Below are 57,391 nucleotides of genomic sequence, written 5' to 3'. Positions count from 1 at the left end.
GCGCAGGGAAATTCTGCACATAGGCGCCACGCATCAAGGATGTGAAATTTTCATCCGCCATCTGCGCGAAGAGATCGAGTTTTCGAATATCCCGGTATTCTGAATCGGGCATGTCGGCCCCCCTGACTTCGGTCACTTAACAATTATCATCAAATCATTTGATAAAAGCCAATTTGGCAGTTGACCTCTGCCGCAGCAGCCTTGATCTACCACCGCGCACCGGCTGACAAATTTCTGTAAGTCATTTATTTAGTTAGACTTTTCTCAATATCGTGATCTAGATCAAGTCACGAGCGTCGCTGCGGCGTCAGGTCTGGCACTGAACCCCATACAGGGGTGACAGCACTATTTTTGCCGGAGACCCGCCATGCAGACCGTAGCAACAGCCTCGCGCGCCGATCAGACACGGGCCTTGAGCCTGAGTACGATCGCCTTCACCGCCTGTTTCGCGGTCTGGACGATATTCTCCATCATCGGTGTCGCCATCAAGGCCGAGCTTGGTCTGAATGACACCCAGTTCGGCCTGCTGGTTGCGACGCCGATCCTGACCGGTTCCATCACCCGCCTGTTTCTCGGCGTCTGGACCGAGAAATACGGCGGGCGGCTGGTATTTTCCAGCCAGATGATCCTGACCGCGCTTGCGACCTGGGCGCTGACACTGGCGGACAGCTATATCATGTACCTGATCGCAGCGCTGGGCATTGGCCTCGCGGGCGGGTCGTTCATCATCGGCGTGGCCTATGTCAGCCGCTGGTATGACGCGGGCCACCAGGGGACGGCGCTGGGTATCTTCGGCGCGGGCAACGTCGGTGCGGCGGTCACCAAGTTCGTGGCCCCCTTCGTCATGGTCGCCTATGGCTGGCATGGCGTGGCCCATGTCTGGGCAGCGGGCCTGGCAATCATCGGCGTGCTGTTCTTCCTTCTGGCCAAGGACGACCCCGAACTGGTCGAACGCCGCAAGACGGGCGCCGAGGCCCCTTCGCTGGCGCAGCAATTCGCACCGCTGAAGAACCTGCAGGTCTGGCGTTTTTCGCTCTATTACTTCTTCGTGTTCGGCGCGTTCGTCGCGCTGGCGCTCTGGTTGCCGCACTACCTGATCGACGTCTACGGCATCGACGTTCGCTTCGCCGGCATGGCGGCGGCTTCGTTCAGCCTGTCGGCTTCGCTGTTCCGCGCCTATGGCGGCGTGCTGTCGGACAAGTTCGGCGCGCGCCGGGTCATGTACTGGACCTTCGGCTTTTCGCTGCTGTTCCTGTTCATGCTGAGCTACCCGCCCACGGACTACGTCATCCAGAGCAAGGACGGCGCGATCTCGTTTTCGACCCAGATGGGTCTGTGGCCCTTCATCGTCACGCTCTTCGCGCTGGGCTTCTTCATGAGCCTGGGCAAGGCCGCGGTCTTCAAGCACATCCCGGTCTATTATCCGGGCCACGTGGGTGCGGTCGGCGGGCTTGTCGGCATGATCGGGGCACTTGGCGGGTTCGTCCTGCCAATCGCCTTCGGTGCGCTGCTGGACCTGACGGGCATCTATACATCGTGCTTTGCCCTGCTGTTCGGACTGGTCGCCATCGCGCTGAGCTGGATGCACCTGTCGATCCGGGCGATGGAGCGTGCGGCGCATGGCGAAGTGCTCGACCAGCTGCCGCAACTGCCCGAGATGGAGGACATCCATCACCCCGAACGCACGGCCATGCCGCGCGTGCTGGAGGACTGGCGGCCCGAGGACGCGCAATTCTGGGCCGAAAAGGGCCGCGCCGTCGCACGCCGCAACCTCTGGATCTCGATCCCGGCGCTGCTTCTGGCCTTCTCGGTCTGGATGGTGTGGTCGGTGGTCGTGGCGCGTCTGCCCGCCATCGGGTTCGACTTCACCTCAGGCCAGTTGTTCTGGCTGGCGGCCTTGCCCGGCCTGTCGGGCGCGACGCTGCGGATCTTCTACAGCTTCATGGTGCCGATATTCGGCGGGCGGCTCTGGACGACGCTGTCGACCGCCTCGCTGCTCTTGCCCGCGCTGGGCATCGGCTATGCGGTGCAGAACCCCGAGACGCCGTATCTGATATTCCTCGTCCTGGCACTTCTGTGCGGGTTCGGCGGCGGTAACTTTGCCTCATCGATGGCCAATATCGGTTACTTCTTCCCGAAGGCCGAAAAGGGCAACGCGCTGGCGCTGAACGCAGGCTTGGGCAACCTGGGCGTGTCGGTCATGCAGTTCCTCGTGCCCATCGTCATCACGGCGGGTGTGTTCGGGGCCATTGGCGGTGAGCCCGTGACCTTGTCCGACGGCGGCCAGCTTTGGATGCAGAATGCCGGCTTCGTCTGGGTGCCCTTCATTCTCGCTGCGACCATCGCGGCGTGGCTGGGCATGAACGATATCGCCGATGCGCGTGCCAGCTTGGCCAATCAGGCGGTGATCTTCGGACGCAAGCAGAATTGGCTGATGTGCATCCTTTATACTGGCACCTTCGGCAGCTTCATCGGTTATTCCGCAGGATTCCCGCTGCTGACGCGGCTCGCTTTTCCGGACGTGAACGCGCTGAGCTACGTGTTCCTCGGGCCGCTGGTGGGCGCGCTCAGCCGTGCCGGGACTGGCTGGGTCTCGGACAAGTTCGGCGGTGGTCGCGTGACCTTCTGGACCTTCGCGGCGATGATCGCGGCCACCTTTGGCGTGATCACCTTCCTCGGGCTCGGCTCCTTCGTCGGCTTCTTCGCCTGTTTCATGGCGCTCTTCTTCCTGACCGGTGTCGGCAACGCCTCCACCTTCCAGATGATCCCGGTCATCATGGGCCGCGAAGTACCGCGCCTGATGCCGCACTTGGGTGTAGAGGAACGCAAGCGGCAGATCGCGATGGAATCGGGCGCGATCGTGGCCTTCACCTCGGCCATCGCGGCTTACGGCGCCTTCTTCATCCCCAAGGCCTACGGGACATCGATCGCGATGACCGGGTCCGCCGTTGGGGCGCTCTGGGGCTTCCTGATCTTCTACGTGATCTGTGTCGTCATCACCTGGGCGGTCTACACGCGCGCCGGCGGCCTTCTCCACGACATCGAGCATGGGCGCACACCGCAAGGCACCGCAGCCCAGCCTGCACAATGACCCAACCGGTTTTCTGTGCGTCACAGATCGCCGCCCGGACCCAGACACCCGAAAGGACAGCCCAATGAGCCATCTGCTCGACAAACTGAACTTCTTCCAGAGCAAGGAACTGGAGCAATTCTCGGACGGTTGGGGTCAGACCACCCGCGAGAACCGCGACTGGGAGGACACCTACAGAAACCGCTGGCGACACGACAAGATCGTCCGTTCGACGCATGGGGTGAACTGCACCGGGTCGTGTTCCTGGAAGATCTACGTCAAGTCCGGGATCGTGAGCTGGGAGACGCAGCAGACCGATTACCCGCGCACCCGCGCGGGCCTGCCCAACCATGAGCCGCGCGGCTGCGCGCGGGGGGCGTCCTACAGCTGGTATCTCTATTCCGCGAACCGGGTGAAGAACCCGCTGATCCGGGGCGCCCTGATGCGCGCTTGGCGCAAGATGCGCGAGACGATGACGCCGGTCGCAGCCTGGGCCGCGATCCAGAACGATCCGATCCTGCGTACCTCGTATACCAAGACGCGTGGCAAGGGCGGGTTCGTGCGGGCAAGCTGGGACGAAGCGACCGAGATCGTCGCCGCCGCCAACGCCTACACCGCGAAAACCTACGGGCCCGACCGGGTGTTCGGCTTCTCGCCCATCCCGGCCATGTCGATGGTGAGCTACGCCGCCGGCTCGCGCTACCTGTCACTTCTGGGCGGCACCTGCATGTCCTTTTACGACTGGTATTGCGACCTGCCCCCCGCCTCGCCCCAAACCTGGGGCGAACAGACGGACGTGCCGGAATCGGCCGACTGGTACAATGCGGGCTTCCTGATGCTCTGGGGCTCGAACGTGCCGCAGACCCGCACGCCCGACGCCCATTTCTATACCGAGGTGCGCTATCGCGGCACCAAATCCGCCGTGGTCAGCCCCGACTATTCCGAGGCGGCCAAATTCGGCGATATCTGGCTGAACCCGCAGGCGGGCACCGATGCGGCGCTGGCGATGGCCATGGGCCACGTGATCCTGCGCGAATTCCACCTCGACCGGCAGGCCGAGTATTTCGAGGAGTATACTCGCAAGTACACGGACATGCCTATGCTGGTGCGTCTGGATGAAAGGGACGGGCACCTTGTGCCGGGCCGAATGCTGCGCGCTGACGACTTCGACGGCAAGCTGGGCGAGGCCAACAACCCCGACTGGAAGACCGTCGCCTATGACAAGGCCTCGGGCCAGATCGTGGCGCCCAACGGGTCCATCGGGTTCCGCTGGGGCGAAGAGGGCAAGTGGAATCTCGAAGAGCAGGCGAAAGGGACAGAGGCCAAGCTGCGACTAAGCCAGATCATGGACGAGGATCACGACGAGGTCGTGGGCGTCGACTTCCCCTATTTCGGTGGTGCGGCCACCGGCGATTTCGTCAGGTGCGACCACCCCGAGGTGCTGACCCGGAACATTCCGGCACGACGCGTGAAACTGGCCGATGGCAAGGAGGTTCTCGTTGCCACTGTGTTCGACCTGTTCTGCGCCAATTACGGTCTCGACCGGGGCCTTGGCGGTAACTGGGTGTCCAAGGACTTCAACGACGACAGCCCCTACACCCCAGCTTGGGCCGAAAAGATCACCGGCGTCGAGCGCGAGAAGATCGTCGCGGTCGCGCGGGAATTCGCGGGCAACGCCGAAAAGACCCATGGCAAGTCCATGGTCATACTCGGGGCCGGTCTGAACCACTGGTACCACATGGACATGAACTACCGCGGCATCATCAACATGCTGGTGATGTGCGGCTGCATCGGGCAGGAGGGCGGCGGCTGGTCGCATTACGTGGGACAGGAGAAACTGCGCCCGCAGACCGGCTGGCAGCCGCTGGCCTTCGCGCTCGACTGGAACCGTCCGCCGCGGCACATGAATTCGACCTCCTGCTGGTATGCCCACACCGACCAATGGCGCTACGAGACGCTGCGTGCAGGTGAGATCCTGTCGCCGACCGCGCCCGAGGGCGACTGGGACATTTCCCTGATCGACTACAACATCCGGGCCGAGCGCATGGGCTGGCTGCCGTCCGCCCCGCAGCTCAAGACAAATCCGCTCGAGGTGTCGAAACAGGCCAAGGCGGCCGGCAAGGAGATCAGGGATTTCGTTGCCGAACAGCTGAAGTCGGGCGATCTGGAAATGTCCTGCCAGGACCCGGACGCACCGGAAAACTGGCCGCGTAACCTGTTCGTCTGGCGCTCGAACCTGCTGGGGTCCAGCGGCAAGGGGCATGAATACTTCCTCAAGCACCTCTTGGGCACCGATCACGGCGTGATGGGCAAGGACCTGGGCGAGGAAGGCGGCGTGATGCCGAAGGAGGCCGTCTGGCATGACGAGGCGCCGAAGGGAAAGCTCGACCTGCTGGTCTGCATCGATTTCCGGATGTCCACAACGGCGGTCTATTCCGACATCGTTCTGCCGACCGCGTCCTGGTACGAAAAGGACGATCTCAACACCTCGGACATGCATCCCTTCATCCACCCGCTGCAGGCGGCGGTGGACCCGGCCTACGAAAGCAAGTCGGACTGGGAGATCTTCAAGTCGATCGCGGCCAAGTTCTCGGAAGTGGCACCCGAGGTACTGGATGTCGAGACCGACATCGTCCAGCTTCCGCTGCTGCATGACACGGCCGCGGAACTTGCGCAGGCCCATGTCAGGGACTGGAAGAAGGGCGAATGCGACCTGATCCCCGGCAAGACCGCGCCGAACTACATCGCGGTCGAGCGGGATTATCCCAACCTCTACAAGAAGTTCACGTCCGTGGGTCCGCTTCTCGAGAAACTCGGAAATGGCGGCAAGGGGATCAACTGGGATACCAAGGTCGAGGTGAAACACCTGCGCGACTTGAACGGCGTCGTTCAGGACGAGGGTGTTTCGAAGGGGCACGCGAAACTCGAAACCGCCATCGATGCGGCCGAGATGATCCTGATGCTTGCGCCCGAAACCAACGGCGAGGTGGCCGTGAAGGCGTGGGAGGAGTTGGAAAAACCCACCGGCCGCCATCATGCCCATCTGGCCGAGGGCGCGCACCACACCAAGATCCGCTTCCGCGATATCGCGGCGCAACCGCGCAAGATCATCTCGTCGCCGACTTGGTCGGGGATCGAGAGCGAGGAGGTCTGCTATAACGCGGGCTACACCAACGTCCACGAACTGATCCCGTGGCGCACCCTGACGGGTCGCCAGCAGCTCTACCAGGATCATGAATGGATGCGGGCCTTCGGCGAGGGTTTCGTCAGCTACCGCCCGCCGGTCGACCTCAAGACGATCACCGCGGCCGTCAACAACGACGCGGCAGAGGGCAACCCGCACGTTGTGCTGAACTTCATCACGCCGCACCAGAAATGGGGCATTCACAGCACCTATACCGACAACCTGCTGATGCTGACGCTGAACAGGGGCGGACCGGTGGTCTGGATGTCCGAGGTGGACGCGCAGAAGGCGGGCCTTGTCGATAACGACTGGGTCGAGGCCTACAACACCAACGGCGCGTTGACCGCGCGGGTGGTGGTATCTCAGCGGATCAAGCAGGGCACGTTGTTCATGTACCACGCCCAGGAAAAGATCGTGAACACCCCCGGCTCGGAAAAGACCGGCAATCGCGGCGGCATCCACAACTCGGTGACCCGCGCCACGCTGAAACCCACACACATGATCGGCGGCTATGCGCAGCTGTCCTACGGCTTCAACTACTACGGCACCGTGGGCAGCAACCGTGACGAGTTCGTGATCGTGCGGAAAATGCAGAAGATCGACTGGCTCGATGAACCTGCAAGCCGGTCCGCAACCCCGAAAGTGGAGGCAGCGGAATGAGAGTTCGCGCACAAATCGGCAAGGTTCTGAACCTCGACAAATGCATCGGGTGTCACACCTGCTCGGTCACCTGCAAGAACGTGTGGACGACGCGCGAAGGCGTCGAATACGCGTGGTTCAACAACGTCGAAACGAAGCCGGGCACAGGCTATCCGACGGATTGGGAGAACCAGAAACGGTGGAACGGCGGTTGGGCACGGTCGGCCAGCGGTAAACTGCACCCCAAGCAGGGGTCGAAGTGGCGGATCCTGGCGAACATCTTCGCCAACCCGTCGATGCCTGAGATAGACGACTACTACGAGCCGTTCGATTTCGACTATGACCACCTGAAATCGGCGCCCGACATGAACGCCTTTCCCAGCGCGCGACCCCGGTCCAAGATCACCGGCGAGCGGATGGAGAAGATCGAGAAGGGGCCGAACTGGGAAGAGATCCTGGGCGGCGAATTCGCCAAGCGGTCGCAGGATTACAACTTCGAGGACGTACAGAAGGAGATCTATGGAGAGTATGAAAATACCTTCATGATGTACCTGCCGCGGCTCTGCGAGCATTGTCTCAACCCGACCTGTTCGGCCTCCTGTCCCTCGGGCGCAATCTACAAGCGCGAGGAGGACGGGATCGTCCTGATCGACCAGGAGAAATGCCGCGGCTGGCGGATGTGCATCTCGGGCTGTCCTTACAAGAAGGTCTATTACAACTGGGACACCGGCAAATCCGAGAAATGCACCTTCTGCTATCCGCGCATCGAAAGCGGCCAGCCGACGGTCTGCTCGGAAACCTGCGTCGGCCGTATCCGCTATCTGGGCGTGATCCTTTATGACGCCGACAAGATCGAGGCGGCGGCCAGTGCCGAGCGCGAGACCGACCTCTACGGCGCGCAACTGGATGTGTTCCTCGATCCGAACGATCCCGAAGTGATCGCCGCGGCCCGCCGCGACGGTGTGCCCGAGGACTGGATCGAGGCGGCCAAGGTCAGCCCGGTCTGGAAGATGGCGATGGATTGGAAGGTCGCCTTCCCGCTGCATCCCGAATACCGGACGCTGCCGATGGTGTGGTACATCCCGCCGCTGTCGCCGATCCAGAACGCGGCCCAGGCGGGCCAGATCGCGATGAGCGACCAGATGCCCGATGTGCGGTCTCTGCGCATCCCCGTCAAATACCTCGCCAACATGCTGACGGCGGGCGACGAGGAGCCCATCGTTCACGCCCTCGAACGCATGTCCGCGATGCGGCTCTACATGCGGGCGCTCAGCGTGGACGGGGTCCGGGACGAGGCGATCGCCGCCCGGGTCGGCATGTCGGGCCGGGTGATCGAGGACATGTACAAGATCATGGCCATCGCCGATTACGAGGACCGCTTCGCGATCCCCACGGCACACCGAGAACAGAACGAGCATGGCGCCGACATACGTGGCGGCTGCGGCTTTACCGATGGCAACGGCTGTTCCACCGGCGAGGCCGGCAAGACCACCCTGTTCGGCGGCAAGAAAAAGAAATTCGCGCTTCCGCAGGAGACATTCTGATGATGGACCGCACACTCAAGGCCCTGTCGCTGATCCTGAGTTATCCCTCGCGGGAATGGCAGCAGGCGATGTCCGAAATCGGGGGCGTCATCGACGCGGATCTCCGTATCGCCGCCGACACACGGGCTGCGCTGCGCACGCTGGCCGATGGCTTCGCAAAAGCGGACCTCTACGACCTGCAGGAAAGCTATGTGATGCTCTTCGACCGGTCGCGGACTCTGTCGCTCAATCTCTTCGAGCACGTTCATGGCGAGAGCCGTGACCGGGGTGGCGCGATGGTCAACCTGATCGAGACCTACCGGGCGGGCAGGTTCGAACCCGTCACCTCGGAACTGCCGGACCACCTGCCGGTGCTGCTGGAATTCCTGTCGACGCGTCCCTTCGCGGAAGCGCAGGAAACCTTGGCGGACGCGGCACATATCCTTGACGCTCTCGCTGCCCGGCTTGGGCGGCGCGACAGCGGATATGCTGCTGCGTTCGCCGCCCTTTTGCAGCTCTCCGGAACCCGCGCCGACGCCGAAGCGGTGGCCGACATGCTGGCCCAGCCGGATGATGACCCGACCGACCTCGTGGCGCTCGACGCCGTCTGGGAGGAAACCGAGGTTACCTTCGGCTCCGATCCGAACGCAGGTTGCCCGCAAGTCCGCGACATGCTCGCGGCGATGGACGAACCGACCCCGAAACCATTGAATAGGAGCGCATGAGATGTTCGGCGACTTCGACATCAACTTCGTCATCTTCGGGGTCATGCCCTATGTCGCGCTGACGATCTTCCTCGTGGGGTCGATCGTGCGCTATGAACGGGACCCCTTTACCTGGAAGAGTTCTTCGAGCCAGCTCTTGCGCCGCAAACAGCTGATCTGGGGCTCGATCCTGTTCCACGTCGGTATCCTGACCGTGTTCTTCGGCCACCTCGTCGGCCTGTTCACGCCGGTCTGGGCGCTAGATGCCATCGGCATTCCCTATGCGCTCAAGCAGTGGATGGCAGTCCTGATCGGCGGCCCGGCGGGCATCGCGGCCCTGATCGGATCGACCATGCTTCTCCACCGCCGCCTTGTCGATCCACGCATCCGGGTGACATCGACGTTCGGCGATATCCTGATCATGGTCCTGATCTGGCTGCAGCTGGCCATCGGCCTTCTGACGATCACCCAGACGCTTCAGCACATGGACGGGTCGGAAATGGTCCGCTTCATGACCTGGTCGCAGAGTGTGGTCAGCTGGAACATCAACGCCTGGGTCACGGTGGTTGACGTGCACTGGCTCTACAAGCTGCACATCTTCCTGGGCCTGATCATAACGGCGCTGTTTCCGTTCACGCGGCTCGTGCACATCTGGTCGGGCTTTGCCGCTCCGTTCCGCTACCTGCTGACGCGGCCCGGCTACCAGATCGTGCGCTCGCGCCGGCATCGTCCGATCGAAGAACGCCGCCGCGACTTCGACACGCTGCAGGCCAAGCGCGGTCCCACCGCCACAACGCCAGCGGAGTAAGCCAGATGAACATGGCCCTTTTCCCCGATGTCGTCGTGAACGGTGAAACCATCCCCTCGGTGGCAATCGCCGCCGAGGCCCAGAACCACACCGGCCCCAAGGACAAGCCCGGCATCGCCTGGCGCAAGGCGGCGCAGGCGCTGGCCATCCGCGCGCTACTGCTGCAGGAGGCGAAGCGACGCGGGCTGACGCCCGACCCGCTGGAACTGGCGCCGAACCGCTTCGAGACCGAGGACGAAGCCCTGATCCGCGCCCTTCTGGATGAAGCGCTGGCAATCGCGCCTGTCGCGGAGGACGCGGTGCGTGCGGAATGGGAAAATGACCCCGACCGCTACCGCTCGGCGCCGCTGTGGGATGTCTCGCATATCCTGTGTGCCTGCGATCCGCGCGACGACGCTGAGCGTGGGTTGGCCGAGGCGCGGGCCGTTGCCCTGCTGGCGCGGCTTGACGGTGACGCCAAGGGGTTCGCCGCCGCCGCCCGTGAAAGCGATTGCGGCTCCAAGGCGTCCGGCGGGCATCTGGGCCAACTTGGTCCGGGTGACACCGTGCCCGAGTTCGAGGCGGCGCTGCGAACCCTGACCGAGGGCGGCATCAGCCCCGCACCCGTTCTCTCTCGGCACGGCTGGCACATCATCCGCCTCAACGCCACCGCGCCGGATCAGATTCTGCCATATGAAACCGTCCGCCCCAAGATCGCGCAGGCCCTCGAAAAGGCGGCCTGGGCAAGGGCCTCACGGGAATTCGTCGAAACCCTGGCTCAAGGCGCGCAGATCACCGGCGCAAGCCTTGCGCCGATCTGAACCACGCGAAAGGACGTGTCATGCAACCGTCAGGGCCAGTGCTGCGTGGCAGCGGTGGCAAACCGACAAGCCCGAGCCTGCTCGCAAATCCTCTGGATTTCATCAGCGAAGACCACGTGCGCGAACGTCAGATCTGCGCAGTGATCGACGGGCTGGCAACGGCGGACGCTCTCGATCGCCAAGCAGCAACAACGGTGCTGCGCTTTCTGAACGAGGAACTGAATGTCCACCTGCGCGACGAGGCAGAGGATCTGTTCCCGCTACTTGCCCGGCGTTGCACGGTAGAGGATGCGATCGAGGGTGCGATCGACCGGATCAGGGCCGATCAGGATGAGGCGATGCGTCTGCTGCCTGACGTGCGTGCGATTCTGGCTGGTTGCCTCGATACGGGGGCCGATCTGACCGCCAAGGAGCGCGCAGCGTTGTCTGGGTTTGCGGGGCATGTGCGCCGCCACCTCGTCGCCGAAAACGCGATCCTCTTGCCGATTGCGCGCGCCAGGCTGACTCGGGCCGATCTGCGGACCCTGTCGAAACACATGCGGTCAAGACGCGGGCTGCCAGATGTCCCGGAGACGACCGATGCTGAATGATCTTCCGGCACGCAACGTTGCCTGCCGCCTCGATCCCGCGGCGCTCGAAACGGCTGTCGGACTGGTCGCGGCCGGCCTGTCATCCGGTGCGGACCTGTTGATCGTCAACAAGTTTGGCAAGCACGAAGCCGCGGGACGGGGGTTCCGCTACGTGGTCGCCGAGGCGGTCGCGATGGATACCTCGCACATATCGGTTATATGAAGGCCGATGAGGTCGCCAAAGGTCTGGAGGCGGGATAGGGACGTGCCTGTAGGCCCCAGCCCCTGATCGACCCGGGTCTCCGCTCGGGCAGGGCCCAACGAGGGGCGTCGTCGCGGCTTCGGGGCGTCTCGCTCGTGTGAGCCACCCTTTCGTCTGATCTGGACGCAGGTCAGGCACCGGAGGGAGGTTTGGTGATGGAGGCCGTTTTCGTGTACGGCTCATGTGTGCAATGAGTCGTCGTAGAGGGGCAAACTCGGGGATACTGGGGCGTAGTCCAGCGTGAGCCACATCCGCCGCCATCGATTTGAAGATACACAAAAAAACGTAAATAAACCAGAATTCTAGATTGTCTGCGGCCCCTATGATGGATGGTGGCGATTCAGGCGTGATTTTAATGCGTTGCGTGATGTCGTGTGCAGCACATGTTCATGTTTGGATCGCGCAATGTCGTGTCGGGGCGTGTTGCTGTCGGTTCCGCATGGATGGAGGGCCGCGGTCCGGTCCGGAAACCTCTGCTGTCCAGACAGACACCCGGATTTACGGCGCCTCGGAGTCGCTTGTTGATTGATCGCAATCAAGACACAATCGGCCTTATCGTGTATAATTGTTTTGATGGGGGCCGGCTCGCAGAGGGGCCGACAATGCTCACCGTGACGATGTGTTCGCGCCGGCCGGGGAATCAGGGGCGTGGGCATTCGTTTCCACTTCACAACCGGGAGGAGGTCAGTGATGGCCAGCATGCATGGGATGACAATTGTAAACATCGCGACGAGCCCGGACAGCGCCAGCACCGGGACCGGCGGGATTGCAGCGCCGGATGGGCAGCGCACGGCGGGGTTTTCGAACGTGCTTGCCTGCGTCGACGGCTCGCCCCATGCGACAGAGGTGTTGGCCTGGGCGATCGCAATCGCCCGCCAGATGCACGCATCCTTGCAGGCGCTCCGCGTTCTCGACCTGCCGCAGGAGAGTGCCGCGCCCCAGGACCCGGTCGCATGGGACCTCAGGCGGCGGAAGGCGCAGAGCCGGCTCGATGATCTGCTCGACGAGGCCGGCGCCGGCGAGATCGGAGAGGCCGGGTGCGAGGTCGTCATGGGGCGGTTGCACGAAAGGCTTCAGGCGGTTCTCGCCAATGGCACCGTGGACCTCTGCGTGATCGGCTCGGTGGGCGAATCCGCGCATGCCGACCACCCGATCGGCGACACCGCGCGGCGCATCGTCGAGACGGCCGGATGCTCGGTGCTCATCGTGCCCCCGGGGTTGGCGGGCGACACCGGCCGGCTCGCCCCCGATGTGCGCCGGTTGCTGGTGCCGCTCGACTGCTCGAGAAGGGCCGAGACCGCGCTGTCCGCCGCAATCGCGATTGCCGACGCATTCGGCTCGGAGGTCATCTTGGCACATGCGGTGCCCGAGCCCGCGATCACCGAGATCGGCCCACCGGAAGAGGCGGGAGTCGCGCTGCGCGGCAAATGTGCCGAACACAACCGCAAGGCCGCCGAGCGATACATGAGCCGGCTGCATGCCCGGATGGCGATGGAGCGCCGACCGATCCGAACGCTGATCTTGAGCGGCGCCGACCCGCGCCACCGGCTGCTGACCGCTGCGGCCGACGAGGCGCCTGACATGGTCGTCCTCGCGGCGAAAGGGGTGGGCGGCTATGCTGACCAAGCGATTGGCAGCGTGGCCGAGTTCCTCGTCACCCATCTCGGCAAGCCGACCCTGATCGTCCGGCCTGAAACCGGCCGCAAGCCGTCCTCCGCCGCCGCGACCACCGCCGCCAGCCACAGCGGGAACCCGATCCGCGGCCGGGCCTGAGCGGGATGGACGGCCCGGGCCCTGACGATCCCGCGCGCCGCGCCGCCCGGGAGTTGCAGCGGCACCACCGCATCGAATCCGGACCGCCCGCACCGCTGCCGATCCTGGCGCGGGGCGACGCGCTGTCGCGCTGGTTCGCGGAGGCGCGCAGGCAGGCCTCGGACCCGCCGCCCGAGGCCGCCAAGGCCGTGGAATGGATCACCGACAACGAATATGTCATTCGCCGCGCGATCCGCGAAGTGCGCCGGGACATGCCGGCGCGCTTCTATCGCAAGCTGCCGCGCCTCGCCCAGCCCGAGCACGGCAGCCTGCCGCGGATCTACCTCGTCGCCCATGGCGCGCTCGACGCGACCGAGATCCATCCCGGGCTCGAGTCCCTCGCCGCGTTCGTCTCGGCCTACCAGGAGGGCGGCGCGCTGACGATCGCCGAGCTCTGGGCGTTTCCGACCATGCTGCGGCTCGCCTGTCTCGAGACGCTGGTGTCGGCCTGTGGCGAGCTCCTTCCGGGCCTCGAAGCCCCGGCCAAGGCCGCGGCCCGCAGCAACTGGCTGGCCGGACACGACTGCACCGAATGCGTGGTGCGGGCGATCACCGCGCTCTCCGCGCTCTCCGCGATCCCCTGGAAGGATTTCTTCGACCGCACGAGCCTGGTCGATGCCGCGCTCCGGCGCGATCCGACCGGTGTCTACGCCGAGATGGACTTCGAAAGCCGCGATCTCTACCGCCGGGCGGTCGAGGACCTGGCACGCGGCAGCCGCCGGGGCGAGACCGAGGTGGTGGAGCAGGCCATCGCCAGATCGACCCGATGCCGGGACGATCCGAGGCGTGGCCATGTCGGGCACTGGCTGGTCGGCTCGGGACGGGGAGCGCTCGAGGCCGAACTCGGCTACCGCGCGCCGCCGTCCACGTGGATCCGGCGCGGCATGGCGGCGCGGCCGAGACAGGTCTACTTCGGCGCCCTCGTCGTCTTCGCCCTCGCCGCGCTCGTCCTGCCGGCCGCGATCCTGTGGAGCCGCGGAGCCGGGGCTCCGGCCTTTGTGGGCGGGCAGCTGCTGTCGCTCGTCCCCGCAGGCATCATCTCGGTGACGTTCACCCATTGGCTCGTTACGCTGATCCTGCCGCCGCGCATCCTGCCCAAGCTCGACTTCGCCGACGGCCTCCCCGAGGCGTTTCACGCCGCGGTCGCGGTCCCGGTGATCTTCCGCACCGCGGGAGAGGTGGGCCGGCTTCTCGACCAGATCGAGACGAACTGGCTCACCAACCCGGTCGCGAACCTGGGCTTCGTGATCCTCGGCGATTTCGCCGATGCCCCGACGGCCTCGCTGCCGGAGGACGCGGCCATCCTCGCTGCACTGCGTTCGGGGATCGAGCGGCTGAACGGCCGCTACCCCGACCGCCGGCCCTTCGTCCTATTGCATCGTCAGCGGCGGCTCAACACCGCCGACGGGATCTGGATGGGATGGGAGCGCAAACGGGGCAAGCTTTCGGAATTCAACGACTTTCTGGCCTCCGGCGACGGCTCGGCTTTCCCGCTTCGCGCCGGCGACGCCGACGCGCTCGTCGGCACGCGTTTCGTCATTACGACGGACGCCGACACGGTCCTGCCGCCGGGCGCCGCGCAGCGCCTGCTCGGGGCGCTGGCCCATCCGCTGAACCGCGCCAAATTCGCGGACGAGAGCGGCAAGGTGACGGAAGGCTACACCTTCATCCAGCCGCGGGTCGAGATCGCGCCGGAGGCGGGCATCCGGTCGCTCTTCACCCGGCTCTACACCGGCGATACGGCGATCGACATCTACAGCCGGGCCGTCTCGGACGTCTACCAGGACCTGTTCGGCGAGGGGATCTTCACCGGAAAGGGCGGCTACGACGTCGCCGCATACAGGCGGGCGACCGAGGGTCGCGTGCCGGAGAACGCGATCCTGAGCCACGACCTGTTCGAGGGCCTGCACGGCCGGACGGCGCTCGCCAGCGACATCGTGCTCTACGAGGACTTCCCGTCCGGCTACCTCGGCTACGCGCGGCGCGCCCACCGCTGGATCCGGGGCGACTGGCAGCTCCTGCCTTGGCTTGCGGGGCGGGTGCCGGGAGCGGAAGGCGAGCGGCATGCCAGCCGGTTCGGCCTTCTCGACCGCTGGCGCATCGCCGACAATCTGCGCCGGAGCCTGATCGCGCCAGGGCTGGTGCTGCTTGCCGTGGCGGGCTGGCTCGCGCTGCCCGGGCCGGCCTGGCTCTGGACGCTGCTCACGATCGCGGCACCCGGCGCCTATCTGTTGACCGACCTGGTGACCGGCCTCGCCCGCGGGCGGCGGCGCGGCGCGGTCCGGGGGCGGCTGCGCGCGCAGGCCGATCAGGCCGGGCGATGGGCGCTTGCGGTTGCCTTCATGCTCGACGAGGCGGTCCTTGCGCTCGACGCGATCATCCGGTCGCTCTGGCGGACCTACGGGTCGCGGCGCCAGATGCTCGAATGGACGACAGCCGCCCATGCGGCGCGGGCGAACGCGCGCGGCGCAGCCGGCTACTGGCGCGAGATGCGGGCCACGCCGTTCCTCGCGCTGGTGATCGGGCTCTACATCCTCGCGGTCGCGCCCGCCGCCGTCCCGGGCGCGCTGCCGCTTCTTGCCCTGTGGTTCGCCTCGCCTGCGATCGCGGCCCGGATCGGCCGGCCCTTCGCCGCCCCGGCCGCCGAGCTGGACGCGGAGGAGCGCGCCTTCCTGCGCCGGCTCGCGCGGCGGACCTGGTACTTCTTCGAGGCCTTCTCGGGCCCTGAGGACAACTGGCTGCCGCCGGACAATGTCCAGTTCGACCCCCGGCCCGAGATCGCCCACCGCACCTCGCCCACCAATACCGGGATGCTGCTTGTGTCGGCGTTGACGGCGCGGGACCTGGGCTATTCTGGCCTGCGCGATTTCGCCGTGCGCGTCCGCGCGGTACTCGATTCGATGGAGCGGATGGAGCGGCACCGGGGCCACTGGCTCAACTGGTACGACACCCGGTCGCTCGCGCCGCTCGCGCCGCGCTACGTCTCGACGGTGGACAGCGGCAACCTGGCGGTCTCGCTGGTGACGCTGGCGGAAGGCTGCCGGGACCTGGCCGGCCGGGCCGTGTTGCCAGGGGCCCTCTGGGCAGGGCTCGCGGACGCGGTCGACCTGCTTGACGAGGCCTTGGCCGATGTTTCTGACCGCGATGCCGGAGAAGTCGGCGCGCGGGTCGCCCTGATCAGGCGCCGGGTTGCCGGGCTTGAAGCCGGGCCGCCCGCCTCACTCGCGGTGATCGACGCGCTGCGGGACGACGTCTCGGGGCTGAAACCGCTGCTACTTGAGGCGTTGCCCGATTCAGGGCCGGCGCCGGCCGCGGTCCTCGAGGAGGCCAGAATCTGGATCGAGCGCATCGAGCATCACCTGGACATGATGCGGAGCGAGGTCGAGGCCCTGCTTCCCTGGCTCGAGCCGCTGGAGAGGCCGCTGCCCGGTCTCGATGCGCTGGCCCGGCGTCTTGCGGAGGCGCTGGGTCCCGACCGACCGCTGCGCGGCATCAACGCGCGGATCGCCGAGGCGCGTCGCGACGTCGCGACGGCGCGGGCGGAGACCGACGCCGGGGGGCAGGCCTGGCTCGACCGGCTCGATGCCGCGCTCGATGCCGGGGGCGCGGCGCAGGTCGGGCTCCTGCAGGACCTCGAGGCCGTGGCCGCCCGCGCCACATCCGCCGCCGACGGGATGGATTTCGGGATGCTCTTCGACCGCGAGCGGCGGCTTTTCAACATCGGCTACATCCTCGGCTCCGACCAGCTCGATCCGCACTACTACGACCTTCTCCTCAGCGAGGCGCGCCTCGCGAGCTACTTCGCTATCGCCAAGCGCGACGTGCCGGCCGAGCACTGGTTCCACCTCGGCCGCCCGGTCAGCGGCGTCGCGGGCGAGCTGACCGCGCTATCGTGGAACGGATCGATGTTCGAGTTCCTGATGCCGCCGCTCTTCCTCAGGAGCGAGGAGGGCCGGCTCATCGGGCGCAGCGAACGGGCGGCGGTCGCGGTGCAGAAGGCCTATGCGGACCGGCTCGGCCTGCCCTGGGGCGTCTCGGAGTCGGCCTTCGCCCTTCGCGACAGCGCGCAGACCTACCAGTACCAGGCTTTCGGCGTTCCCGGGCTGGGGCTGAAGCGCGGTCTCGGCGACGACTACGTGGTGGCACCCTACGCGAGCGGCCTCGCGCTAGCCGTGGCGCCACGCGAGGCGGTTCGGAACCTGCGTGCGCTGGCCGCGATGGGGATACTCGGGCCCTACGGACTCTTCGAGGCGGTCGACTTCACGCCCGAGCGGCAGCGCGCCGGCGAACGCTTCACCCCGGTCGAGAGCCACATGGCGCATCACCAGGGGATGATGCTGGCGGCGATCGGCAACCGACTGACCGGCGACGCGTTGCAGCGGCGCTTCCTCTCCGACCGGCGGATGCGGTCGATCAAGCTTCTCCTGCAGGAGCGCGTGCCCTGGGAAGCCCCGCGCGAGCCCGCGCGCGAGGAGGCGGTCGAAGTGCCCGAGCTGGCCCGTGGCGCGCCGCTGCCGGACCTCGAGGTCTGGGAGCCGCGGCGCAGCTTCCCGCCAGAGAGCCAGTTTCTCGGCAACGGGCGGCTGTTGTCGACCGTCACCACCGAGGGCGCCAGCGCGCTGTCGTGGCCCGGTCATGCGCTGACCCGGAGCCTCACCCATGGCGCGGTGGAGGACAGCGCGGGAGTCCTGTACCTCCAGGACCTGGGCGCGGGCGCGATCTGGCGGCTGGGCAAGGGCGGCGCGGCGCGGGCGGCATTCCACGCCCACATGGTCGAACTCCACCATCGCGAGGCCGGGATTGGCGCCACGCTCGAGATCTACGTGGCGCCGCGCGACGATGTGGAGGTCCGGCGCCTCACGCTGGTCAACGCCTCCGACGACATGCGCGAGATCGCCGTCACGAGCGCCGCCGAGGTCGTGCTGGCGCGACGCGAGGACCACGAGCGCCACCCGGCCTTCAGCCGTCTCTTTGTCAGGGGGGAGTATCTCCCGGACGAGCGCGCGCTTCTCTTCTCTCGCCGTCCGCGACGGGCGCAGGACCGGCCGCCGATTCTCCTGCACCGCATCCACGGCGACGGCACCACTCCGCTCGACGTGAGCTTCGAGACCGACCGCGCCACCTTCCTCGGCCGCGAGGGGAGCGCGGCGTTGCCCGAGGCGCTGGCGTGGGGCCGCAACGAGGGCCTCGGCGGCACTGAAGGCTACAGCCTCGATCCGGTGATGGCGCTGCAGGGTCGCGTCCGGCTCGACCCGGGCGCCCGCTGCCGGATCGCCTTCACCACCATCGCGGCCGGATCGCGCGAGACGGCGCTCGAGCTGTCCCGGCGCTACGGCGACCACGCCGCCTTCGACTGGACGCTCGACGCGGCGCGGCGGGCGGCGGCGGTCGAGGCGGGCGAGCTGTCCCTCAGCCACGACGACCTCGTGCTCGCCCAGACCCTCGGCAGCCGCCTCCTGATCAGCGAGCCGCAGCTCAGGGCGCCACGGCCGGTGCCGTGGGACGACCTCGGCGGGCAGCCGGACCTCTGGAGCATGGGGCTGTCGGGTGACTTGCCCATCCTGGTCCTCGGCAAGGCGGACGACGTCACCGAGGCGATGCTGACCAAGCTTGTGCAGATCCACCGCTGGTGGCGCCGGCGCGAGTTTTCCGTGGACCTCGTGGTGCTGCGCGAGGGCGCGGCGGGCTACGAGGAACCTATCCGCCAGCAACTCACCGCGGCGATGCGCGAGGCCGGCATCGTCGAAGGCGTCGGCGAGCGCGCCGGCATCCACCTGTGCACCTCCGGGCAGATCGGCGCCGCCGCGCTGCGGGCGCTCCGCGGCGCTGCGCGGCTCTGGATCGACGGCAGCCGCGGCAGCCTCGCCGACGCGGTGCGGATCGCGCCGGAGGGCCGCGAGCCGGTGCCGCCCTTCGTGCCGGTGCCCGGGCCGGTGGCCGCCCCGGTCGCCGAACTGCCGCGTCGGGACGATCTCGCCTTCGACAACGGCCTCGGCGGCTTTGCCCCGGACGGGTCGGGCTACGTCATAGAGGCGGGACCGGGCGGTCGAACCCCGCAGGCCTGGAGCAACGTGCTGGCTAACGACCGGTTCGGGACCGTCGTCACCGAGGCGGGCGGCGGCTTCAGCTGGGCGGTCAACAGCGGCGAAAACCGGCTCACCCCCTGGAGCAACGACCCCTTGGCGGACCCGCCGGGCGAGGTGATCTACCTCCGCGATGAGGAGACCGCGGCGCTCTGGAGCGTGACCCCCAACCCCTGCGGCGCGGAGACGCGATGCCGGGTGACCCATTCCCCCGGCGTCACTGAATGGCGCCGCGCGAGCCACGGCCTGGTTCAGACCCTGAGCGTGCTCGTCGCGCCCGAGGCGCCGGTCAAGCTCTTCGTGATGAGCCTCGAGAACCCCGGAAACCATGTCCGCCGGGTCACCGCGACCTGCTATGCCGAATGGGTGCTGGGCGCCGTGAACGAGACCGCGCGCCCCCACGTCGTCTGCGACTATGACCCCGGCAGCCGGGCGCTTCTCGCCCGCAGCGCGTGGAACCCGGAATTCGCCGCGCGAACCGCGTTCCTCACAGCGAGCCACCCGCCGCACAGCCTGACCTCGGACCGGCGCGCCTTCATCGGCGAGGCGGGCCGCCGCGACCGGCCCGCCGGTCTGCTCGCCTGGGATCTCGGCGGGCGGGTGCGCGACGTAACCGAGCCCTGCGCGGCCTATCAGGTGCATCTCGACCTCGCGCCGGGCGCGACCGAGCGGGTGGTCTTCGCGCTTGGCCAGGGCGAGGGCCTCGCCGACGCCCGGGCGCTCGCGGCGGAATGGCAGAGCGTCGAGCGGGCCGAGGCGGCGAGGGCCGAGGTCGAGGCGGTCTGGGCCCGCCGGCTCGGCGCGATCGAGGTCCGGACACCCGATCCGGCCTTCGACCTGATGGTGAACCGCTGGCTTCTCTACCAGGACTTCGCCTCGCGCATCCTCGCGCGGTCGGGCTTTCAGCAGTCCGGCGGGGCCTACGGGTTCCGCGACCAGCTGCAGGACATGCTGGCGATCCTGCATGTCGATCCGGACCGGGTCAGGGCGCACCTTCTCGAATGCGCCGCGCACCAGTTCGAGGCGGGCGACGTCCTGCACTGGTGGCACCCGCCCTCGGGACGCGGGGTGCGAACGCGGTGCTCGGACGACCTGCTGTGGCTGCCGTTCGTGACCGCCCGCTACGTCGCGGCGACCGGCGACCGGAGCGTCCTCGACGAGCGGGTAGCCTACCTCTCGGCGCCGGAGTTGCGGCCCGAGGAGGAGGACCGCTATGCCGTCTACGAGACCGGGGAAAAGGTCGCGCCGCTCTTCGACCATTGCCTCCGAGCGCTCGAGCGCGGCGTGACCTCGGGCCAGCACGGCCTGCCGCTTATCGGCGGCGGCGACTGGAACGACGGCATGGACGCCGTCGGCCGGCACGGCCGCGGCGAGAGCGTGTGGCTCGCCTGGTTCGCCGCGGCGACGGCCGAGGGCTTCGCCGATCTGGCCGAGGGCTCCGAGCGCGCGGTCCTCGCCGGGCTCTGGCGGGACCGGGCGACGCAGTTGCGCGAGACGGCCGACCGCGCCGGATGGGACGGCGCCTGGTACATGCGCGCATTCGATGACGACGGCATCCCCTGGGGCTCAGCCGAGAACGACGAATGCCGGATCGACTCGATCGCCCAGTCGTGGTCGGTACTCTCGGGCGCCGAGCCTGCGCCGCATGCGCGAGAAGCGATGGAGAGCCTCGCCCGGCACCTCATCCATCCCGAGGCGCGGCTCGTCCGCCTGCTGTCCCCGCCCTTCGACGAGACGCCGCGCAACCCGGGTTATATCCGCGCCTATCCGCCGGGGGTGCGCGAGAACGGCGGGCAGTACACCCATGCCGCCGCCTGGGCGGGACTCGCCTTCGCCGCCCTCGGCGACGGCGACCGGGCTTGGCAGGTCTTCGACATCATCAACCCGGTGCGGCGGACCGATACGGCGGCGAAGGCCGCACATTACCGGGGAGAGCCCTACGCGCTGCCCGGAGACGTGCTCGGCGCCCCGCCGCACACCGGCCGCGCCGGGTGGACCTGGTACACCGGTGCCGCGGGCTGGGCCTGGACACTCGCCGTCGAAGGCATCCTCGGGATCCGGATCGTGGCGGGCGCGCTGGATTTGCGGCCCTGCCTGCCGCGGGACTGGCCGGGGGCGGAGGCGACCCTGTCGCTCGGGCGCGGACGGCTGAAGCTGACGATCGAGAACCCGGAGGGACTCGCCGGCGGCGCGCTCCGGGTCGAGGTCGACGGCGCGCCATGGGGCGGCGGGCCGATCCCGTTTCCCGTCAACAGCGAGCGCGTCGTGCGCGCCCGGATCGAGCCGCAAGAGGCGACCATCGGCTAGGTTTTTGATCCCAAGGTTTCATGGTGCGATCCTTTGGCAGGAATGGAAGAAGGCCCTGTGGGTGTGGTTCGGCATGGAAGACCGACCCCATAGCGGGGCGATCGGCGCCAAAAATGCCCCCTTGCATCGGTGGCGATGTTGCTCCCGGGGCAACCGGGAGCAGTTGCCCGACATCTGACCCTGCCCGAAGCGGCGAAGGGGCTGGTCGTCTTTGCCTATGGCAGCGGCAGCAGCCGAATGAGCCCGCGCAACCGGATGGTGGCGGGCAACCTCGCCGAGCGGCGGATGTCCTTGACGACCCGATCGGCCGTCGGTTTGTAGGTTCCAGCTTTCCGTCTCATCTTCACTCCTTTACGGTTCAGATGAGCCAGAAACCTTCCACTATGCAAATCCCTCAATCAGGCTCACAGGTGCCGATGTAAGACAGTCCGCACCATTCCGTGCGCGCCGACATGCGCACATTCGGAAGCACATACGTCGATGCTTTGCGCATGACATGATAAGGAAGGCTGTGCCATGCCGATTCACAGTATGACCGAAATCGGTCCGATTTAATCATCGCCGACCGCTTGTCGCCGAGCGGGGCAAATTAGCTGACGCGCTGAACGCAAGTGTGTTTCTGGCTCTCGATAAAGCCCATCAGATCCGGTCTTTGAGCCTTTGAAGGACATCCATCTTCTCGTGCAGAACGGCGACCATGACGGGACGGTCGATGAATATCCAGAAGATGTAGTGATGCTGGCACCGATGGACGCAGACGTCCTCAGGCAACTGCGGGTATGATCTTGACCGCACCTGGCCCGCTGCGATTGCGTCAAGGCAATCCCCTATCTGACCCTAGTACATGTCCGCCTGTTCCGGGCTCCAAGACTCGAAAGCGTGCCGCCAGATGCCCGGAGATCCTCCTCTGCGGCGAGGGCGATTTCAAAACTGGACATCGAGCAGGTTAGACCCCAGCTCGCTTGCGTTCTTCGCGCCGGATGTCGTCAAGGGATTTCCCGAAAACTCGGTCGCGCCGCGCCTGCTCGATCCTCGGCTCCAGGACGTTCGACAGCGCTTTGAACGCTTCGCCTTCGCTCATGCCGTCGAGGGCAGGGGTGTCGCCAAGAGCTCGGTTCAGAACGTACTCCTTGATACTCTGCCCCTTGAGAGCAGCGATGGCTTTGAGTTTCTGGTGTTCTTCCGGGGAGATGTCGATCGAGAGTCGGGGCATGATGGAACAACAGTCGAGCGTGTCCCACATTACAACATTTGTTGGAGATTCGAGGTCCGGCAATGGCCGCGCCAATGGACAACCCCACCCAAACACTGCCGACAACCTGTCTTCGCACGGGGCAGGGTGGCGGACCGAGTATCGTGTGCGTATGGTGTGCACTACCGGTCCGTTGCGCCGTCAGCAGCCCCGAGGAGATCGCTGAATGCCCTTAAACGCAGCCACTCAGGCGGCGCGGTTATCTACGGCACCGATGATGGATTGGATTGATCCTCGAAACATATAAGCAATTTCAATACGATATGAATTTTCGTCCGCCCGAGTCATACGATTGTTTTGCCGATGTGGGTTTGGTAGAGCAGGCGGCAAAGAAAAACGCCGCCAAAACGGCGGCGTTTTTTCTCAGGGTCTTTCTGGTCGGTCTGGTCAGTCATGTAGCTGGCGAAACTCGCGCAATCCCTCTTCGCGGCGTTCGTCGAGATAGGCGGCAAGGTCGCGTACATCTACGCCCTTCGCGCTTTTCTGACTATCTTCCATGCGCATTATCGGAAGCTTGATGTTGCCATCGGAGACCTTGCGCAAGAACTTGGGCAGAGTGAGGTGGTGGAAGTAGTCACTGACTACCACGTCCACCGGGATAACGGTCTTCCCCTCGTACTGCGCCACCAGCATCCAAAATGTCTTCATGTCTGTTTCTCGTTACTCAGTTTCGTTTCATCGCTCTTTCTCCTTTCATTGGCGTTTCGGTGTGAACCTTGTAGCAGCATGAGAAGCATCTTGCAAGTATTTGATTTTGCGTGATAAAAGTTGGCTTGAAGCTGAAAATCCACTTTCAATCAGAGTTGCCGAAGTGACCACCTGCTTCTACAACTTGTGCTTGATGCTTTCGGGGGCACCATTTATGGTAGTGGTATGGCTAGATGTACAGCACCAGTGAACGGTCACCGTTCAGCAGCCGCAGCGGCGAGATGCCCTGCATGTCGTAATCGCTATGGCGGATACGGCGGCGGTTACCGCAGCTATGGGTACTCTCCGGGCTATTCCTCATCGGGCTACAGCAGCGCCCGGTCGGTAAGTAGCAGCGGTCGGAGTGGCGGCGGCTCTGGTAGGAGTAAACCACGCTGGTCGCCAGCGGGTTCGTCAGTAAGTTACACGCCTGCTGAGGTGCAAGCACTCACACCGATCCGCCGTAGCGTCGAGACACGCACGCCCCCGGCTGAGTCTCGGGACGTATTTCTATGTCACGCTTGGGATGATCGGGGCGGGGCGGCTAAGGAACTGCATGATTTGCTTGAGGCTCGCGGCGTAACTGTATGGTTCAGCGAGAAAGACGTGCTTCTTGGCTCTTCATTGCTACGCGAAATCGACAAAGGTCTTGCGAAGTCGCGCGTCGGGATCGTGCTTGTAACACCTAAGTTCCTAGAGCGCATAAGAGGTGAGGGTATTGCAGACAAAGAGCTTTCTGTGCTCCTTGCGCGCGACTTGCTCGTTCCTATCGTGCATGAAACTACGTATGAAGCGCTCCGCGAAATCAGCCCAATGCTTGGTTCGCGAAGCGGCCTAAGCACAACAGAAGACCCCATGGCAAATGTCGCGGTGAAGCTCGCTGAATTGCTGAGCGACCTTTAGCAATTCATTCCGCGTTGTCGTCAGACGCTGTGTCAGCCGCAGGAGGGCCACCGATGCCGAGGGGCAGATGCGCATCGGCACGCTTGTAGATGGCCGCTTGTCAGCTTCCAACGGGTCGGTTTCGTCTTCCCGGAACCCGTTGGTTGTCATACCTCGTTGCTCCCTGAGCGCTCGCGTTGGCCGCGAAGTGTTTCTGGTTTCTCTTCCTTCCAAGTGCTAGAAATCCCGAAAAGATTTCGGGTGAGCGAATGCAGGCGGCGGATTTTATCAAAAAATGGGAAGCGGCGGAGCTGAAGGAACGGAGCGCATCGCAGGCGCATTTCCTCGACCTCTGCGCGCTCCTTGGCATTGAAGACCCGGTATCCGCCGATCCAAAGGGCGATTGGTTCACCTTCGAACGTGGCGCGTCCAAGACCTCGGGCGGCGAAGGCTGGGCAGACGTCTGGCGCAAGGGCTGCTTCGCATGGGAGTACAAGGGCAAAAAGAAGGACCTCGACAAAGCCTTCGACCAACTCCTGCAATATTCCATCGCGCTGGAAAACCCGCCGCTCCTGATCGTGTCGGACATGACGCGCATCCGGATTCAGACGAACTGGACGAACACCGTTCAGCAAGTCCATGAAATCACCACGCCCGACCTTTTGGACGCCAGCAAGCGCGACCTCCTGCGCGCCTGCTTCACCGATCCCGAAAGCCTGCGCCCCGCCAAAACGCGGCAGGCCCTGACCGAAGAGGCGGCGCAGAAATTCGCGTCGCTCGCCCAGCGTCTGCGCGAGCGCGGTCACGACCCGGAAACCGTCGCGCATTTCGTGAACCGGCTTGTGTTCTGCATGTTCGCCGAAGACGTGGACCTTCTGCCGAATAAGATGTTCCAGAAAATGCTGGAACTGTGCCAGAAGGACCCGACCGAATTCCAGCCCTTCGCCAAGGACCTCTTCGCCGCGATGCAGTCTGGCGGGCGCGTCGGCTTCGAAAAAGTCGAATGGTTTAACGGTGGTCTCTTCGATGACGATACCGCCCTGCCGCTCGAAAAGGACGACTTGGCGGACCTTCTTGCCGCCGCCAAGCTCGACTGGTCCGAAATCGACCCCTCCATTCTGGGAACCCTGTTTGAACGCGGGCTTGACCCGGACAAGCGCTCGCAGCTTGGCGCGCACTACACCGACCGCGACAAGATCATGCAAATCGTCAACCCGGTGGTGGTGGAGCCGTTGCTTGCCGAATGGGCCGAGGTGAAAGGCCAAATCGAAGCGGCGCTGAGCAAGGCGGAGAGCGCTAAGTCGCGCTCTGCCCGAACCAAGGCCGAGAAAGAGGCGGAGCGCCTTCACGCGGCGTTTCTGGAGCGTCTGAGGGGCTTCCGCGTGCTGGACCCGGCTTGCGGGTCCGGCAACTTCCTGTACCTGTCTCTCTTGGCGCTCAAGGACATCGAACACCGCACAAACCTTGAGGCCGAGGCCTTGGGTCTTCCACGCGGCTTCCCGACCATCGGTCCGGAATGCGTAAAGGGGATCGAACTCAACCCCTACGCCGCCGAGCTGGCGCGTGTGTCAGTCTGGGTCGGAGAAATCCAGTGGATGCGCCGCAACGGTTTCGACGCCGCTCGAAATCCAATCCTTCGTCCATTGGGCACTATCGAGAACCGGGACGCGGTGCTTGCCCCGGACGGCTCCAAAGCAGACTGGCCCGATGCGGACGTTGTCGTCGGGAACCCGCCGTTTCTCGGAGTGTATAAACGATTGTCGGAGTTGGGTGAGGATTACAATGCCGCCTTAACAAAGGCTTGGCCAGAGGTGTCCGGCGCAACCGATCTAGTTGTCTACTGGGTCGCCAAGGCTTGGCAAATGATCGAAGAGGGAACGCTCACGGCTGCCGGATTGGTTACCACCAATTCTATTCGCGGTGGTGCAAATCGGGAAACGCTCAAACCGATAGTCTCTAACGGTGAAATCTTCGAAGCTTGGAGCGACGAGGAATGGACTGTTGAAGGCGCAGCCGTCCGCGTCTCAATGATCTGCTTCGGTAACAGGATTGACCGCGCGCCGAAACTCAACGGCCTTCCAGTCAAGGAAATCTATTCCGATCTATCTGCGAGCGACGGCGGCATCGACCTCACACGAGCGTCCCGTCTCAATGAGAATAAGCGTGTCGCATTTCTCGGTACAAAGAAGGGGGGGCCTTTCGACCTTGACGGCGCAACCGCTCGTGCCTTCATCGCAATGCCGACCAATCCTAACGGAAAGCGTAATGCAGAGGTGATCCACCGACGTTTTACGGGCACAGACCTCGCACGTCGCTTCGAAGACCGGTGGGTCATCGACTTCGGCCACGGCGTATCCGAAGGAGATGCTGCCTTATTCGAAGGCCCTTTCCAGCATGTTCTTGAGCACGTGAAGCCGATACGAGACAAGAACCGCCGTGAGTGGCGGCGGATTCACTATTGGCTACACTCAGAAACCGCACCCGGTCTGCGTGCTGCGGTGCTGGGAAGACCAAGGTTTATTGCAACGCCTCGTGTGGCGAAGTACCGGCTTTATAGCTGGCTCCATGAAGGTGCCTCCCTTGATGATGGAGCCATCGGGATCGGCCGAGACGACGACACAAGTTTCGGTATTCTCCATTCGAAGTTTCACGAACTATGGGCACTTCGCATGGGAACTTTCCTCGGCAAAGGAAACGACCCGCGCTACACACCATCCACGACCTTCGAAACCTTCCCATTTCCGGAAGGCTTGACCCCAGATATTCCCGCAACCGACTATGCAGACGACCCCCGCGCCCAAAAGATCGCCGAAGCCGCCGCAGAGCTGAACCGCCTGCGCGAAAACTGGCTGAACCCGCCTGACCTCGTGGACAAGGTCCCGGAGGTGGTCGAAGGCTACCCTGACCGGCTGATACCGAAAGACGACAAGGCCGCAAAGGAACTCAAGAAGCGCACCCTGACCAACCTCTATAACGCCCGCCCCGCATGGCTGGACCATGCCCATAAGAAGCTGGGTGAAGCCGTCGCAGAGGCCTACGGCTGGGGCGACGACTGGCGCGACGGCAAGCTGACCGACGACGAAATCCTTGCCCGCCTCTTCCGTCTCAATCAGGAGCGGGCGGCGAAGCAGTAGACCGCTTGTGGGGGCGTCGAAGGCCTATCTGAACCGATGAGAAAAAGCGGGACGGCGGACAGAAAACGCCGCCCCGCTAGTGATGCGCGGAAGATGGAGAAGACACCGCGCGACGGCCCGTAGACAGGCCGCTGACTGCCCTCACATTCTACCACGGGACAGGCGCTGCACCTAGCGAACGCGCGGTGCGGTTTCTGCGGCGCAGCGCAACTCTATTCGACGGAAATCTGGAACTTACTTTCGGCGCATTCGAATTTCAAACAGGCCCCTAGTCGTGTCCGGCGGGTCCCTCTTGAGCGCATTCCTAACACCGACGATCAATTCAGAGCTTGCAACCCAATGGGCATATCTTGTGCCCAGAGCAACAATAGTTGCCAAATCTGGTTGCACGTCTGTCGGCAGGCACTGCAAGTGCTCCGAAGAATGACGTATACCCCGTCTCTGGGTCCCCGGAAGCTCAAACAAAAACGAGACCTTACACACATCGAAGGCTGGTAGATCACTGCCTGCTGACGCAGGCAGCATCGTCCCACCTACGCGCCATGTCGCCTTATGCTGCCTCAAGCCGTTTCCGGAGGTTCGAAACGCTGGATGCGTGCCAGCGTCCACCGCGCGCTGTCCTGATACCGCGCTTGTTAAGTTCGTTCGCCTGCGCCTGTAGCGTCGTGAACCCGCAGGCTTCAAGGTCTTCCAATACTTCTGCAAGGTCATGCGCGCGGGCGTCAGCCCGCTCCTGCATCGCTTGTACAGATGCTGCGTTCCCCTTCCCAGCGCAACGCAGGGGAGCTGCGCCATAAGGGTTGCCGAACGTCTGTCCGCGCTCTCTAGCGGCCCTCATCGCAGCTTTGGTGCGGTCGCTGATCGCCTTTGCCTCAGCCTGCGCCACCACTGCCATGATGCCCACGGTCATAGCATTGGCTTCCGGCATGTCGCAGGCGACGAAATCAACCCCGGACTCCTGCAGGTTCAGAAGAAAGGCCGCATTCCGGCTAAGACGGTCCAGCTTGGCGATGACAAGCCGCGAGCCGGTCACACGAGCATGCTTGAGGGCTTTCTGTAGCTCAGGGCGTGTGTTCTTTCGCCCCGACTCCACCTCTTGAAATTCCGACACCGTGACAGCGCTGGTAGCCTTAGCATAGGCCGCGATTGCGGCGCGCTGCGCCTCCAAACCCAACCCACTGCGGCCTTGCTTGTCGGTGCTGACCCGGATGTACGTCACGATCTTCATGCTATGCCTCATTTCCAAAATGGCCTAGGGAACGGTAGTCCAATTTGTAACGCCAAATTAGAGGATTCGCGAGTCTTTTCAGTATCTTAAGTAAATGTCAGCTTCACCAGAACCCCTTCGGTCAGATGCCAAGGAACGGACCAACGCGGCGTGCTGCCCAATTCCATGCACAGCTTTAATCGGCTGAAATGCTCCACGAAAACGAAAAACGGGCGAGAGTCACTAGGGCGATGCCTGTGGCAAAAAACGGCGCAGAGTCATTGGGGCATGGCGATCTCAAATGCAGATCAAGCGCTTTAGGCATTATCAATGCCACGCGTTGAGCACGAGAGTGTTGCAAAATGCCTTAGAGGAGGTCGCCGGGACGGTTAGTCACCTTCTGGCGGCAGGCCCTGATCGAACATCTGCGCTGTCGAAGGTACGCCTAGGATCATCATTTTCTCAATCGGCCCCACCTTTGACAGTTGGCGTGAGACGAACCCCTGATAGTCGACGACTTGAGAGGAAACAAAGTCGTCAACGTGCTGAAAAGGCTGCCTTTGGTTACAGAACGCGAAAGATTTCTGCCACCCGTACACCCGCTTTCCTAATGCGGCTAGAGTCGCGCTCTGTGACCGGCTCGGGTTCAGACCGCCGCCTTTTCGTGTGGCTTCCTTGATCGCGGCCTTTGACGTCGACAGTGCCTCCCGGACACTCGCCTTGATATTCTCAATCGAAGTGCGGCTGGGAACGCACCGTTTCGGTTGGATCGTACAGCCCAAGAAGTTGATAGCTTTGCTGCACTCACCGCGTGCCGCCTTGTCTGGACCATCTTCTGGCCTGTACAGGCCAAAACCAAGTTCGGTCAGCGTCGTCTCTGCGAAGTCTTTTGCGGTGTCCAGCGTTGTCTCATCGGGAGCAACCATTAGAATGTCGTCGATGTATCGGACCGAAGTCACGCCCATCGCGTTCAACCGCTGGTCCATATCGAAAAGAAGAACGTTTCCTGCGAATGCCGAAAGCGATGATCCCTGAGCCACCCCTATTCCGCCCTTCGGGAAGAGGTCGGTGTATCCGATCAGCTCGTCTTCATTTCCAAGATGAACTTCCAGACCACTTCGGAACAAATCGGCGAGTTCGTCATCTCTCGTTTCACGCCTGACGAACCCCACCACGTCCCCGGTGGGGATCTTCGTAAAGAATGACCGGATGTCGGACTGGTAAAAATACTTAGCCCCATTGTCGATTGCTTCTGTGATGCGCTCAATAGCAGGTCTCACGCCGCCATATGGGTAGATCAATCCGCCGACGCCATACTTTGACCGGTTCACATCGTTGATCTTACCAAGCCGATCATCCCTAGTCGTTTCGTACCGAGTTTCAGGATTTCGAACGTCCCGTGCTATCCGAGGCTGCAAAACCTGCAGAATAGCCCGTTGAACGACGCGATTTTGAATCGTCGCGATAGCAATCGGACGTGGGTCTTTGCCCATGGCAAGGCGTTTCTTTTTATCTTTTAGGACTCCTTCTACGGGGTCGAATTGGAAGCGGCCTTCGCGCAGTTGGGCAATGATCCGTTTCAGGTGCCTTTGGTGGGAATGCTCGAACTCCGCCGCTTTTCCACGAATATCTGGGTTGCCGGACGTAAGCGCACTTCGCTTGACGTGTCTCCAAGCTGAAAAAATGTTCTGCTCACTACGTACTTCTTGGAAGAGCGTCTTCATATGTTCTCCGCTCGGGTTCCCCGTACATACAAACCCGACCGTTGACGGGCACCCATCCACTGCGCACGGCAGTGCCGCGACGACAGACACCTCGGCGGCAACCGCCACCTTGGCGTGATCCCCTTGGCGCGCGATCCGCATGGACAGGTCCAGCTTCACGTATGACGCCATGGCGACCATGGACGCTGCGGCGAATACGCAAGCGCACACGCCGGAAAGCCAGCTCAGGCGAGCCGGTTTTTCGGGGCAAGTTCACACATTTCTCCACCTTCCACCCTAACAGGTTTTTGGCAATGTCAAGCGCTTTCCGCCCCGGCCGCACCCGCCGCGTCGAAAGCTTATCCGCTGCTTGGGGTCCGCCATCTGACGGTGTATTCACAGCATCGAAGCCAACGGTCAGGCTTGGCCCATCCACTGCGCACGGCAGGGCCGCGACGACAGACACCTCGGCGGCAACCGCCACCTTGGCGTGATCCCCTTGGCGCGCGATCCGCATGGACAGGTCCAGCTTCACGTATGACGCCATGGCGACCATGGACACACAATATATGGTGGGTATGCGTGGCCGTGACGTCAAGTGGTGGGAATTGAAAAATTTGTGCACGCCGATCTCTCTGCGCCAACCTCACGGCGTAGCGGGCCAGCGACGAAGGGCGAAGCCCGTGATACGGTCTAAATACGGCTCCGGGTACGGTCGAAAATCTTAATAAAATCCGTGCCTTATGCGAAATTTCGTATTTGGCGCGATGTTCGAGCGTGGATCGGCCCTTTGGGATCGAAGACTCTAGCAGGAAAAGTGTTTTTCTTTAGGGGATGATTGATGATTCTAATACGGTGAATACGGTCGAAAGGCATAACGGCTTATAATTAAAGGAAATTCATTACCGTATTAGGCACCGGATTCTCACCGTATTAGGGCCGTATTGAAGGGGCTTGACGCCCCTCGCTAGTTTCTTGCGGGCCTGACATGCAGAAGGCCGCGAACGCCTGCCGGGTGGCAGCCGCGAACGCGGCACCGCAGCACTTACGCCGCCTTGTCCCCTCCATCGTACTTACACGCGTCAAGGACATTCTTTGATACCCTACGCCTGCGACCGCGCCCAACACGCGTCGGCTCTACCTGTTCGCTCTGCACAGGTTCACTGCGAGTCTCCACCTTTTCGAGGTACCAAGGGTAACCACCCTTGCCCCGCTTTTCCGACTGCATGAGCTTTGCTTCGCCGTGCTTGCCCAGATCAAAGATGCGTTCCTGCATCCCAGACAGTGACCGGCTCAGTGACCGAGTATTGTACTCGAACGCTCCGCCTTCCTTGACGCGAGCTACATCCAGCGGCGTTTCGTTTTCCTGTGCGATCTGGGCCAATTCGTTGACCTCGATCTTTCCTGCAAGGCCGAGTCCGCGTTCGTCCGCCCATGCTTCGAACAGATCGGTCCAACCGTCCTCTTCATCATCCTTGGCGACCTTCGCCAGCTTATCACGATTGCTCTGCCAGCTCGTCCAGTTAGGCGACGCCGCTTCAAGGATGCCACCAATCACATGACGATACCGCTCAAAACGACCGATCACGGGCGGGTGCTTCGGCTTCGGCTGTCCCTCGTTCAGCCAATGCTTCACCAGAACCAAAAGCGCGCCAAGGATACGCCCACGGTTTTCTTCTACGTGAGCCTGCAAGTCAGGATGCTTCCATCCAGTACGCTTTTCCGGTGCTGCCGTCTGGGGCAACAGTTCCAAGAGCGACAGACGCTGCATCAGTTCATCACTGAAGGGCGGGCGGTTACCCACAAGCATGAAGGATGCGCGAACCGGGATTGCCCGTTCGACGCTCGTCTTAAGCTCGCGGTCGATATACAGGCCCTCCGTGAAAAGGGTCGCCAAGGTCGGGGAATTGATGGTCCGTCCCGTGGGGAGATTGTCCCAAGCGATGACGGAAGTCCCCGACGAAAGCGCGGCCAAGATCGCCTTGCGCCGTTCCTCTTCGTTCCCGGCAAGCGGACGCATCCCGGCGGTTCCACGGATTACCGTCTGCATCACCGTCGCCAGCAGCCCCCCACCTGCGCGCCGTGCCGTCTTGGAAATCAGAAGCGGCATAACCGGACCGTTGATCATCGGGCGCACGATCTGTTCCAGCAGGAAGCCGACTGCGGACAGGAAGGACGGCGGTACGGCAGTCGCACCTTCACCGCTTCCCCACTTCTTATTGCCAAGGAGGCGCAGCACAGCCTCTTCCAGTTCGGCACGGCTAACGCCGTCCATTTCAAAGTTAACGAAGATGTCGAGAATGGTCTCGCGGGCTTCGGCAAGATGCTCTTCGGTGATCTTGCGCGGCGGACGCGGCACATCCAAACCTTCCGGCGGAGCGTAATAGAAGCCTGACTTGTGGTACCCCGGCGTAATGATCAAATCGCCCTCCGCCGTGAACACGGGCGCATAGATTACGCCATACAGCTCAGGAACCGGCTTTTCCGCGTGATAGAAAATCTGGTTCACCACGTCCTTAGGCGCACTAACATACCGAAACGACGTGCCGTCGCCCACGCGCTTGCGCCAAAACGTTGAAAGGTTCAAACGCGCCGCAAACGTATCACGATCCAACGGAACGGTCGTCGCGGTACCCGTCTCACCCATGTACTGGATTTCCACCCACTGGCCGTCACGCTTGAAGAGCTTCGGCGTCCAGCGGTTATCGCGCTCAATGGTGGTCAGAGCGTAGTTGCAGAGGGCCTGAAAGTCGTCTTCGTCAATAACATTCGTGTCGCCGCCCTTCGCTGCTGCGCGCCTCTCAGCGTCGAGGATTACGTTTGCCGCGCCCCGAACGTTCTTGAGGTACGGCATGTCCAGCGCGGGCCAACGAGCCTTCATGGTGGTCATGAAATTGCGAATGGAAACCTCGCCTTCGCCACTCTTGATCAATCCCGCCAGCATGACCGCGAGGTCAACGGTCTGGGGCGTCGCCTTCCACTCCTTGGCCATCGTATCGGCATAGGTCAGCGGTTCGCACTTCTTGATCTTCTCACAGTGCTTGTCGGTCAGTTCGTTCAGAACCTTCTTCGTGCCATCAGACGCGCGCACGTTGCCGACAATCGTAATCTGCCCAGTTTCAGTCTTCTCCAATTTGCTTCTCCTTCTCACAGTCAGTTGGTTAGCATCGGTTCGGCTCCTTTCCTTGGTTGGCGGTGGCCCGCGTCACGCGGGCCTTCACCAGTTCAAACAGGTACTCCCGACACCTGTACGCGCTTCCTCCGCCCACGGAAGACAGGCTTGTCCTCCGCGTTCGCTGCCAGATTAGCCAACTTGTCGAGATGGTCACCGCGCGCATGCGCCGCCGCGCAGTCTTCCAGATACGCGTCGATCTTGTTTTCGATCAGCGTTTCCAGTTCGCAATCTGCCGTGGCAATAGCTGCGGCACACATATGATGAATCCGGGCCTCGGGGTCAGCGACGTCCCGAAATTCTTCGAACACCTCGCGCGGCAACGGACACCCAGTCGCTTGCCACACGGCAATTTCGGCGCTCGCAAAGTCGTCGCTTTCCTTGGGCCTAGTGTGGATCATTGCTTTCGCCCGCCAGTTCCGTAACCTTGCATGCAAGGTGGCGCAGCTCTTCGTCGCGCTCTTCTCCGCAGTTTCCTTCATCATGTTGGTGGCCAAAATCAGGGCCGTGTCGCGGTCGTTCATGTGTTTGTCACCTTTCATTGAGATGCCCGCAGACTACTCGGACTCGCGCCCCTCGGCAATGGACCTCACAGGTCAAGTAATTGATAAGGCTGTATAATTGTGCTTGAAGCCGAATTTACCCATCGCACATGGGGTGCCATGACACCTCTATTTTGCTTCAAGCTGAGCTTTCGGAGGTAACGGAATGTTACAGCCTGAAGCAATCAGGCGGCGAACCCCTCGGCCTCTTCCAATTCGAGTCGGATGTACTCAGCAAGAAGGTCGCGCGGAAAACGAATCGAATCGTCCCTCTGCCTAGGACCGGTCGACCAATCGTCCGGCCCTTCCGGATCATAAGTCGGTCGCGCCCCCAGAAGTCGCAACGCCGCCTTCGCGGTATCCCGGTCGCCGCCAACAAGACGGGCGACGTTCGCCACGCTGAACCCGTGGGGACCTGCCTCCGCGTGTTCGGTCAGGTAGTAGTCCATCGCATCCGCCAGTCGGAAAGCTTCGTGCAGCGCATACGGTCCGTCACCGCCGCTGTAGTCGGCGACAAGCTCGCACAGGGCCAATCGCTGCGCTTCTTCCGGGGTCTGCGGATCGTCGGTCACGTCCAGCGCCTGCGTCATGGCGAGGTAAAGCTGCGCGCGCATCTTGAGCGTCATGTGGATCATTTTGGTAGTCCTGTCCTTTGCTGCTGATAGGTCCGCCGGGGCGCGTATCGCAAAAACCTGCCCCGGCGGTATGAGCGGCGGTCGTGGGCAACCGCCGCCGGTTCATTTGAAGGGGCTTAGCCCAATCCCTCGCGCTGAAGCTGGGCTGCGACGGCGCGACCGATGGCAGGCCAAGAGGCACGGAACTGCCCTTCCTCGTCGCAAGCCAGACGTGCGGCGTGCCAGAGGGCGGCTCGGCGCTGCATACGTTCACGCCCGCGCAGATACTTGGCCGCGTCGAAAGTTGCAGGGGTATTACGCAGGGTAACGCTACGCGGCATCGCGGGTGCGCTCCCATTCGGCAATCTGTTCGGCGATGCGCGCCTCTTCGGCAGCGAAATCGGCCTCAGAGAAATTCGCCCGCTTTTCCATCGCCTTTTCCAGCTTCTCGCGACGGTGGCGGCGGTGGAGCTTTTCTTCCTTACTGGGCTTGTCATCGCAAAAACTGCCGACAAATCCGGGGTTTTCGTCGAGAATGCTAGCCATTCTTTGCCTCCGCCTTCGCCTGAAGCTCGTTCCGCTTACGGTCTTCGGCGGACAGTTCCACCGGGTTTTCGTGGGATCCAAACGCACGTGCCACTGCCAAGTATGCCGCCGGGGTCAAGACGTGGCCACTCGGCAGAAACTTGTGCCCGCCTTCGGTGATCTGGAAAAGCATGTGCCACGCCCCGGCGTGATCCTTGCGGATCGTCTGAATAATGTCTTCAACGGTCATCTTGGGCTTCCTCACGTCAGGCCGTGGCGGCGGGCATAGTTCATACGCTGGATCGGGCTGAGGCCCGCCAGAACGGCGTCATGTTCGTTTCGGGTCATGCTGCTGGTGGTATCCGGTCGCGGCTTGTCGAGGCCGTTTGCGCGTGCATAATTCATGCGTTCGGTTCGGCTCATGTTCGCGGTGTCGCTGGCAATCTTGTTCGCTTCAGCAACCTTCGCCTGAGCGGCAATCAGGGCGTTGCTGACCTTGGGGTCTTCCTGCAATTCGGTGATTGCGGCGCTCAGGTCCAATTCGATCTCGCCACCGGTCAAGACATAGTCCCTAACGGCATTCAGGCCGACGATAGACTCCGGCTGGACGGCAACTGAGGTCTGCGCCTCAAAGGCCTTACCAATGGCGCTCACGGCCTGCGTGAAGCGCTCACGGTCTTCGTCATCAAGGTGGGTAAGAATGTCTTCAATGGCCATTTATGCGGCCTCCTGTTCGATAGTGGTGGGGATGTTCACAACGTCGATTGCCTTGATCCACGCCGCCCATCCGGCCTCACCTACAGGCAATTCGTTGGCTTCGCCCGCGAGGATAAACCGGACGCAGGCAGGATGGATCAGAGTAATCTGACGCAAGCGCTCGACGCGCGGCAGGCCAGCGGCGATTGCAGCGCCGGTCACGGCCTTCTGGACGGATCGCGCGCGCTCCAGTTCCTTGCCAACCAGTGATGCCCTGAAGGCGTCTGCGCGGGCCTAAGGGCTACCACCAAGCCAAATGTCATCGGGGTAACCAAGCGTATCCGCCCGCTCTGCGCGTTCGGCGGTATCGTGGGTTACGACGCTGGCCAGTTCGTCGTCGGAAAGTCCAGCCCTACGCCTTGCGCGCAAGAGCGAAATGACTTCGGGAAGGGCGTACATATGTCCGCGCGGAGCACGGCCAAAATCATGGAAGGCAGCGACGCCGTCCATCCAGCGCCAGATTGACCGGTCGCAGACATTCAAAAGCGCGCACAGGTCGGTTGACCGCAAGGTTGCGGTGATAGGGTTCATGGTCGACTCCTTGCGCCCTCACGGGCGCTCTCAATGGTCGGGAAATTTGGCAACCCCGGCGGCTACATATGACCGGTCTAAGGTTGCATCTCTGATATTGTCAGCACTAGCATATTTTGCTTGACATTGCAAATTTACACGGTTGCGTGGTCTGGTGCGTGATTCGCGTAAGGTGATTTCGTGGCGCAGGCAAGGAAAAGGCCCGCCGATTTGGCGGGCCAGAGTGTTGGTGGGTGCCCCGCGCCAGCGGGCAGGGCGGCTAGGTCACCTTTTCAATCCATGGCCAATCTTCATACCGGTCGCCTTGCTGACGGATATGAGTATACCCCTCCAAGCTCTTCCAAGACTTGTGACCGGTCACGGACGCCGCCTGCGGCACTGTGCGCCCCATTTCGAATAGTCGCGAAGTGCCTTCGTGGCGCATGTCGTGGAAGTGCAAATCGTCGATACCTAGAAATTTGCAGGCTTCGGTGAAGCGGCGGCTGACTGTGTCTGAGTTGAAAGGGAAAATCTCAGCCCTTTTTTGCGGCATGGCTTCGATAATGGCGCAGCACGGGTCGGGCAGTTCTACCCATGTATCGACGCCACCTTTCTCGCCGGGGTTCTTCATCTTCCGTACTAAAATGCGCTGGTGCTGGGGTTCGTAATCGTCCCACGTGATCCTGCAAATCTCTGCCTGACGGCGGGTGCTGAAAATCGCGAATGCCAAGACCTTATGCATCGGCATGGTTCGCGGGTTCGCTGCAGTGGCCCGCTCAAAGTACTTCATAAGTTGGTCAAGCTCTTCAAGGGTGGGGCGACGGTCGCGCCCCTCCGATTTGCTAACAAAGCCATGGCGCATGCAGACTTTTTGCGCATCTTTCATAGTCTGCTCATCTAGCGGGAACCCCCACAGGGGGCGCGCATCCGTAAATACCGCCGACAGGTGCGACAGGTAGTTGAGGGCGGTGGACGCGGAGTTGAGGCCGGGGCGGTTGTGTAGCTCCTTCACGAAAGACACAATGTCCGAAGACTCAATCCGGTCGCAGGGCATGTCCGCTATGTCATACTCTTCCCGGATCGTGCGCAGCACTTGCGCCTTCGTCTTGCCGATCTCTCGCATGGACTCGGTGATGTACCTGTCTATGGCGTCGCCCAACGTCACCTTCTTTGCGCTTCGGTTTTGGACCTTCCGTCCGGCGGCAATGTCTGCGTCAATCTCCTTCTCTCGTTTCTTCGCCCATGCTTCGGCGGTCTTGCGTTTGTCGAAGGTGCGGCTTACCGGCTTCATGTGGCCTCTGCGCGTGATCTGCGCTAGAAACCGCTTGCTGCCGTCCTTAAGTGTTCGCTCTGTGATGGTGGCCATTTTCGTATGACTCCGGGTTACTTCGTATGACTCTGAGTCATACTGGATGCAAAAAAAGGCGTAAACAGGCCAAAATGAGCAAAAATGGTATGACTCCAGTATGGCAGAAAATATATTAAAAACAGACATTTCAACTGCTTCACGGCTATCTGTAGCCCCGATGATGGACTGGACCGACCGCCATTGCCGGTATTTCCACCGGCTGATGAGCGCCGAGACGCTGCTTTACACCGAGATGGTCACGGCGCCCGCGCTGGTGCGTGGCGACGCGCGGCACCTTCTGGCTTTCGATCCGGCCGAACACCCGGTTGCGGTACAACTGGGCGGGTCGGACCCGCAGGAACTGGCCCAGGCCACCCGGATCGCCTGCGACGAAGGCTATGACGAGGTGAACCTCAACGTTGGCTGCCCGTCCGACCGGGTGCAGTCGGGCACCTTCGGGGCGGTGCTGATGAAGACGCCGGGGTTGGTCGCGGACTGCGTGGCGGCGATGCGGGAGGCGTCCTCGGTCGACGTGACGGTGAAATGCCGCATCGGCGTCGACGAGCAGGAGCCGCGCGCGGTGCTGCCCGGCTTCGTGGAGACCGTGTCGGCCGCCGGTGTCACGCGCTTTACCATCCACGCGCGCAAGGCCTGGCTGCAGGGGCTCAGCCCCAAGGAAAACCGCGATATCCCGCCGCTCGACTACGCGCTCGTGCACGAGATCAAGCGGGCCTTTCCCGGTCTGCATATCTCGGTCAATGGCGGGGTTCAGTCGCTGGACGAGGCGAGGCGGTTTCTCGCGTCCGGGCTCGACGGGGTGATGATCGGGCGGGCGGCCTATCACAGCCCGGCCGACATCCTGCTGCCCGCGGACGAAGAGATTTTCGGCCGGCCGGGGCGCAAGACCGCGCGGCAGGTGGCCGAAGAGATGCGCCCCTATATCGCGCGTCATCTTGCGGCCGGCGGGCGGCTGCACAATGTCACGCGGCACATGCTGGGGCTCTTTTCGGGCCGGCCCGGCGCGCGGGCCTGGCGGCGGGTGCTGTCTGAGGGGGCGGTGGCGCCCGGCGCGGGGCTTGACGTGCTGGACGCGGCACTGGCCGCGGTGCCCGAGGCCGCGGCGGCCTGAGTTCAGCCCATCGCGCGGCCGGCCTCTTTCCGGGCGAAGGGTTTCATCCGCTCGCCATGGGCCTCGAGAAAGGCCCGCACCCGCGCGGGATCGCGTTTCGACAGGTCGCGCAGCCACCAGGCCACTGCTTTCTGGATGAACCATTCGCGGTCGTCCACGTACCCTGCGGCCCAGCCCAGCACGCGTTCTCGCACGGCGAGCTCCGCGGGGCCGGGATGGCGCTGTTTCGTCCAGGGCAGCGTCATCACCAGCGCGGCGCGGCGGCTCCACATATGCGGGCTGACGGTCCAGCCCTCCACGATGTCGAGCCGTGACGGGTCGGCCACCAGCCGTTTCTGCCCGGCGATGGAGGCATGATCGGCGATGGCCCAGGCGTCGAAATCGGGCACCCATCCGGCAATCAGCGCCCAGGCGCCCGCGTCGTCGGGCCGGATGCGCGCCTGGGTCAACAGCTTGGCCGCGGCGATCCGGGCCTCGTGGATGTTCGTCTGCCACAAGGCGTCGGCGAGGCTCAGGCGGTCCTCCAGCGACAGGGCCTTGCGCCAGTCCTTCGTCAGCGCGTCGATATCGGGATTGGCGACGCCCAGATAGGGACGGGGGGCCTTGTGATAGGCGGCCATGTCTTCGGCCTTGCCGGGCACCGCGCGGTCGCGCAGGGCGGCGAGGCAGGCTTCGGGGGTTGGCGGGGTGTCGGGCGGTTCCATCGGCCTCCTGCGGGCGGGGCTGGGCACATCGTCTGGGGGGCATTTCTTTCGCCGCGAGGCCGGCGGGTCAAGTGCGGGCGGTTCAGGTGCGCCCTTGCTGCGCGGCTGTCGGTGTCGCCGGCTGGAATGGCAGGCCGGGGCGGGCGCCGCACGGCCAATCGCACGGGGCGCCCTCACACCAGCAGCATGATCCCGCCCAGGACCAGCGGCAGCGGCAGCGAGACCAGCGCGCGGATCATCAAAAAACGCCGGCCCATCAGCGGCAGCTCGTAGGCGATGGAGCGGTTGAGGTTCACCACAGACCACGCCGTGACATAGGCCATCAGCGCCGCCCAGCCGGCGCCGGCCTTCAGCGCCGCCGCGCCGATGGCGAAGGCCACGAAAGGGCCGCCCGGCGTGACCGCGCCAAGGATCGTGGCCAGCCCCATGCCGGCCACGCCGGACTCCGCGCCGAAAAAGCGCTCGATCTGGTCCACGGGCAGCAATGCGGCCAGAAACCCTGCGCCCACCAGCCCGACGAAGATACGCGGGATCATGAAGACCATCATCGCGCGGGTGCGGGCGTAGACGGGGACAAGCCTGGCCGGGTCTTGCCGGCGCAGCCGTCGCAGCAGTTCGAGCGCCAGCGCCCATAGCAGCACGGTGCCGATCGCGATGTTCATGCCCGCCCTTTCGCCATCAGGTGCCGCACGACCAGCCCGAAGACGATCGGCGCGGGCAGCGACAGCGCGACCCGCAGCGCCACGAATTCCGGCGGCAGAAAGCTCAGCTCCCAGATCAGGGTGCGGTTCAGCCCGACCAGCACCCAGCCCGAGACCAGCGCTACCCCCGCGCCGAGGTCGGCCCCCGCCGCCATCAGCCCGATTGTCAGCGGGTAGGTGACCGAGGGCCCGCCGGGAAAGATCGCGCCGGCTGCGGTGGCGATGGCCAGACCCCTCACGCCGCTTTCGGGCCCCACCAGACGCAGCACCCGCTCGCGCGGCAGCAGAAAGGGCAGGGCCGAGGCGATCAGCACGCCGGCCAGGATCTTGGGCAGCAGGAACACGGCAAAGCCCGCATCGCGGCGGAAGATCGCCCAGAAGGTCTCTGGCCCCTTCAGCAGGTAGACGGCGATGCCCGAGACGACCGCGATGGCAAGGATGAACAGGAACGAGCCGTCGATCAGCTTGTGCGGCATGCTGCCGCCGGGCGCGGATGTGTCCTTGTCCTGCATGGCCGACGGTTTGGCATGCGGGCCGGCCGGGCGCAAACCCAAGGAGTCAGAGCGCGCCACGTTTGCAGGCACCGATAAACCCGTCGATGCTCAGCCGACGGATCTCGGGCAGCGCCGCCTTCAGGCGGTCGTGCGACCAGTCCCACCAGGCGATCTCGTGCAGCGCCTCGGCCTGGGTTTCGGAAAAGCGGCGCTTGAGCACCCGGGCCGGCACCCCTCCGACCACCGTGTAGGGCGCCACGTCACGCGCCACGACCGCGCCTGCACCGATCACCGCGCCGTCGCCCACGGTGACGCCGGCCAGCACCGTCACGCCGTGGCCGACCCATACATCGTGGCCGATCCTGACCGGATGCGCCTTGCGCCAACCGAAGAACGCGGCATCGTCCTCGCCCAGTTCGTATTGTGCCGCGCGGTAGGTGAAATGGTGCTGCGCCGCGCGCCAGGTGGCATGGTTGCCGGGGTTGATCCGCGCGCCCTCGGCGATGGAGCAGAACTTGCCGATATCGGACCAGATCACGTTGCCGGATTTGGTGATGTAGGAATATGCGCCGAACCGGCTCTCCTTCATCGTCACGTGGGCGTAGATCTCTGTCCACGGGCCCAAATCGCAGTCGATGACGGTGGCGGTGTCGTGGATCGTCGGGGCTTCCGACAGGCGTTTCATTGTGCGCCGTCCCATTTGCCGATCAGGCGGCGGCGGATCTGCGCGGACAGCCAGTCGATAACATAGACCATGGCGATGATCAGGAAGATGATCGACCAGGCCTCATCCCAGCGATAGGCGCTGATCCGGTCCGACAGCAGAAACCCGATGCCGCCGGCGCCCACGATCCCCAGGATCGTGCCCGAGCGGACATTGGATTCGAAATTGTAGAGCACGATGGACAGGATCACCGGCATCACCTGGGGCATCACCCCGAAGCGGATCGACTGCATCCCGGACCCGCCAGAGGCAACCACCCCCTCGACCGGTTTCTTCGAGGTGTTCTCGATGGCCTCGGAGAAGAGCTTGGCGAAGGTGCCGATCTCGGAGACCGCGATGGCCAGGATGCCGGGCAGGGGGCCGAGGCCGAAGGCGCGGATGAAGATCAGCGCCAGGATCAGCGTCTCGAAGGCGCGGATGATGTCATAGCCGCGGCGGACCGACAGGCGGAAGAACAGCAGCCGGTTGATGTTCTGCGCGCCGAGGAAGGACAGCGGAAAGGCGATGACCGCGCCGATCAGCGTGCCGAGAAAGGCCATCGACAGGGTCTCGCCCAGACCTTTCAGGATTTCCCGCCACTCGTACCAGGTCTCCCAGATATGGGGCGGGAACATGAAGCTCAGCACCCGGCCCAGCCGGCCAAGCCCGGTCCAGATCCGCTCGGGCGAGGCGTCGAAGGCGATCAGGCAATAGACGATGAGGGCCGCGAAGGCGGCCCATAGCGCCCAGCGGCGCAGCCGCACGGAAAGGGGCGCGCGAAAGGCCAGCGGGTGGGCGGCGCGCAGTTGGGCGATGCGTTCCGGGGGGATGTCGGTCATCCGTCCTTCTCCATGCCGATCACCCGGTGGCGCAGCCGTTCGGACCCGTAGTCGATCACGATCACCGTGGCGAGGATGATCAGGAACAGCGCCGAGAGGTCGGTATATTCCTGAAAACTCATGGCCACGCGGAATTCCTGGCCCAGCCCGCCGGCGCCCACATAGCCGATGATCGACGAGGACCGCACGTTGATCTCGAACCTGAGCAGCGTGTAGCTGATGATGTTGGGCAGCACCTGGGGCACGGCGCCATAGCGGATCTGGTCGAACCAGGAGCCGCCGGCGGCCTTGACGCCCTCCAGCGGCTTCATGTCGATATTCTCGTTGACCTCGGAATAAAGCTTGCCCAGCGCGCCGGTGGCATGGGTGGCAATCGCCAGGACGCCGGCCAGCGGGCCCACAGAGAAGCAGAAGACGAAGATCAGCGCCCAGACGAGGTCGGGCACGGTGCGGACGATTTCCAGAAACCGCCGGGTGATCCAGAGCACCCACCGGTTGGGCGCGAGGTTGCGCGCGGCGGGAAAGGACAGAAGGAACCCGCCGACCACGCCCATCGTGGTGGCCATGAAGGCGATCAGGATGGTTTCCAGCAAGAGCTTCGCCCAGACCTTCCAGCGCCAGAACCATTCGGCCAGATCGGCGCCCAGGCTGTCCCAGCGCAGCACGGGGATGGTCTGCGAGATGTATTCGCCCAGCCGCGGGATGCCGGCGGGCACGATCCAGCGTTCCGCCCGGCTGCCGTCGGGCAGGGTCACCTGGGTGACCTTGAAGAAATCGCCTATATAGGACGTGGCCAGGAAGGCCGCGAAGAACAGAATGCTGCCGATGGCCCAGCCGAGGCGGGCGCGGCGGCGTTGCGCCGCGAAATCGCGCTCGAAGGCGGCACGGGGCGGCAGGGCGTCGATATCGGCTGTGGCTGTCATGGATGTGCGAAAAGGGCGGCCCCGGGGGACCGCCCTTCCATGCACCGGGGCTTACGAGCCGCGGCGCTGTTCCTTGATCCAGGCGCGCATGTCGACGATCCACTGGTAGCGGTCGTGGTCGACGCGGGTGAAGCCCACATCGGGGTTTTCGTCGGCCGGGTCGAACGAGGAGTAGAGCGTGTAGCCCTCGGGGTCGGCGGTCGGGAATTCCTCGATCGCGGCGGTGATGTCCTCGATCATCTCGGCGGGCAGGTTCTTGCGGAAGGTCCAGGGGCCCGAGGTGATTTCGGGGCTTTCCCAGATCGTGCAGACCACGCCCTCTTCCAGCATGCCCTTCGAGACCATGCGCTGCGGGATGCCGTCGACATCGTTGTTCTGGTAGGTCGAGGCGGTGTCGAAGGTGCCGTTGGCCACACCCTGCACGCCGGCCTCGTGGCTGCCCGAGAACGGGGTCGCCGCGAAATAGGTGGCCGGGTCGATGTCCAGGCGTTCCTTCATGTTGAAGAAGGGCACCGCGTAACCGCTGGTCGAGTCGGGGTCGGCGAAGGCGTGGACCTTGCCTTTGGCGTCGTCGAGGCTCTTGATGCCGCTGTCGCAGCGGGTCACGACGATCGAGCGGTAGCCGGTGTTGCCGTTCTTCTTGATGGTCGTCAGGGTCGGCACCACGCCGCCGTCGGTGGCGGTGTAGACGGCCGCGTAGGAGGACGAGCCGAAGCGGGCCACCTCGATCTGGTCGGCGGCGACGGCCTGGATCACGCCGTCGTAGTTGCCGGCGGTGAAGATCTCGACCTCGACGCCCAGCTTCTGTTCCAGGAAGGCGCGCAGGGGTTCGTTGCGCATCAGGCGGTCTTTTTCGTTCTCGCTCGACAGAATGCCGAACTTGACGACCTTGTAGTCGTCTTTCCAGCCTTCGGCGAGGGCGGGCAGGGCCACGAGGGTGGCCAGGGCAGTGGTTGCGAGCAGACGCATGGGTGGTCTTCCTTCTCTCTGGGGGGGGTTAGGCCGGGACCTTCACGCGCGCGGCGGTGGAGGTGACGGCCTCGTTGAACTCTTGCAAACCTTCGATCCCGTAGATGTCGCGCACCACGTCGTCGGTCAGTTGCCGGGCGGTGCCGTCGAACATCACGCGGCCGTCGCGCATCGCGACGATGCGGTCGCAATAGGCGCGGGCGGTATCCAGCGTGTGCAGGTTGACCAGCACGGTCAGCCCGTCTTCGCTGTTGATCGTCTTCAGCGCCTCCATCACCAGCGTGGCGTTCGCGGGGTCGAGGCTGGCGATGGGTTCGTCGGCGAGCATGATCTTGGGCTGCTGCACCAGCGCCTTGGCAATCGCCACCCGCTGTTGCTGGCCGCCCGACAGCGTGCCGGCGCGCTGCAGCGCCTGGGGCACCAGCGACAGCCGGTCGAGCGCCTCCAGCGCCATGGCGCGCTCGGCATCGGTAAAGCGCATCGCCATAGACGAGACGAAGCCGTGATGGGCAAGCCGACCGATCAGCACGTTGGTCAGGACATCCAGCCGCTCGACGAGGTTGAACTGCTGAAAGATCATCGCGCATTCGGCCCGCCAGCGGCGCAGGGGCCGGCCCCTGAGCGCGGTGATCTCCTGTGTGCCGAAGCTGACCGAGCCCTCGGTCGGGTCGATCAGCCGGTTGACCAGGCGCAGCAGCGTGGATTTCCCCGCGCCCGAGCGGCCGATCACGCCGACGAACTGGCCCGACTTGACGGTCAGCGAGACGCGGTCGACGGCGCGGGTTTCGGAGAAGGCCTTGCTGAGGCCCGTCAGGGTCAGGTCTTGATGCGACATGGCGCGGACCATCGGCGCGCTTCGTAACCTCCCGCTGTCGCTGGCGTGAATTTTCTGTCTCTGCCCGGTAACGGAATGGTGACACGTCGGGTGCGCCTGCGCCGCATCTCGGCGCGCTGGCGGCGGCAAAGTTTTTTGGCTGGGGCCAATCCGTCACCCAGCCGCCATAAACTTTGAGTAGGCCCAGCGAAAATCGAATTGAGGAGGAGGCCCCCGATGCAAGAGCGCCCCGTGATCGGCGCCGCCCTGCGCCCGCGCGACCTGCCACGTTTCCTGCCCTGGCTGGCCGAGCACGACCGCGATCTGGAGCTTCAGGGCTTCGACAGGCCCGAGATGCTCGGCGGCGACTGGCGCGCGGCCGTCGCCGAGACGCGGGCCGCGCTCGATGGCTGGTCGGGACGGCTGGGGATGCACGGCCCCTATGCCGGGCTGGTGCTGGACGCCCGCGACCCCGAGGCACGCGCGCTGGCGCGCCGGCGCATCCTGACCGCGCTGGAGATCGCCGAGGCGCTGGAGGCGCGGCAAATGGTGCTGCACTCGCCCTACACTTTGTGGAAGCACCAGAACCTCGACACGCTGCCGGGCGCCCGCGACGGTATGATCGCCCGTGTGCAGGACACGCTGGCCGAGGCCGTGACCCGTGCCGAGGCCGCAGGGATCACGCTGGTGATCGAGAACATCGAGGACGTGGACCCACGCGACCGGGCGCATCTGGCCCACAGCTTCGGCTCGGACGCGGTGAAGCTGTCGATCGACACCGGCCACGCGGACTTCGCGCACGGCTCGACCGGTGCGCCGCCGGTGGACGTGTTCGTGGCGCTGGCCGGGGCCGACCTGGCGCATGTTCACCTGCAAGACGCCGACGGCCATGCCGACCGGCATTGGCGGCTCGGGCTCGGGCGCATTCGCTGGCCCGCCGTCTTTTCCGCGCTTGCGGCCACCGGCGCGGCGCCCCATCTGGTGCTGGAGCTGCGCGATGTCGAAGACATCCTGCCCTCGCACGCGTTTCTCGTGGCCGAGGGGCTGGCGCAATGAGCCGGCCAGGAGAGATCGTCGACCGCGATCCGGACCGGGCCTTGTCCTTCGAGGGCGCGCGCACCGCGCTGACCGAGCTTTTGTCGGGCAAGCTAAAGGTGCAGGACCCTATCTGCTCCACTGCCGTTGCGGGGCTGCCCTCCAAGCCCGTGATCGACGCAATCGGCATTCTTGCCGGCGGCGCCACCGCGCGGGACTGCGCGCCGCTGCCGAGGCGCCAGCGCCATGAGGCGCGGCGCGCGGCCGGCATCCCGGGGCGCACCTGTTTTGGCCGCGACCGGCATCGCCTGCTTTTCTATCCCGCCGGTCACCGCGGCATCGCCCGGCATTTGCGGTGTCGAGATATCCTGCGCACCCATCCCGACACCGCCAAAGCCTGTGCCGCGCTGAAACGGCGCCTTCAGATGCGCGTTGGCGAGGACTGGCACGGCTGCGCCGGGGCCAAGACGCCGTTTCGACGCCGTCATCGAAAAGCGGTCGCTCGAGGTTTCGGGCTACGAGAAACGCGAGCGGCGCAAGGACCCCTCGGTGCGCGACCTGGCGGCGCTGCCCAATTTCAAGGTGGCAAAGCTCTGCACCATGCCCCGGTCGGAACGGATGGACGGCCGCCGCCCGATCGACCTCTTCCTGACACGCGCCACCGTGGCCGGCGTGGTGCGGCAGCAGGGCTGGAAGTCGTGCTTCAGGCGCTCCAGCCGATCTGTGACGAAGAGGCAGGCGCCGCCGCGTTCGAGGTGGAATGGGAGGCGACCATGAAATGGGCGCGGCGGTAATGCGCGCGCGGGCCGAATGGCTGAAGGTTCTGGCGCGCTGCCCCGAGGCGGCGCTTGAGGCCGCGCTTGCCGGGCACGACACCGGCGCGGCCGAATGGTTGCGCCGTCCCGAAACCGGGATGGTCATGCTCGAGGGCCGGGCGGGCGGTACGGGCCAGCGGTTCTCGCTCGGTCAGGCCACGGTGACGCGGGCCACCTGTCGGATGGGCGCCGACGTGGGGGTGGGCTACCTGATGGGCCATTTCCCGCGCCGCGCCGAGCTGATGGCGCTGGCCGACGCGGTGCTGCAAGGCCCCGACGGCCCGGCGCTGCACGCCGCGCTGATCGCGCCCCAGGAGGCGGCGCAGGTCGCCGCCCGCACCGACCGCGCCCGCGCCGCGGCTGCCACGACGGTGGAGTTCTTCACCATGTCCCGCGAAACCGGCCCGAGGAGCAGCTAGATGGCCTATGTCCCCGTCAAGGGCGGCGAAGCGGCGATTCTGAACGCGCTCGACCTCGTTGCAGAAGAGCGCCGCGGCGACCCGGCCGACCCCGAGTTGACCCTCGCCCAGATCCGTACGCAACAGGCCCGCGCCGTCGACCGGGTGATGGCCGAGGGGTCGCTCTACGACCCCGACCTCGCGGCGCTGGCGCTGAAGCAGGCCCAGGGCGATGCCACCGAGGCGGCGTTCCTCCTGCGCGCCTACCGCACCACGCTGGAACAATTCGCCCGTGCCAGGCCGCTGGAAACCGACCGCATGGCGATCCGCCGCCGCATCTCGGCCTGTTACAAGGATTTGCCGGGCGGGCAGGTGCTGGGCCCCTCGGTCGATTACTCCCACCGGATGCTCGATTTCGACCTCGCGGGCGAGGGCGCGCCAACGGCCCCGCGCGCCGAGGCGCCGGTGGCGGCGCAGATGCCCCGCGTGCCCGACCTCGTCGGCAACGAGGGCTTCATGGAACCGTCAGAGCCCCCCGCGGGCGACCCCGCGCCGGGCGATCTCACGCGCGACCCGCTGGCCTTTCCCGCGCCGCGCGACATCCGGCTGCAAAACCTCGCCCGCGCCGACGAGGGGTTTCTCTTGGGGCTGGCCTATTCCACCCAGCGCGGCTTCGGCTCCAACCACCCCTACGCAGGCGAGATCCGCATGGGCGAGGTGCCGGTCGAGGTGGTGCCCGAGGAGCTGGGCTTCGCCATCGAGATCGGCGAGGTCACGCTGACCGAAAGTCAGATGATCACCTCGGTCAAGGGCGCCTCCGGCGAAAATCCAAAATTCACAAGGGGCTATGGCCTCGCCTTCGGCCATTGCGAGCGAAAGGCCATGTCGATGGCCCTGGTCGACAGGGCGCTCAGGGCGGACGAATTCGCCGAAGAGCCCCGCTACCCCGCCCAGGACGCGGAATTCGTTCTTTACCACAGCGACAACGTCGAAAGCTCAGGCTTCGTGCAACATCTGAAACTGCCCCATTACGTCGATTTCCAGGCCGAGTTGCGCATGCTGCGCGAGATGCGCGCCGCGCGCCGCGCGACCGAACAGGAGGCCGCCGAATGACGCGCCCGGCCCCCTGCTTCTTCTTGGCCAAAATACCCAACGGCGCGCCGCTCGGGCCCCGGCGACCGGTTGGGGAGATGCGCCCATGACCCACGCCCCGCGCCGCTACAATTTCGGCTATCTCGACGAGGGCACCAAGCGGATGGTCCGCCGCGCGCTCCTGAAGGCCGTGGCGATCCCCGGCTACCAGGTCCCGTTCGGCTCGCGCGAAATGCCCATACCCTACGGCTGGGGCACCGGCGGCATGCAGATCACCGCTTCGTTGATCACCCCCGGGGACCGGCTCAAGGTCATCGACCAGGGCGCCGACGACACCACCAACGCGGTCAACATCCGCCGGTTCTTCGCCAAGGTGGCCGGCACCGCCACCACCGAGGCGACCGCCGAGGCCACGCTGATCCAGACCCGCCACCGCATCCCCGAGACGCCGCTGCGCGAGGGCCAGACGCTGGTGCTGCAAGTGCCCCAGCCCGAGCCTATGCGCCGGCTGGAGCCGCGCGAGACCGAGTGCCGCAAGATCCACGCCTGGGGCGAATACGGGCTGATGCACCTGCGGCTTTACGAGTCCGTCGCCCAGACGGGGCGGATCACGATCAACCATTCCTACCCGGTGCTGGTGAACGGGCGTTACGTGATGTCGCCCACGCCGATCCCGCGCTTCGACAACCCCAAGATGGAGTTCAGCGCCGCGCTGATGCTCTTCGGCGCCGGGCGCGAGCGGCGCATCTACGCGCTGCCGCCCTACACCTCGGTGAAAAGCCTCGATTTCGAGGATCACCCCTTCACGCCCCAGCAGTTCCCCGACCCCTGCGCCCTTTGCGGGGCGCGCGGCGTCTATCAGGACGAGATCCTGCTCGACGACACGGGGGCCAAGATGTTCGTCTGTTCCGACAGCGATTTCTGCGCCCGCCGCCGCGCCGAGGGCCAAACCGGCCCGGCGCCCCAGACCTGACCGACCGGAGAGCCCATGTTCGACCACGCGCCTGCCGATTTCCGCCTGACCAACGCCCGCCTCGTGCTGCCCGACCGGGTGCTGGAGGGCGCGCTGGCCGTCGAGGGCGGCCGCATCGCCGAGATCGCGCCGGGCGCGGCCAACGGGTTCGATTGCGGGGGCGATTTCATCACGCCGGGCGTGGTGGACATCCATACCGACCATGTGGAGACCCATGTCTTCCCCCGCACGTCCGTCCAGTGGGATTTCCTGACCGCGCTGATGGCCCATGACGCGGTGGTGATCGGCGCGGGCACGACGACCGTGTTCGACAGTCTTTCGGTGGGCGCCTCGATGAAACGGCCCGAGCGGCGCGAGATCCTCGGGCCTTTGGTGGATGCGCTGGAGCAGGGGGTCGGGGCGGGCCTCTTCCGGGCCGAACATTTCCTGCACATGCGCTGCGAGGTGTCCGACCCCGAGACCATCGCGCTGACCGATGCCAACATCGCCCGGCCGATCGCGCGGCTGGTTTCGGTGATGGACCACACGCCGGGCGACCGCCAAAGCCTCGACGTGGACCGCTGGACGCGGCGCATGGCCGAGGCGATGCATGTCAGCCTGGACGAGATGGCGGTGCAGCGCGAAGAGCTGTTCGCCCGCTCCCGCAGGGTGGGGCCGGGCGTGCGCGCCCATGTGGTGGCCGCGGCGCAGGCGCGCGGGCTGCCGCTGATGACCCATGACGATCGGACGCCGGCCCATGTGGCGCAATCCCACCGCGAGGGGATCGCCGTGTCGGAGTTTCCCTGCACGCTGGAGGCCGCGCGCGACGCCAGGCAACGGGGCCAGACCGTGGTGGCCGGCGCGCCCAACTACCTGCGCGGCGGGTCGCAATCGGGCAATGTCGCTGTGCGCGATCTGATGGCCGAAGGACTGGTCGACGTGCTGGCATCCGACTACGTTCCGCGCAGCCCGATCGACGCGGCCTTTGCCATGGCCGAGGACCCCGCGCTGCCGCAGGACCTGCCAGCGATGATCGCCATGGTCAGCCGGGCGCCGGCGCGGCTGACGGGGCTGGCCGACCGGGGCGAGATCGCGCCGGGCCGGCGGGCCGATCTGCTGCGCCTGCGCCGGGTGGCGGGTCGCACCCATATCGTGGCGGTCTGGCGCGGCGGCGTCAGGGTGCTGTGACAATGATGACGTAATTCAGGTTTGACACCGCCGCCCGATGCGCTATCCCGGTGTCGCTTTGGTTCCGCCCTTCGGGACGGATGAATAGGGAACGCGGTGCACCCGGAGACGGGCCAATCCGCGGCTGCCCCCGCAACTGTAGGCGGAGAGCGCGGCTGACAACGCCACTGGGCAAATGCCCCGGGAAGGCCAGCCAAGCTAAGACCCGCAAGCCAGGAGACCTGCCAAGGCGAGATCACCCTTTCCGGGCGCGGGGCGCGTCCCGGAGGCGGCAAGACCGCAGTGGTGACGTCAAAGCACCGTCTGTGGTCGGGCCTGGCCCGTCCTAGGACATCCTGATCCGAGTCGTGCGGCACCCGTCCCGGTGCCGCCCAGCCGAAGGGCCAAGACATGAAATGCACCCTCACCTCCGCCACCGCACTCGTGGCGGGCCTCGCGCCGCTATCGGCCGCCGCGCAAGACACGTTCCTGCTGGACGAGATCACCGCCAGCGCCAACCTGCAGGCGACCGAGATCGAACGCTCGGGCAGCACCGTGACCGTCGTCACCGAAGACGAGCTTCGGGCCGCGGGCGATGCGCGGCTGACCGACTACCTCGCCCGGCTGCCGGGGGTGACGATCACCCCCAATGGCCCGGTCGGCGCGCGCACCGGCCTCTCGCTGCGAGGCGCGAGCCAGAACTACGTGGCCGTGCGGATCGACGGGATCGAGGTCAACGACCCCTCGCTGACCCAGGTCGCTTATGATTTCGGCGGGCTGACCACCGCCGATATCAGCCGGATCGAGGTGCTCAAGGGCTCGCAATCGGCGCTTTACGGCTCTTCGGCCATCGGCGGCGTGATCGACATCACCACCCGGCGCGCGACCGAGATCGGCACCGAGCAGAGCGTCGCCATCGAGGCCGGCAGCTATGACACCCTGCGCGCCAGCTACGGGCTGGCCACCAGGACCGAGAACGCGGAACTGGCCTTCACGCTGTCGCATATCTACACCGGCGGGTTCTCCGCCGCCGACGAGAACGACGGCAATACCGAGGAAGACGGCTACCGCGCCTCGCGGCTGAGCGTCTACGGCCACCGCGATTTCGACAATGGGCTGCGGCTGGGCTTTTCGGCCTTCGCCGAAGAATCGCGCGGCGAGTACGACCCGCAATTCTACGCCGACCCGACGCGCAGCTTTTCGGTCGCGCTCGGCGACGGCGAGACCTACGACGAGGTGGCCAAGGTCGACAAGCGCGGCCTGCGCGTCTTTGCCGAGTTCGCCACCGGCGCGGTCGAGCACGAGGTCTCGGCCAGCGTCTACGAGATCGAGCGGCGCTACCAGGACGGCGAGACCTTCCTCAGCTACGATCCTGTCACCTACGCCGTGTCGGGCAGCTACTACGCCAGCTCTGCCACCAGGTACACCGGCACCCGCACCAAGCTGCGCTACCAGGGCACCCTCGCGCTGGGGCTCGACAGCCGGCTTTCCTTCGGCGCCGATACGGAACGCGAAGCGTATGACCAGACCGGCACCTATGGAGACCTCGACGCCGACAGCCACACCTCGGGCGTCTTCGCCGAGCTTGCCTGGGCGCCCTCCGAGCGGCTGGACGTCACCCTGGCGGCGCGCCACGACGACCATTCCGAGTTCGGCGGGCAGACGACGGGGCGTGTCGCCGTGGCGTTCCGGCCGGTCGACGATCTGACCATCCGCGGCGCGCTCGGCACCGGCTACCGGGCGCCGTCGCTTTACGAGCTCAACAGTTTCTACGGCGACCCGACCCTTGAGCCCGAGGAAAGCCTCACCGCCGAGCTGGGCGTCGAGAAACGCTTTGGCGACCGGGCCAGCCTGCGCGCGACGGCGTTCTACCTCGAGGTGGACGACCTGATCGACTATTCCTTTGCCACCTCGTCCTACGCGCAGGTCTCTGGCACCTCGCGCCGGTCGGGGGTCGAGCTGGAGGGCGCCTACAGCCTCGGCGACCGGGCCGTGCTGAGCGCGGCCTATACCTATATCGACAGTTCGACGAACGCCTCGGCGAGCTGGTCGAGCGTGCCGCGCCACACCGTGTCGCTGGGCCTTGAGGCCGATATCGCGCACAACCTGTCGGGCGGGCTCACCGCGCTTTACGCCGCCGACCGCGACGGGCTGGACGATTTCGCGGTTGTCAACGGCACGATCCGCTATCAGGTGGCCGAGAATACCGAGGCGTATCTGCGGGTCGAGAACCTCTTTGACGAGCAGTACCAGTATGTCTCGGGCTACGGCACCTCGGACAGGGCGGTCTATGTCGGTCTTCGGCAGAACTTCTAGGCGCATGCGCGCCCTTGCCGCCGCGCTGGCCTTCGGGCTTTGCGCGGCGCAGCCCGCGACGGCGGCGCCGCAGCGCGTGGTGTCGGTCAATCTGTGTACCGACCAGCTGGCGATGCTGCTGGCGGACGAGGGGCAATTGGTTTCGGTCTCGTTCCTGTCGGGCGACCCGCGGTTGTCGGCGATGCCCGCGCGGGCGCGGGACTACCCGGCCAACCGCGGCCAGGCCGAAGAGGTGTTCCTGATGCGCCCCGACCTGGTGCTGGCCGGCACCTATACCGCGCAGGCCTCGGTGGCGATGCTGCGCCGGCTGGGCATCGAGGTGGTCGAGTTTGCGCCCGCGCGCGCGCTGTCGGACGTGCCCGCGTATCTGGAGCGGATGGGCCGGCTGCTGGGGCGGGAGGAGAAGGCCGGCCGCCTGATCGCCGAGTTCGAGGCGGGGCTCGCCGCGCTGCGCCGCGCGCCCGAGGACGGGCCGCGCGCCGCGCTCTACTCGGCCAACGGCTACACGACGGGGCAGGGCACGCTGTCCGACGACATCCTCTCGGCCGCGGGCTTGCGCAACATCGCCGCCGAGGTGGGGCGCGCGGGCGGCGGGCCGTTGCCGCTGGAACTGCTGGTGACCGCCGCGCCCGATCTGGTGATCACCGGCGCGCGCTACCCCGGCGCCTCGCGGGCCGAGGCGCTGCTGGACCACCCGGCACTGGCCGCGCTGATGGCGGACCTGCCGCTCCGGCCCGAGACCGGCGGCGACTGGGTGTGCGGCACGCCCCATGTGCTCAAGGCGATTGCCGCTCTCTCCGCCCTGGGCGATGCGCTGGAGGCGCCATGAGCTTTCGCGCGCTGCTCTGGGCCCTCGGGCTGTTGGTCGCGGCGCTCTTTGCCGCCTCGCTGCTGATCGGCCCGGCGGGGCTGTCGCCGTCGGACAGCCTGGCCGCGCTGATCGCGGGGCGGGGCGAGGCCGCGGCGCTGGTGATGCGCGAGATCCGCCTGCCGCGGGCGATCCTGGGCGCGCTGGTGGGCGCGAGCCTGGGGCTCTCGGGCGCCGCGCTGCAGGGCTACCTGCGCAACCCGCTGGCCGAGCCGGGCCTGATCGGGGTTTCTTCCTCTGCCGCCTTGGGCGCCGTCATCGCCCTGCAAACCGGACTTGCCGGGGCCTTCGCCCTTGCCCTGCCGCTGATGGCGCTGGCCGGTGCCCTGATCGCCGTGCTGATCCTGCTGGGTCTGGCCGGGCCGCGCGGCGGGGCGCTGACGCTGATCCTGGCGGGCATTGCGCTGTCGGCGCTGGCCGGCGCGCTGACCTCGCTGGTGCTGAACCTGTCGCCCAACCCCTATGCCGCGGCCGAAATCGTGTTCTGGATGATGGGCTCGCTTACCGACCGGTCCTTTACCCATGTCTGGCTGGCCCTGCCGCTGACGCTGATCGGCTGGGCGCTGATCCTGCCGCTGGTCCGCGGCCTCGATGCGCTGACATTGGGCGAGGACGCGGCGGCCGCGCTGGGCGTGCGGCTGGCGCGGCTCAGGGTGACGCTGGTGGTGGGCGTGGCGGCCTGCGTCGGCGCCGGGGTCGCGGTGGCCGGGGCCATCGGGTTCGTCGGGCTGATCGTGCCGCACCTGTTGCGCCCGCTGGTGGGCGCCCGTCCCGGGCGGCTGTTGCCGGCCTCGGCGCTTGGGGGTGCGGCGCTCTTGCTCGCCGCCGATATCGCCGTGCGCCTGATCGTGCCCGAGCGCGACCTCAAGCTGGGGGTGCTGACCGCGATCGTCGGCGCGCCGCTGTTTCTGCATCTCATCTACAAGACGCGGGCGGCGCAATGACCGGGCTGACGCTGTCGCATATCACGGTGCGCCGGGGGCCTTGCCCGGTGGTCGACGACCTGAGCCTGGCGCTTGGCCCCGGCGAATGCGTCGGGCTGATCGGCCCCAATGGCGCGGGCAAGACCACGCTGTTGCGCGCCGCGCTGGGCCTTTTGCCCCACGCCGGCACCAGCAGCCTGGCGCGCCTCGCCCCGGCGCGGCGTGCCCGCATCGCCGCCTGGCTGCCGCAGATGCGCGAGATCGCCTGGCCGGTTTCGGTGGCAACACTGGTGGCCCTCGGCCGCACGCCCCACCTGGCCGCAGGCGGCCCGTCCGACGCCGACCGGCAGGCCGTCGCCGCGGCGCTCGACCGGATGGAGCTGTCGGGTTTCGCCCCGCGCATCGCCACCCGCCTGTCGGGTGGCGAACAGGCGCGCGTGCTGATCGCCCGCGCGCTGGCGCAGGAAGCGCCGATCCTTTTGGCCGACGAACCCATTGCCGGGCTCGACCCCGCGCACCAGATTTCGACCATGGCGCTTTTTGCCGATCTTGCCCGCGAGGGGCGGCTGGTCGTGACCGCGCTGCACGATCTGGGCCTCGCCGCGCGTTACTGCACGCGGCTGGTGATGCTTGACCGGGGCCGGCTGGTGGCCGACGGGGCCCCGAAGGACGTGCTGACCGAGGCCAACCTCGCGCATGTCTTCGGGGTGCGGGCCTACCAGGCCGACACCCCCGACGGCCCGGTCTTCCAGCCCGTCGAGGTGGTCCGATGAGCCCGGCATCCCGCCCCCCCGGCCCCGAAAGAGGAGCCCGCACATGGACGCGCTGACACGGTTTCTGGATCAAGGCGGCCCCGCGATCTGGGCGATCGCGGCGCTGTCGGTCGCAACGCTCACGCTGATCTTGTGGAAACTCTGGCGGCTCTTGTCCGCCGGGGCCTGGGCCGGGGCGCGCGCCGAACGGGCGGTTGCGCTTTACCAGGCCGGCGACCGGGCGGGTGCCGAGGCGGCGGTGGCCGGACGCGCGGGGCTGCGCGCGCAGGTCGTGCGCGCAGCACTCGCCGCCCGCGCCCGCCTGTCCGAGGCCAAGGCCCGCGAGGAAACCACCCGCGTCGCCCGCGGTCTGCTCTCCGAGGCCGAGACGGGGCTGCGCGCGCTGGAGCTCATCGCCGCCATCGCGCCGCTCCTGGGCCTTCTGGGCACCGTCATGGGCATGATCGAAGCATTCCAGACGCTCGAGGCCACCGGCGCCCGCGCCGACCCGGCCGATCTGGCGGGCGGTATCTGGGAGGCGCTGCTGACCACCGCCGCGGGCATGGCCGTGGCGATCCCGGCGGCCATGGCGCTCAGCTGGTTCGAGGCGGTGGTCGACCGCAACCGCCGCGACATGGAGGATCTGGCCACCCGCATCTTCGTCGCCGAGGGGGCCGGCTGATGTTCGCCTTCGCCGCCCCCCGCCGGCGCCGCCGGCCCAGCCTGACCCCGATGATCGACGTGGTCTTCCTGCTGCTCGTGTTCTTCATGCTGGCCGCGCGGTTCGGCCAGGACGCGGGGATCGAGCTTGGCCTCGCAGGGGGCGGCGGGGCGTGGTCCGGCCCGCCGCGTCTGGTCGAACTGACGCCCGATGAATCTCGGCTGAACGGGGTCGCGGTCGACATGCCGGGCCTCGTCGCCGGGCTCGGCCGGCTGACCGACAGCCCGGCCGACCCGATCGTGATCCGCCCCGCCCCGGGCACCGACCTGCAACGGCTGGCCGACGTGCTGGCCGCGCTCCGGGCGGCGGGGTTTTCCGCCCTCGCGCTGGTGGAGTAGAGGCCGATGCAGTTTGCCCCCCTCTCGCGCCCCCGCCGGCCCCGCGAAAGCGTGGTGCCGATGATCAACGTCGTCTTCCTGTTGCTCGTCTTCTTCCTGATGACGGCGCAGATCGCCCCGCCCGACCCGGTCGAGGTGAGCCCGCCCACAGCGCCGGGCGCGGCCCTGCCCGAGGCCGATACGCTCTACGCCGATGCGCAGGGCGGGCTTGCCTACGGCACGGCGCGCGGCGATGCGGTGTTTGCAGCGCTTGCCGCGCGCGACACCGGGGCGCCGTTGATCCTGCGCGCCGATGCCGGGCTCGAGGCGCGCGCGCTCGCCGGGATACTGCGCCGCCTCGCCGAGGCGGGCCAGACCCGCGTCAGCCTCGTGACGGTACCGAAATGAGGGCGCTGGCCGAGTTGTCGCTGATCGCGCCGCTGGCCGCGGGGCTGCACCTGGCCGCGTTCGGGCTGGCCGGTGCGCCGCAAGGGGGCGCGCCGGGGGGCGCGGGGCAGGGCGGCGAGAGCGCCCTGACACTCGCCGCGGCGCCGCCGGCGCTCGCGGCGCTGGCCGATGCCTGGCGGCGCCCGCCCGCAACGGGGCCCGCCCCCGCCGCGCCGCCCGCGCCGCCCGAAACCGCCGCGGCCCGCCACCCGGTCCCGG

At 65.4% G+C, this 57,391-nt stretch carries 49 protein-coding genes, 1 pseudogene and 1 riboswitch (1 of these 51 cut by a window edge); of the genes and pseudogenes, 27 read left to right on the top strand and 23 right to left on the bottom strand.

Annotated features, from left to right (window positions below; genetic code table 11):
* Positions 1-112, bottom strand: partial view of a cyclic nucleotide-binding domain-containing protein gene (locus Ga0609869_RS00250; RefSeq protein ID WP_125404075.1) — the 5' end (the start) only. 587 nt of this gene lie to the left of the window's left edge; 112 of the gene's 699 nt are visible here — the first part of the coding sequence; its start codon is at positions 110-112; its stop codon lies beyond the left edge, outside the window.
* Positions 113-412: 300 nt separating this feature from the next.
* On the opposite strand from Ga0609869_RS00250, the gene Ga0609869_RS00245 reads away from it, so the two are divergent.
* The 10 genes from Ga0609869_RS00245 (at position 413) to Ga0609869_RS00200 (ending at position 21,761) form a co-directional block, all read left to right on the top strand.
* Positions 413-3,091: a nitrate/nitrite transporter gene (locus Ga0609869_RS00245; RefSeq protein WP_281273260.1), complete on the top strand. Its 2,679-nt coding sequence runs from the start codon at positions 413-415 to the stop codon at positions 3,089-3,091.
* 64 nt (positions 3,092-3,155) lie between these two features.
* Positions 3,156-6,914, top strand: coding sequence for a nitrate reductase subunit alpha (locus tag Ga0609869_RS00240; protein ID WP_125403977.1), 3,759 nt, complete (start codon positions 3,156-3,158; stop codon positions 6,912-6,914).
* Positions 6,911-8,437, top strand: coding sequence for a nitrate reductase subunit beta (gene narH / locus Ga0609869_RS00235; RefSeq protein ID WP_125403976.1), 1,527 nt, complete (start codon positions 6,911-6,913; stop codon positions 8,435-8,437). Before Ga0609869_RS00240 ends, narH begins: the two co-directional genes overlap by 4 nt.
* A gap of 2 nt (positions 8,438-8,439) precedes the next feature.
* Positions 8,440-9,141, top strand: coding sequence for a nitrate reductase molybdenum cofactor assembly chaperone (gene narJ / locus Ga0609869_RS00230; RefSeq protein ID WP_125404074.1), 702 nt, complete (start codon positions 8,440-8,442; stop codon positions 9,139-9,141).
* Position 9,142: 1 nt separating this feature from the next.
* Positions 9,143-9,928, top strand: coding sequence for a respiratory nitrate reductase subunit gamma (gene narI / locus Ga0609869_RS00225; RefSeq protein ID WP_125403975.1), 786 nt, complete (start codon positions 9,143-9,145; stop codon positions 9,926-9,928).
* A 5-nt stretch (positions 9,929-9,933) separates the two neighbouring features.
* Positions 9,934-10,728 (top strand): peptidylprolyl isomerase, encoded by a 795-nt coding sequence (locus Ga0609869_RS00220; RefSeq protein ID WP_125403974.1) that lies wholly within the window; start codon positions 9,934-9,936, stop codon positions 10,726-10,728.
* A gap of 20 nt (positions 10,729-10,748) precedes the next feature.
* Positions 10,749-11,318 carry a hemerythrin domain-containing protein gene (locus tag Ga0609869_RS00215; protein ID WP_125403973.1) on the top strand — a complete coding sequence of 190 codons (570 nt, stop codon included), beginning with the start codon at positions 10,749-10,751 and terminating at the stop codon, positions 11,316-11,318.
* Positions 11,308-11,520 carry a DUF2478 domain-containing protein gene (locus Ga0609869_RS00210; protein WP_245972168.1) on the top strand — a complete coding sequence of 71 codons (213 nt, stop codon included), beginning with the start codon at positions 11,308-11,310 and terminating at the stop codon, positions 11,518-11,520. The genes Ga0609869_RS00215 and Ga0609869_RS00210 overlap by 11 nt, the downstream gene beginning before the upstream one ends.
* A 729-nt stretch (positions 11,521-12,249) precedes the next feature.
* Positions 12,250-13,332: a universal stress protein gene (locus tag Ga0609869_RS00205; protein WP_125403972.1), complete on the top strand. Its 1,083-nt coding sequence runs from the start codon at positions 12,250-12,252 to the stop codon at positions 13,330-13,332.
* A gap of 5 nt (positions 13,333-13,337) precedes the next feature.
* On the top strand, positions 13,338-21,761 hold the full coding sequence (locus Ga0609869_RS00200; RefSeq protein WP_245972167.1) for a GH36-type glycosyl hydrolase domain-containing protein: 8,424 nt from the start codon (positions 13,338-13,340) through the stop codon (positions 21,759-21,761).
* Between the two features lie 215 nt (positions 21,762-21,976).
* Here Ga0609869_RS00200 and Ga0609869_RS00195 read toward each other — a convergent pair whose 3' ends face one another.
* The 3 genes from Ga0609869_RS00195 to Ga0609869_RS00185 all read right to left on the bottom strand — a co-directional run bounded on the left by Ga0609869_RS00195 (position 21,977) and on the right by Ga0609869_RS00185 (position 23,661).
* Positions 21,977-22,102: a hypothetical protein gene (locus tag Ga0609869_RS00195; RefSeq protein WP_281273259.1), complete on the bottom strand. Its 126-nt coding sequence runs from the start codon at positions 22,100-22,102 to the stop codon at positions 21,977-21,979.
* Between the two features lie 605 nt (positions 22,103-22,707).
* Positions 22,708-23,004 (bottom strand): type II TA system antitoxin, ParD family, encoded by a 297-nt coding sequence (locus tag Ga0609869_RS00190; RefSeq protein ID WP_211336791.1) that lies wholly within the window; start codon positions 23,002-23,004, stop codon positions 22,708-22,710.
* Positions 23,005-23,400: 396 nt separating this feature from the next.
* A complete protein-coding gene (locus Ga0609869_RS00185; protein WP_125403971.1) occupies positions 23,401-23,661 on the bottom strand; it encodes a pyocin activator PrtN family protein in 261 nt (86 codons plus the stop codon).
* A 225-nt stretch (positions 23,662-23,886) separates the two neighbouring features.
* Between Ga0609869_RS00185 and Ga0609869_RS00180 the strand changes: the two genes are divergently transcribed.
* Together Ga0609869_RS00180 and Ga0609869_RS00175 are read left to right on the top strand one after the other, a co-directional pair.
* Complete coding sequence (locus Ga0609869_RS00180; RefSeq protein ID WP_125403970.1) at positions 23,887-24,603, top strand: toll/interleukin-1 receptor domain-containing protein; 717 nt, start codon at positions 23,887-23,889, stop codon at positions 24,601-24,603.
* A 248-nt stretch (positions 24,604-24,851) separates the two neighbouring features.
* Positions 24,852-27,716 (top strand): class I SAM-dependent DNA methyltransferase, encoded by a 2,865-nt coding sequence (locus Ga0609869_RS00175; protein ID WP_125403969.1) that lies wholly within the window; start codon positions 24,852-24,854, stop codon positions 27,714-27,716.
* 550 nt (positions 27,717-28,266) lie between these two features.
* Here the strand turns inward: Ga0609869_RS00175 and Ga0609869_RS00170 are convergent.
* From Ga0609869_RS00170 to Ga0609869_RS00120, 11 genes are all read right to left on the bottom strand, one after another.
* Entirely contained in the window at positions 28,267-28,944 is a 678-nt protein-coding gene (locus tag Ga0609869_RS00170) for a recombinase family protein (RefSeq protein ID WP_125403968.1), read from the bottom strand.
* A 368-nt stretch (positions 28,945-29,312) separates the two neighbouring features.
* Complete coding sequence (locus Ga0609869_RS00165; protein WP_125403967.1) at positions 29,313-30,647, bottom strand: reverse transcriptase domain-containing protein; 1,335 nt, start codon at positions 30,645-30,647, stop codon at positions 29,313-29,315.
* 1,024 nt (positions 30,648-31,671) lie between these two features.
* A complete protein-coding gene (locus Ga0609869_RS00160; RefSeq protein ID WP_125403965.1) occupies positions 31,672-33,759 on the bottom strand; it encodes a hypothetical protein in 2,088 nt (695 codons plus the stop codon).
* Between the two features lie 92 nt (positions 33,760-33,851).
* Positions 33,852-34,322, bottom strand: a complete 471-nt coding sequence (locus tag Ga0609869_RS00155; RefSeq protein ID WP_125403964.1) for a hypothetical protein — start codon at positions 34,320-34,322, stop codon at positions 33,852-33,854.
* 203 nt (positions 34,323-34,525) lie between these two features.
* Complete coding sequence (locus Ga0609869_RS00150; RefSeq protein WP_148102857.1) at positions 34,526-34,975, bottom strand: hypothetical protein; 450 nt, start codon at positions 34,973-34,975, stop codon at positions 34,526-34,528.
* A gap of 309 nt (positions 34,976-35,284) precedes the next feature.
* On the bottom strand, positions 35,285-35,500 hold the full coding sequence (locus Ga0609869_RS00145) for a hypothetical protein (RefSeq protein ID WP_125403962.1): 216 nt from the start codon (positions 35,498-35,500) through the stop codon (positions 35,285-35,287).
* A complete protein-coding gene (locus tag Ga0609869_RS00140; protein WP_125403961.1) occupies positions 35,493-35,729 on the bottom strand; it encodes a hypothetical protein in 237 nt (78 codons plus the stop codon). The genes Ga0609869_RS00145 and Ga0609869_RS00140 overlap by 8 nt, the downstream gene beginning before the upstream one ends.
* Before the next feature lie 11 nt (positions 35,730-35,740).
* Positions 35,741-36,196 (bottom strand): hypothetical protein, encoded by a 456-nt coding sequence (locus Ga0609869_RS00135; RefSeq protein WP_125403960.1) that lies wholly within the window; start codon positions 36,194-36,196, stop codon positions 35,741-35,743.
* Positions 36,197-36,397, bottom strand: a complete 201-nt coding sequence (locus Ga0609869_RS00130; RefSeq protein ID WP_125403959.1) for a hypothetical protein — start codon at positions 36,395-36,397, stop codon at positions 36,197-36,199.
* A 72-nt stretch (positions 36,398-36,469) separates the two neighbouring features.
* Positions 36,470-36,766 (bottom strand): hypothetical protein, encoded by a 297-nt coding sequence (locus Ga0609869_RS00125; RefSeq protein WP_125403958.1) that lies wholly within the window; start codon positions 36,764-36,766, stop codon positions 36,470-36,472.
* Between the two features lie 259 nt (positions 36,767-37,025).
* Entirely contained in the window at positions 37,026-38,111 is a 1,086-nt protein-coding gene (locus Ga0609869_RS00120) for a site-specific integrase (RefSeq protein ID WP_125403957.1), read from the bottom strand.
* A 100-nt stretch (positions 38,112-38,211) separates the two neighbouring features.
* Between Ga0609869_RS00120 and dusA the strand changes: the two genes are divergently transcribed.
* Positions 38,212-39,222 carry a tRNA dihydrouridine(20/20a) synthase DusA gene (gene dusA, locus Ga0609869_RS00115; protein WP_125403956.1) on the top strand — a complete coding sequence of 337 codons (1,011 nt, stop codon included), beginning with the start codon at positions 38,212-38,214 and terminating at the stop codon, positions 39,220-39,222.
* A gap of 2 nt (positions 39,223-39,224) precedes the next feature.
* On the opposite strand, the gene Ga0609869_RS00110 is transcribed toward dusA, so the two are convergent.
* The 8 genes from Ga0609869_RS00110 to phnC form a co-directional block, all read right to left on the bottom strand.
* Positions 39,225-39,926 (bottom strand): DNA alkylation repair protein, encoded by a 702-nt coding sequence (locus Ga0609869_RS00110; protein WP_125403955.1) that lies wholly within the window; start codon positions 39,924-39,926, stop codon positions 39,225-39,227.
* 173 nt (positions 39,927-40,099) lie between these two features.
* Positions 40,100-40,588: a hypothetical protein gene (locus tag Ga0609869_RS00105; protein ID WP_125403954.1), complete on the bottom strand. Its 489-nt coding sequence runs from the start codon at positions 40,586-40,588 to the stop codon at positions 40,100-40,102.
* Positions 40,585-41,139, bottom strand: coding sequence for a permease (locus tag Ga0609869_RS00100; RefSeq protein WP_125403953.1), 555 nt, complete (start codon positions 41,137-41,139; stop codon positions 40,585-40,587). Before Ga0609869_RS00100 ends, Ga0609869_RS00105 begins: the two co-directional genes overlap by 4 nt.
* A 46-nt stretch (positions 41,140-41,185) precedes the next feature.
* On the bottom strand, positions 41,186-41,806 hold the full coding sequence (locus Ga0609869_RS00095; RefSeq protein WP_125403952.1) for a DapH/DapD/GlmU-related protein: 621 nt from the start codon (positions 41,804-41,806) through the stop codon (positions 41,186-41,188).
* Positions 41,803-42,663, bottom strand: coding sequence for a phosphonate ABC transporter, permease protein PhnE (gene phnE / locus Ga0609869_RS00090; RefSeq protein WP_125403951.1), 861 nt, complete (start codon positions 42,661-42,663; stop codon positions 41,803-41,805). The genes Ga0609869_RS00095 and phnE (Ga0609869_RS00090) overlap by 4 nt, the downstream gene beginning before the upstream one ends.
* Positions 42,660-43,586, bottom strand: a complete 927-nt coding sequence (gene phnE / locus Ga0609869_RS00085) for a phosphonate ABC transporter, permease protein PhnE (protein ID WP_125403950.1) — start codon at positions 43,584-43,586, stop codon at positions 42,660-42,662. Before phnE (Ga0609869_RS00085) ends, phnE (Ga0609869_RS00090) begins: the two co-directional genes overlap by 4 nt.
* A gap of 51 nt (positions 43,587-43,637) precedes the next feature.
* Entirely contained in the window at positions 43,638-44,555 is a 918-nt protein-coding gene (phnD, locus tag Ga0609869_RS00080; RefSeq protein WP_125403949.1) for a phosphate/phosphite/phosphonate ABC transporter substrate-binding protein, read from the bottom strand.
* 28 nt (positions 44,556-44,583) lie between these two features.
* Positions 44,584-45,390 carry a phosphonate ABC transporter ATP-binding protein gene (gene phnC / locus Ga0609869_RS00075; RefSeq protein WP_125403948.1) on the bottom strand — a complete coding sequence of 269 codons (807 nt, stop codon included), beginning with the start codon at positions 45,388-45,390 and terminating at the stop codon, positions 44,584-44,586.
* Positions 45,391-45,606: 216 nt separating this feature from the next.
* Between phnC and Ga0609869_RS00070 the strand changes: the two genes are divergently transcribed.
* The 14 genes and pseudogenes from Ga0609869_RS00070 to Ga0609869_RS00005 all read left to right on the top strand — a co-directional run.
* A complete protein-coding gene (locus Ga0609869_RS00070) occupies positions 45,607-46,425 on the top strand; it encodes a sugar phosphate isomerase/epimerase family protein (protein WP_125403947.1) in 819 nt (272 codons plus the stop codon).
* Positions 46,422-47,198 carry a GrpB family protein gene (locus tag Ga0609869_RS00065; RefSeq protein ID WP_125403946.1) on the top strand — a complete coding sequence of 259 codons (777 nt, stop codon included), beginning with the start codon at positions 46,422-46,424 and terminating at the stop codon, positions 47,196-47,198. Before Ga0609869_RS00070 ends, Ga0609869_RS00065 begins: the two co-directional genes overlap by 4 nt.
* Positions 47,183-47,638 carry a phosphonate C-P lyase system protein PhnG gene (phnG, locus tag Ga0609869_RS00060; RefSeq protein WP_211336789.1) on the top strand — a complete coding sequence of 152 codons (456 nt, stop codon included), beginning with the start codon at positions 47,183-47,185 and terminating at the stop codon, positions 47,636-47,638. Before Ga0609869_RS00065 ends, phnG begins: the two co-directional genes overlap by 16 nt.
* Entirely contained in the window at positions 47,639-48,730 is a 1,092-nt protein-coding gene (locus tag Ga0609869_RS00055) for a carbon-phosphorus lyase complex subunit (RefSeq protein WP_125403944.1), read from the top strand.
* 85 nt (positions 48,731-48,815) lie between these two features.
* Positions 48,816-49,682: an alpha-D-ribose 1-methylphosphonate 5-phosphate C-P-lyase PhnJ gene (locus Ga0609869_RS00050; RefSeq protein ID WP_125403943.1), complete on the top strand. Its 867-nt coding sequence runs from the start codon at positions 48,816-48,818 to the stop codon at positions 49,680-49,682.
* A gap of 15 nt (positions 49,683-49,697) precedes the next feature.
* On the top strand, positions 49,698-50,849 hold the full coding sequence (locus tag Ga0609869_RS00045) for an alpha-D-ribose 1-methylphosphonate 5-triphosphate diphosphatase (RefSeq protein ID WP_125403942.1): 1,152 nt from the start codon (positions 49,698-49,700) through the stop codon (positions 50,847-50,849).
* 42 nt (positions 50,850-50,891) lie between these two features.
* A riboswitch (cobalamin riboswitch) is annotated at positions 50,892-51,092 on the top strand.
* A gap of 147 nt (positions 51,093-51,239) precedes the next feature.
* Positions 51,240-53,144, top strand: coding sequence for a TonB-dependent receptor plug domain-containing protein (locus Ga0609869_RS00040; RefSeq protein WP_125403941.1), 1,905 nt, complete (start codon positions 51,240-51,242; stop codon positions 53,142-53,144).
* 4 nt (positions 53,145-53,148) lie between these two features.
* Positions 53,149-53,973 carry an ABC transporter substrate-binding protein gene (locus Ga0609869_RS00035; RefSeq protein ID WP_245972160.1) on the top strand — a complete coding sequence of 275 codons (825 nt, stop codon included), beginning with the start codon at positions 53,149-53,151 and terminating at the stop codon, positions 53,971-53,973.
* Positions 53,970-54,956: a FecCD family ABC transporter permease gene (locus Ga0609869_RS00030; RefSeq protein ID WP_125403939.1), complete on the top strand. Its 987-nt coding sequence runs from the start codon at positions 53,970-53,972 to the stop codon at positions 54,954-54,956. Before Ga0609869_RS00035 ends, Ga0609869_RS00030 begins: the two co-directional genes overlap by 4 nt.
* Entirely contained in the window at positions 54,953-55,708 is a 756-nt protein-coding gene (locus Ga0609869_RS00025) for an ABC transporter ATP-binding protein (RefSeq protein ID WP_125403938.1), read from the top strand. Before Ga0609869_RS00030 ends, Ga0609869_RS00025 begins: the two co-directional genes overlap by 4 nt.
* A gap of 43 nt (positions 55,709-55,751) precedes the next feature.
* Positions 55,752-56,369 (top strand): MotA/TolQ/ExbB proton channel family protein, encoded by a 618-nt coding sequence (locus Ga0609869_RS00020; protein ID WP_125403937.1) that lies wholly within the window; start codon positions 55,752-55,754, stop codon positions 56,367-56,369.
* A complete protein-coding gene (locus Ga0609869_RS00015) occupies positions 56,369-56,746 on the top strand; it encodes an ExbD/TolR family protein (RefSeq protein ID WP_125403936.1) in 378 nt (125 codons plus the stop codon). Before Ga0609869_RS00020 ends, Ga0609869_RS00015 begins: the two co-directional genes overlap by 1 nt.
* 6 nt (positions 56,747-56,752) lie before the next feature.
* Complete coding sequence (locus Ga0609869_RS00010) at positions 56,753-57,133, top strand: ExbD/TolR family protein (protein WP_125403935.1); 381 nt, start codon at positions 56,753-56,755, stop codon at positions 57,131-57,133.
* Positions 57,130-57,391 (top strand): annotated as a pseudogene (locus Ga0609869_RS00005) (hypothetical protein); the annotation flags it as partial. The gene Ga0609869_RS00010 and the pseudogene Ga0609869_RS00005, both read left to right, overlap by 4 nt.

This window comes from Rhodovulum iodosum (genome assembly GCF_041020385.1).
Taxonomy (GTDB): Bacteria; Pseudomonadota; Alphaproteobacteria; order Rhodobacterales; family Rhodobacteraceae; genus Rhodovulum; species Rhodovulum iodosum.
The sequence above is the reverse complement of the archived record's forward strand: the minus strand, read 5'-3'. Positions and strand labels throughout refer to the sequence as shown.

Excerpts from the sequence above, each read along its gene's own strand:
- Ga0609869_RS00145 (WP_125403962.1), bottom strand. The coding sequence starts at position 35,500 with ATGGCTAGCATTCTCGACGAAAACCCCGGATTTGTCGGCAGTTTTTGC.
- Ga0609869_RS00135 (WP_125403960.1), bottom strand. The coding sequence starts at position 36,196 with ATGGCCATTGAAGACATTCTTACCCACCTTGATGACGAAGACCGTGAG.
- Ga0609869_RS00050 (WP_125403943.1), top strand. The coding sequence starts at position 48,816 with ATGACCCACGCCCCGCGCCGCTACAATTTCGGCTATCTCGACGAGGGC.
- Ga0609869_RS00100 (WP_125403953.1), bottom strand. The coding sequence starts at position 41,139 with ATGCAGGACAAGGACACATCCGCGCCCGGCGGCAGCATGCCGCACAAG.
- Ga0609869_RS00020 (WP_125403937.1), top strand. The coding sequence starts at position 55,752 with ATGGACGCGCTGACACGGTTTCTGGATCAAGGCGGCCCCGCGATCTGG.
- phnE (WP_125403951.1), bottom strand. The coding sequence starts at position 42,663 with ATGACCGACATCCCCCCGGAACGCATCGCCCAACTGCGCGCCGCCCAC.
- Ga0609869_RS00240 (WP_125403977.1), top strand. The coding sequence starts at position 3,156 with ATGAGCCATCTGCTCGACAAACTGAACTTCTTCCAGAGCAAGGAACTG.
- Ga0609869_RS00220 (WP_125403974.1), top strand. The coding sequence starts at position 9,934 with ATGAACATGGCCCTTTTCCCCGATGTCGTCGTGAACGGTGAAACCATC.
- Ga0609869_RS00140 (WP_125403961.1), bottom strand. The coding sequence starts at position 35,729 with ATGACCGTTGAAGACATTATTCAGACGATCCGCAAGGATCACGCCGGG.
- phnC (WP_125403948.1), bottom strand. The coding sequence starts at position 45,390 with ATGTCGCATCAAGACCTGACCCTGACGGGCCTCAGCAAGGCCTTCTCC.
- Ga0609869_RS00125 (WP_125403958.1), bottom strand. The coding sequence starts at position 36,766 with ATGAACCCTATCACCGCAACCTTGCGGTCAACCGACCTGTGCGCGCTT.
- Ga0609869_RS00170 (WP_125403968.1), bottom strand. The coding sequence starts at position 28,944 with ATGAAGATCGTGACGTACATCCGGGTCAGCACCGACAAGCAAGGCCGC.
- Ga0609869_RS00065 (WP_125403946.1), top strand. The coding sequence starts at position 46,422 with ATGAGCCGGCCAGGAGAGATCGTCGACCGCGATCCGGACCGGGCCTTG.
- Ga0609869_RS00040 (WP_125403941.1), top strand. The coding sequence starts at position 51,240 with ATGAAATGCACCCTCACCTCCGCCACCGCACTCGTGGCGGGCCTCGCG.
- Ga0609869_RS00190 (WP_211336791.1), bottom strand. The coding sequence starts at position 23,004 with ATGTGGGACACGCTCGACTGTTGTTCCATCATGCCCCGACTCTCGATC.
- dusA (WP_125403956.1), top strand. The coding sequence starts at position 38,212 with ATGGCAGAAAATATATTAAAAACAGACATTTCAACTGCTTCACGGCTA.
- Ga0609869_RS00195 (WP_281273259.1), bottom strand. The coding sequence starts at position 22,102 with ATGAGACGGAAAGCTGGAACCTACAAACCGACGGCCGATCGGGTCGTC.
- Ga0609869_RS00150 (WP_148102857.1), bottom strand. The coding sequence starts at position 34,975 with ATGATCCACATGACGCTCAAGATGCGCGCGCAGCTTTACCTCGCCATG.
- Ga0609869_RS00035 (WP_245972160.1), top strand. The coding sequence starts at position 53,149 with ATGCGCGCCCTTGCCGCCGCGCTGGCCTTCGGGCTTTGCGCGGCGCAG.
- Ga0609869_RS00110 (WP_125403955.1), bottom strand. The coding sequence starts at position 39,926 with ATGGAACCGCCCGACACCCCGCCAACCCCCGAAGCCTGCCTCGCCGCC.
- Ga0609869_RS00095 (WP_125403952.1), bottom strand. The coding sequence starts at position 41,806 with ATGAAACGCCTGTCGGAAGCCCCGACGATCCACGACACCGCCACCGTC.
- Ga0609869_RS00200 (WP_245972167.1), top strand. The coding sequence starts at position 13,338 with ATGGACGGCCCGGGCCCTGACGATCCCGCGCGCCGCGCCGCCCGGGAG.
- Ga0609869_RS00045 (WP_125403942.1), top strand. The coding sequence starts at position 49,698 with ATGTTCGACCACGCGCCTGCCGATTTCCGCCTGACCAACGCCCGCCTC.
- Ga0609869_RS00180 (WP_125403970.1), top strand. The coding sequence starts at position 23,887 with ATGGCTAGATGTACAGCACCAGTGAACGGTCACCGTTCAGCAGCCGCA.
- phnE (WP_125403950.1), bottom strand. The coding sequence starts at position 43,586 with ATGACAGCCACAGCCGATATCGACGCCCTGCCGCCCCGTGCCGCCTTC.
- Ga0609869_RS00210 (WP_245972168.1), top strand. The coding sequence starts at position 11,308 with ATGCTGAATGATCTTCCGGCACGCAACGTTGCCTGCCGCCTCGATCCC.
- phnD (WP_125403949.1), bottom strand. The coding sequence starts at position 44,555 with ATGCGTCTGCTCGCAACCACTGCCCTGGCCACCCTCGTGGCCCTGCCC.
- narJ (WP_125404074.1), top strand. The coding sequence starts at position 8,440 with ATGGACCGCACACTCAAGGCCCTGTCGCTGATCCTGAGTTATCCCTCG.
- Ga0609869_RS00015 (WP_125403936.1), top strand. The coding sequence starts at position 56,369 with ATGTTCGCCTTCGCCGCCCCCCGCCGGCGCCGCCGGCCCAGCCTGACC.
- narH (WP_125403976.1), top strand. The coding sequence starts at position 6,911 with ATGAGAGTTCGCGCACAAATCGGCAAGGTTCTGAACCTCGACAAATGC.
- Ga0609869_RS00155 (WP_125403964.1), bottom strand. The coding sequence starts at position 34,322 with ATGAACGACCGCGACACGGCCCTGATTTTGGCCACCAACATGATGAAG.
- Ga0609869_RS00175 (WP_125403969.1), top strand. The coding sequence starts at position 24,852 with ATGCAGGCGGCGGATTTTATCAAAAAATGGGAAGCGGCGGAGCTGAAG.
- narI (WP_125403975.1), top strand. The coding sequence starts at position 9,143 with ATGTTCGGCGACTTCGACATCAACTTCGTCATCTTCGGGGTCATGCCC.
- Ga0609869_RS00070 (WP_125403947.1), top strand. The coding sequence starts at position 45,607 with ATGCAAGAGCGCCCCGTGATCGGCGCCGCCCTGCGCCCGCGCGACCTG.
- Ga0609869_RS00165 (WP_125403967.1), bottom strand. The coding sequence starts at position 30,647 with ATGAAGACGCTCTTCCAAGAAGTACGTAGTGAGCAGAACATTTTTTCA.
- Ga0609869_RS00030 (WP_125403939.1), top strand. The coding sequence starts at position 53,970 with ATGAGCTTTCGCGCGCTGCTCTGGGCCCTCGGGCTGTTGGTCGCGGCG.
- phnG (WP_211336789.1), top strand. The coding sequence starts at position 47,183 with ATGGGCGCGGCGGTAATGCGCGCGCGGGCCGAATGGCTGAAGGTTCTG.
- Ga0609869_RS00120 (WP_125403957.1), bottom strand. The coding sequence starts at position 38,111 with ATGGCCACCATCACAGAGCGAACACTTAAGGACGGCAGCAAGCGGTTT.
- Ga0609869_RS00055 (WP_125403944.1), top strand. The coding sequence starts at position 47,639 with ATGGCCTATGTCCCCGTCAAGGGCGGCGAAGCGGCGATTCTGAACGCG.
- Ga0609869_RS00010 (WP_125403935.1), top strand. The coding sequence starts at position 56,753 with ATGCAGTTTGCCCCCCTCTCGCGCCCCCGCCGGCCCCGCGAAAGCGTG.
- Ga0609869_RS00205 (WP_125403972.1), top strand. The coding sequence starts at position 12,250 with ATGGCCAGCATGCATGGGATGACAATTGTAAACATCGCGACGAGCCCG.
- Ga0609869_RS00025 (WP_125403938.1), top strand. The coding sequence starts at position 54,953 with ATGACCGGGCTGACGCTGTCGCATATCACGGTGCGCCGGGGGCCTTGC.
- Ga0609869_RS00105 (WP_125403954.1), bottom strand. The coding sequence starts at position 40,588 with ATGAACATCGCGATCGGCACCGTGCTGCTATGGGCGCTGGCGCTCGAA.
- Ga0609869_RS00215 (WP_125403973.1), top strand. The coding sequence starts at position 10,749 with ATGCAACCGTCAGGGCCAGTGCTGCGTGGCAGCGGTGGCAAACCGACA.
- Ga0609869_RS00185 (WP_125403971.1), bottom strand. The coding sequence starts at position 23,661 with ATGAAGACATTTTGGATGCTGGTGGCGCAGTACGAGGGGAAGACCGTT.